51 protein-coding genes, 1 other RNA gene and 1 pseudogene (2 of these 53 cut by a window edge) are annotated in these 57,671 nt (G+C 39.9%); 5 read left to right on the forward strand and 48 right to left on the reverse strand.

The features are described 5' to 3' along the window. The 10 genes from E7303_RS02870 to E7303_RS02915 form a co-directional block, all read right to left on the reverse strand. Positions 1-66, reverse strand: partial view of a response regulator transcription factor gene (locus E7303_RS02870; protein WP_292143749.1) — the beginning only. It extends 630 nt beyond the left edge of the window; the window shows 66 of its 696 coding nt (coding positions 1-66); it begins with the start codon at positions 64-66; its stop codon lies off the left edge, out of view. Positions 67-146: 80 nt separating this feature from the next. Continuing rightward, positions 147-914: a ZIP family metal transporter gene (locus E7303_RS02875; RefSeq protein ID WP_292143750.1), complete on the reverse strand. Its 768-nt coding sequence runs from the start codon at positions 912-914 to the stop codon at positions 147-149. Positions 915-947: 33 nt separating this feature from the next. Further along, positions 948-1,514: an anthranilate synthase component II gene (locus tag E7303_RS02880; RefSeq protein ID WP_292143751.1), complete on the reverse strand. Its 567-nt coding sequence runs from the start codon at positions 1,512-1,514 to the stop codon at positions 948-950. Continuing rightward, entirely contained in the window at positions 1,511-2,977 is a 1,467-nt protein-coding gene (trpE, locus tag E7303_RS02885) for an anthranilate synthase component I (RefSeq protein WP_292143752.1), read from the reverse strand. The genes E7303_RS02880 and trpE overlap by 4 nt, the downstream gene beginning before the upstream one ends. A 44-nt stretch (positions 2,978-3,021) precedes the next feature. Then, positions 3,022-3,789, reverse strand: a complete 768-nt coding sequence (gene trpA / locus E7303_RS02890) for a tryptophan synthase subunit alpha (protein WP_292143753.1) — start codon at positions 3,787-3,789, stop codon at positions 3,022-3,024. Beyond that, positions 3,782-4,972 (reverse strand): tryptophan synthase subunit beta, encoded by a 1,191-nt coding sequence (trpB, locus tag E7303_RS02895; protein WP_292143754.1) that lies wholly within the window; start codon positions 4,970-4,972, stop codon positions 3,782-3,784. The genes trpA and trpB overlap by 8 nt, the downstream gene beginning before the upstream one ends. Positions 4,973-4,993: 21 nt before the next feature. Next, positions 4,994-5,602, reverse strand: coding sequence for a phosphoribosylanthranilate isomerase (locus tag E7303_RS02900; protein WP_292143755.1), 609 nt, complete (start codon positions 5,600-5,602; stop codon positions 4,994-4,996). Positions 5,603-5,615: 13 nt separating this feature from the next. Beyond that, positions 5,616-6,395, reverse strand: a complete 780-nt coding sequence (trpC, locus tag E7303_RS02905) for an indole-3-glycerol phosphate synthase TrpC (protein WP_292143756.1) — start codon at positions 6,393-6,395, stop codon at positions 5,616-5,618. Positions 6,396-6,425: 30 nt separating this feature from the next. Next, positions 6,426-7,442: an anthranilate phosphoribosyltransferase gene (gene trpD, locus E7303_RS02910; protein WP_292143757.1), complete on the reverse strand. Its 1,017-nt coding sequence runs from the start codon at positions 7,440-7,442 to the stop codon at positions 6,426-6,428. A 441-nt stretch (positions 7,443-7,883) separates the two neighbouring features. Then, a complete protein-coding gene (locus tag E7303_RS02915) occupies positions 7,884-9,068 on the reverse strand; it encodes a nucleotide sugar dehydrogenase (protein WP_292143758.1) in 1,185 nt (394 codons plus the stop codon). Positions 9,069-9,230: 162 nt separating this feature from the next. Here E7303_RS02915 and E7303_RS02920 point away from each other — a divergent pair, with 162 nt between their 5' ends. Beyond that, entirely contained in the window at positions 9,231-9,584 is a 354-nt protein-coding gene (locus E7303_RS02920) for a PilZ domain-containing protein (protein WP_292143759.1), read from the forward strand. A 64-nt stretch (positions 9,585-9,648) separates the two neighbouring features. Here the strand turns inward: E7303_RS02920 and E7303_RS02925 are convergent, their stop codons facing one another. The 13 genes and pseudogenes from E7303_RS02925 to E7303_RS02985 form a co-directional block, all read right to left on the reverse strand. Further along, positions 9,649-10,545, reverse strand: coding sequence for a LysR family transcriptional regulator (locus E7303_RS02925; RefSeq protein WP_022776223.1), 897 nt, complete (start codon positions 10,543-10,545; stop codon positions 9,649-9,651). Positions 10,546-10,618: 73 nt separating this feature from the next. Then, positions 10,619-12,343, reverse strand: coding sequence for a methyl-accepting chemotaxis protein (locus E7303_RS02930; RefSeq protein ID WP_292143760.1), 1,725 nt, complete (start codon positions 12,341-12,343; stop codon positions 10,619-10,621). A gap of 10 nt (positions 12,344-12,353) precedes the next feature. Further along, complete coding sequence (locus E7303_RS02935) at positions 12,354-13,820, reverse strand: extracellular solute-binding protein (RefSeq protein ID WP_292143761.1); 1,467 nt, start codon at positions 13,818-13,820, stop codon at positions 12,354-12,356. Between the two features lie 194 nt (positions 13,821-14,014). Then, positions 14,015-15,187: a trans-sulfuration enzyme family protein gene (locus tag E7303_RS02940; protein ID WP_330601609.1), complete on the reverse strand. Its 1,173-nt coding sequence runs from the start codon at positions 15,185-15,187 to the stop codon at positions 14,015-14,017. 38 nt (positions 15,188-15,225) lie between these two features. Continuing rightward, positions 15,226-16,413, reverse strand: a complete 1,188-nt coding sequence (locus tag E7303_RS02945) for a MalY/PatB family protein (protein WP_292143762.1) — start codon at positions 16,411-16,413, stop codon at positions 15,226-15,228. A gap of 94 nt (positions 16,414-16,507) precedes the next feature. Continuing rightward, positions 16,508-17,443: a cysteine synthase A gene (gene cysK, locus E7303_RS02950; RefSeq protein WP_292143763.1), complete on the reverse strand. Its 936-nt coding sequence runs from the start codon at positions 17,441-17,443 to the stop codon at positions 16,508-16,510. Positions 17,444-17,590: 147 nt separating this feature from the next. Beyond that, entirely contained in the window at positions 17,591-18,391 is an 801-nt protein-coding gene (locus E7303_RS02955; protein WP_292143764.1) for an ABC transporter permease, read from the reverse strand. 44 nt (positions 18,392-18,435) lie between these two features. Further along, positions 18,436-19,188 (reverse strand): ABC transporter permease, encoded by a 753-nt coding sequence (locus E7303_RS02960; RefSeq protein ID WP_292143765.1) that lies wholly within the window; start codon positions 19,186-19,188, stop codon positions 18,436-18,438. Between the two features lie 65 nt (positions 19,189-19,253). Beyond that, positions 19,254-20,072, reverse strand: a pseudogene (locus tag E7303_RS02965) (ABC transporter ATP-binding protein); the annotation flags it as partial. A gap of 305 nt (positions 20,073-20,377) precedes the next feature. Further along, entirely contained in the window at positions 20,378-21,004 is a 627-nt protein-coding gene (locus tag E7303_RS02970; RefSeq protein WP_292143767.1) for a GDSL-type esterase/lipase family protein, read from the reverse strand. A gap of 178 nt (positions 21,005-21,182) precedes the next feature. Then, positions 21,183-21,998: a nitroreductase family protein gene (locus E7303_RS02975; RefSeq protein ID WP_292143768.1), complete on the reverse strand. Its 816-nt coding sequence runs from the start codon at positions 21,996-21,998 to the stop codon at positions 21,183-21,185. 83 nt (positions 21,999-22,081) lie between these two features. Continuing rightward, the gene (locus tag E7303_RS02980) at positions 22,082-23,179 is read right to left on the reverse strand and encodes a radical SAM protein (protein WP_292143769.1); all 1,098 of its coding nucleotides are present in this window, start codon (positions 23,177-23,179) and stop codon (positions 22,082-22,084) included. 711 nt (positions 23,180-23,890) lie between these two features. Then, entirely contained in the window at positions 23,891-24,361 is a 471-nt protein-coding gene (locus E7303_RS02985) for a methylglyoxal synthase (RefSeq protein ID WP_292143770.1), read from the reverse strand. 121 nt (positions 24,362-24,482) lie between these two features. On the opposite strand from E7303_RS02985, the gene E7303_RS02990 reads away from it, so the two are divergent. Continuing rightward, positions 24,483-25,841: an MATE family efflux transporter gene (locus tag E7303_RS02990; protein ID WP_292143771.1), complete on the forward strand. Its 1,359-nt coding sequence runs from the start codon at positions 24,483-24,485 to the stop codon at positions 25,839-25,841. A 91-nt stretch (positions 25,842-25,932) separates the two neighbouring features. Here the strand turns inward: E7303_RS02990 and E7303_RS02995 are convergent, their stop codons facing one another. Further along, entirely contained in the window at positions 25,933-26,871 is a 939-nt protein-coding gene (locus E7303_RS02995) for a phosphatase PAP2 family protein (protein ID WP_292143772.1), read from the reverse strand. Between the two features lie 183 nt (positions 26,872-27,054). Here E7303_RS02995 and E7303_RS03000 point away from each other — a divergent pair, with 183 nt between their 5' ends. Next, positions 27,055-27,615: a M48 family metallopeptidase gene (locus E7303_RS03000; protein WP_292143773.1), complete on the forward strand. Its 561-nt coding sequence runs from the start codon at positions 27,055-27,057 to the stop codon at positions 27,613-27,615. On the opposite strand, the gene E7303_RS03005 is transcribed toward E7303_RS03000, so the two are convergent. The 9 genes from E7303_RS03005 to E7303_RS03045 form a co-directional block, all read right to left on the reverse strand. Beyond that, the gene (locus E7303_RS03005; RefSeq protein ID WP_292143774.1) at positions 27,601-28,452 is read right to left on the reverse strand and encodes a 2-oxo acid dehydrogenase subunit E2; all 852 of its coding nucleotides are present in this window, start codon (positions 28,450-28,452) and stop codon (positions 27,601-27,603) included. The genes E7303_RS03000 and E7303_RS03005 overlap by 15 nt on opposite strands. Position 28,453: 1 nt before the next feature. Next, positions 28,454-29,185: a hypothetical protein gene (locus tag E7303_RS03010; RefSeq protein WP_292143775.1), complete on the reverse strand. Its 732-nt coding sequence runs from the start codon at positions 29,183-29,185 to the stop codon at positions 28,454-28,456. Next, positions 29,182-29,916: a lysophospholipid acyltransferase family protein gene (locus tag E7303_RS03015; RefSeq protein WP_292143776.1), complete on the reverse strand. Its 735-nt coding sequence runs from the start codon at positions 29,914-29,916 to the stop codon at positions 29,182-29,184. Before E7303_RS03015 ends, E7303_RS03010 begins: the two co-directional genes overlap by 4 nt. Before the next feature lie 164 nt (positions 29,917-30,080). After that, entirely contained in the window at positions 30,081-30,743 is a 663-nt protein-coding gene (locus E7303_RS03020; RefSeq protein WP_330601610.1) for a methionine ABC transporter permease, read from the reverse strand. A 24-nt stretch (positions 30,744-30,767) separates the two neighbouring features. After that, positions 30,768-31,739 (reverse strand): methionine ABC transporter ATP-binding protein, encoded by a 972-nt coding sequence (locus tag E7303_RS03025; protein ID WP_292143777.1) that lies wholly within the window; start codon positions 31,737-31,739, stop codon positions 30,768-30,770. Positions 31,740-31,828: 89 nt separating this feature from the next. Beyond that, entirely contained in the window at positions 31,829-35,098 is a 3,270-nt protein-coding gene (locus tag E7303_RS03030; protein ID WP_292143778.1) for a glycoside hydrolase family 2 TIM barrel-domain containing protein, read from the reverse strand. Between the two features lie 93 nt (positions 35,099-35,191). Continuing rightward, positions 35,192-36,136: a MetQ/NlpA family ABC transporter substrate-binding protein gene (locus E7303_RS03035; protein WP_292143779.1), complete on the reverse strand. Its 945-nt coding sequence runs from the start codon at positions 36,134-36,136 to the stop codon at positions 35,192-35,194. 132 nt (positions 36,137-36,268) lie between these two features. Next, positions 36,269-37,198, reverse strand: coding sequence for an NAD(+) diphosphatase (locus E7303_RS03040; RefSeq protein ID WP_292143780.1), 930 nt, complete (start codon positions 37,196-37,198; stop codon positions 36,269-36,271). 24 nt (positions 37,199-37,222) lie between these two features. Then, the gene (locus tag E7303_RS03045; protein ID WP_292143781.1) at positions 37,223-38,038 is read right to left on the reverse strand and encodes a Uma2 family endonuclease; all 816 of its coding nucleotides are present in this window, start codon (positions 38,036-38,038) and stop codon (positions 37,223-37,225) included. A gap of 263 nt (positions 38,039-38,301) precedes the next feature. Here E7303_RS03045 and queA point away from each other — a divergent pair, with 263 nt between their 5' ends. Next, positions 38,302-39,351, forward strand: coding sequence for a tRNA preQ1(34) S-adenosylmethionine ribosyltransferase-isomerase QueA (queA, locus tag E7303_RS03050; protein WP_292143782.1), 1,050 nt, complete (start codon positions 38,302-38,304; stop codon positions 39,349-39,351). 128 nt (positions 39,352-39,479) lie between these two features. Here the strand turns inward: queA and E7303_RS03055 are convergent, their stop codons facing one another. The 4 genes from E7303_RS03055 to E7303_RS03070 form a co-directional block, all read right to left on the reverse strand. After that, positions 39,480-40,979 (reverse strand): aminopeptidase, encoded by a 1,500-nt coding sequence (locus E7303_RS03055; protein WP_074883996.1) that lies wholly within the window; start codon positions 40,977-40,979, stop codon positions 39,480-39,482. An 82-nt stretch (positions 40,980-41,061) separates the two neighbouring features. Then, a complete protein-coding gene (gene pheT, locus E7303_RS03060; RefSeq protein ID WP_292143783.1) occupies positions 41,062-43,482 on the reverse strand; it encodes a phenylalanine--tRNA ligase subunit beta in 2,421 nt (806 codons plus the stop codon). Positions 43,483-43,499: 17 nt separating this feature from the next. After that, on the reverse strand, positions 43,500-44,546 hold the full coding sequence (pheS, locus tag E7303_RS03065) for a phenylalanine--tRNA ligase subunit alpha (RefSeq protein ID WP_330601611.1): 1,047 nt from the start codon (positions 44,544-44,546) through the stop codon (positions 43,500-43,502). A gap of 412 nt (positions 44,547-44,958) precedes the next feature. Next, complete coding sequence (locus E7303_RS03070; protein WP_292143784.1) at positions 44,959-45,603, reverse strand: manganese efflux pump MntP; 645 nt, start codon at positions 45,601-45,603, stop codon at positions 44,959-44,961. A gap of 623 nt (positions 45,604-46,226) precedes the next feature. Between E7303_RS03070 and E7303_RS03075 the strand changes: the two genes are divergently transcribed. Further along, positions 46,227-47,114, forward strand: a complete 888-nt coding sequence (locus E7303_RS03075) for a DegV family protein (protein WP_292143785.1) — start codon at positions 46,227-46,229, stop codon at positions 47,112-47,114. Between the two features lie 76 nt (positions 47,115-47,190). On the opposite strand, the gene E7303_RS03080 is transcribed toward E7303_RS03075, so the two are convergent. The 11 genes from E7303_RS03080 to E7303_RS03130 all read right to left on the reverse strand — a co-directional run. Then, positions 47,191-47,439 carry an HPr kinase gene (locus E7303_RS03080; RefSeq protein WP_022775297.1) on the reverse strand — a complete coding sequence of 83 codons (249 nt, stop codon included), beginning with the start codon at positions 47,437-47,439 and terminating at the stop codon, positions 47,191-47,193. 126 nt (positions 47,440-47,565) lie between these two features. Beyond that, positions 47,566-49,224 carry a GGDEF domain-containing phosphodiesterase gene (locus E7303_RS03085; protein WP_292143786.1) on the reverse strand — a complete coding sequence of 553 codons (1,659 nt, stop codon included), beginning with the start codon at positions 49,222-49,224 and terminating at the stop codon, positions 47,566-47,568. Positions 49,225-49,392: 168 nt separating this feature from the next. Continuing rightward, complete coding sequence (locus E7303_RS03090) at positions 49,393-49,671, reverse strand: HU family DNA-binding protein (RefSeq protein ID WP_013280467.1); 279 nt, start codon at positions 49,669-49,671, stop codon at positions 49,393-49,395. Between the two features lie 117 nt (positions 49,672-49,788). Next, on the reverse strand, positions 49,789-51,165 hold the full coding sequence (locus tag E7303_RS03095; RefSeq protein WP_292143787.1) for a GGDEF domain-containing protein: 1,377 nt from the start codon (positions 51,163-51,165) through the stop codon (positions 49,789-49,791). A gap of 24 nt (positions 51,166-51,189) precedes the next feature. Continuing rightward, complete coding sequence (locus E7303_RS03100; RefSeq protein ID WP_292143788.1) at positions 51,190-52,449, reverse strand: 6-phosphofructokinase; 1,260 nt, start codon at positions 52,447-52,449, stop codon at positions 51,190-51,192. Positions 52,450-52,542: 93 nt separating this feature from the next. Beyond that, complete coding sequence (locus E7303_RS03105; protein WP_292143789.1) at positions 52,543-53,646, reverse strand: endonuclease/exonuclease/phosphatase family protein; 1,104 nt, start codon at positions 53,644-53,646, stop codon at positions 52,543-52,545. A 77-nt stretch (positions 53,647-53,723) separates the two neighbouring features. After that, positions 53,724-53,933, reverse strand: coding sequence for a hypothetical protein (locus E7303_RS03110; protein WP_103868965.1), 210 nt, complete (start codon positions 53,931-53,933; stop codon positions 53,724-53,726). 10 nt (positions 53,934-53,943) lie between these two features. Continuing rightward, the gene (locus tag E7303_RS03115) at positions 53,944-55,116 is read right to left on the reverse strand and encodes an AI-2E family transporter (protein WP_292143790.1); all 1,173 of its coding nucleotides are present in this window, start codon (positions 55,114-55,116) and stop codon (positions 53,944-53,946) included. A gap of 24 nt (positions 55,117-55,140) precedes the next feature. After that, positions 55,141-56,058, reverse strand: coding sequence for a YihY/virulence factor BrkB family protein (locus E7303_RS03120; protein WP_292143791.1), 918 nt, complete (start codon positions 56,056-56,058; stop codon positions 55,141-55,143). A 69-nt stretch (positions 56,059-56,127) separates the two neighbouring features. Further along, positions 56,128-56,336: non-coding RNA, 6S RNA (ssrS, locus tag E7303_RS03125), on the reverse strand. A gap of 95 nt (positions 56,337-56,431) precedes the next feature. Beyond that, positions 56,432-57,671, reverse strand: partial view of an aminopeptidase P family protein gene (locus E7303_RS03130; protein ID WP_292143792.1) — the 3' portion only. Its footprint extends 584 nt past the window's final position; 1,240 of the gene's 1,824 nt are visible here — the last part of the coding sequence; its start codon lies off the right edge, out of view — the gene reads right to left on this strand; the stop codon is at positions 56,432-56,434.

Consider the following 57,671-nt stretch of genomic DNA (forward strand, 5'->3'; position numbering starts at 1 on the left):
CTGCCTCAAAATAGCGCAAACAGCTTCAGACATTCTTTTTTCATCTTCAACAATTAAAAGCTTCATCCAGTATCTCCTTATATATCTGCTATAAGGATATTATACTAAATGAAGCTTTAAAAAAGATTGAATTTTGTTAAGTTTAATCAGCCAAGTCCCACATCGAGAGCCATCATAATGATGAATCCAAGGGCAAAAGAAATGGTTCCAATATTAGAGTGCTTTCCTTCTGCCATCTCCGGTATGAGTTCTTCTACTACAACGTAGATCATGGCTCCTGCCGCAAAGCTTAAGAAATATGGCATTAATGGCACAAACAGTCCAGCTGCCAAAACAACTAAAAGTGCTCCGATAGGCTCAACTATTCCCGATAATACACCATACAAAAATGTCTTGCCTTTGGATTCACCCTCGGCAAGCAGTGGCATCGACACAATTGCGCCCTCAGGGAAGTTCTGAATAGCGATACCTATGGCAAGGGATAAGGCTCCTAAAAAGCTTGTTGTCTGACTTCCATAGAGCCAACCTGCACATACTACACCGACAGCCATTCCCTCAGGAATATTGTGAAGGGTTACGGCAAGTACAAGCTTTGTGGTCCTCTTAAGCCCCGACTTTACACCCTCTTCACTGTTATCCATATGCATATGAGGTACAAGTACATCCAGACACAAGAGGAAAAGCATTCCAACAGCAAATCCTATAGATGCAGGTAAAAAGCCAAGCTTTCCAAGATTTTGTGACTGATCTATCGCAGGAATGAGCAGGCTGAAAAACGAAGCTGAAACCATGACTCCAGCAGCAAACCCGGTAAATGCCTTCTGAAGATTCTCACCAATGGAATTCTTGAAAAAGAAAACACAGGCTGCGCCTAAACTTGTTCCCAAAAATGGAATAATTATAATTGGCCACATATAAACAATCCTCCTGATCATAATTCCATTTTATCAGAGCATAAGGAAGTTTTTAAGCATTTTCTTCCCTTCAGGTGTAAGAATAGATTCAGGATGGAACTGAAGCCCATAAACAGCTTTTGACACGTGACTTACTGCCATGATTTCCCCTTCAACGGTTTTGGCAATGACCTTTAGTTCATCCGGAAGAGTCTTTTCGTTTGCGGCAAGGGAATGATATCTGGCCACATTAGTCTTTTCATCACATCCTGCAAATATAGGAGATGTGACATCAAGCTCTGTGAACGATTGCTTCCCATGCATGAGCCTGTTTGCATAAGTAATCTCAGCACCAAAGGCTGCGCAGATGGCCTGATGCCCAAGGCATACGCCAAGAATAGGGAATTCACCTGAAAGCTCTTTTACCACGTCAATTATCACACCGGCATTTTCAGGTCTCCCCGGCCCCGGTGAAAGAATGATGTGACTTGGCTTCATAGCCCTGATCTCTTCAATTGTCTTTTCATCATTTCGGATAACTTTAATATCCGGATTTATCTCTCCAACATACTGATACAGGTTGTAAGAAAAGCTGTCGTAATTATCAATAAGTAAGATCATAGTTCTTCCTCCTGTGCCAGATTAAGGGCTGAAAGACAGGCCTTTGCCTTGTTAAGGCACTCCTCATATTCATTCTCAGGAACTGAATCTGCTACTATCCCTGCTCCGCTCCTTACAAAAACTTTGCCATTTTTCTTATAAAGGATCCTGATAGCGATGCAGGTATCCATATTTCCGGTAAAATCAATATAACCAATGGCGCCGCCATATATGCCCCTTTTATTGTTCTCAAGTTCTCCTATAAGCTGACAGGCTCTTATTTTGGGCGCACCGGATAAAGTACCCGCAGGAAGCACTGATTCTATGGCATTTAAGGCATCCCTATCATCTCTTATTATTCCCTTAACTGTTGAGCCAATATGCATAACATGGGAAAACCTCACAACTTCTCTGAGCTTTTCAACTTCCACAGTTCCAAATTTGCTTATCTTTCCTATATCATTGCGGCCAAGGTCCACAAGCATGTTGTGCTCTGCGAGCTCTTTTTCATCTGCAATAAGCTCTTTTTCAAGCTCTATATCCTCATTTTCTGTGGCGCCTCTTTTCCTGGTTCCAGCCAGAGGGAATGTATGAAGGACGCCGTCCTCAAGCTTTACCAGGGTCTCAGGAGAAGCCCCTGCCACCTCTATATCCGTTCCGGAAAAATAGAACATGTAAGGCGATGGATTAACAGTCCTAAGCACTCTGTAGGTATCAAGAAGACTTCCTTCAAACGGGGCGGAAAGCCTGTTTGAAAGAACTATCTGGAAAATATCGCCCTCCCTGATGTAGCCCTTTGCCTTTTCAACCATGCTGCAGTACTCATCTTTGGTAAAAAGAGCTGTCACATCTCCCATAAGTTCACCGGCTTTTTCCTCTTTTGCCTTGCCGCATTTAATGAGCCTTACAAGATTTTCAATGGAAGCTACAGCGCTATTGTAGCCCTCTTCCTCATCCTTCAGGAACATGTTTACTATTACTATGATTTTTTGCTTAACATGATCAAAGGCAATTACCTTATCAAATAGCATAAGATCTGCATCAAAAAATCCTTCTGAATCCTCAACATTTACCTTGGTCTCCGGCTCGCTGTACTTTAAATAATCATAGGCAAAATACCCCACAAGGCCGCCGGTAAATGAAGGAAGTCTTTCAAGCCTTGGACTTTTGTAATCATCTAATATCTGCCTTATATAATCTGATGGATCATCGCTTTTTATAGCAAGGCTTCCTACCTTGATCTCGCCATCCATACAAGTGATGGAAAGCTTTGGTTCATAGCCAAGGAATGTATATCTTCCCCATTTCATGTCTGCACTTGCAGATTCAAGCATGTAGCAATGCTTTGATACATTTTTTAGTCTCTTTAGTGTTTCTATTGGTGTCGTGAAATCAGAAAGAATCTCAGTGCTGATCGGAACGACCTTATACTTCCCTTCCTTCGCGATTTTCTTAACTTCTTCGTAGCTTGGATATATCTTCATGTCGTCTTCTCCATATGTATGTGCCCTTGTTTGATAGTGCAGCCCTACACAGCTTCCTTCATTTTCCTTACGTACTCTCCAACCACCTTGGGCGCATCTTTTCCATGCTCTTTAATGAGCTTGATGATGGCAGAACCTACAATGGCACCATCCGAAACAGATGCCATTTTTGCAGCCTGCTCAGGAGTCGATATTCCAAAGCCTATGGCGCATGGAACGTCAGTGTTGTCCCTGATGACTTTAACTATTGACGCAAGGTCAGTTGTTATCTCTGTTCTTGTTCCTGTTACTCCAAGGCTTGATACAAGGTAAATATAGCCCTTTGCCTCTTTGGCGATCATTGATATCCTGTCTGCAGATGTAGGTGCAATAAGGGACACAAGGTCAACATCATATTTATCACACAAGTCTATAAACTCGCCCTTCTCCTCATAAGGAATATCCGGAAGAACAAGACCGTCAATCCCTACTTCCCTGCATTTTGATATGAATCTTTCAGCCCCATAGGAATAGACTACATTGGCATAGGTCATGAAAGTCATAGGCACGCTGACCTTTTCTCTTACCTCTTTTACCATGTCGAATATCTTGTCTGTAGTAGTTCCTGCTAAAAGAGCTCTCACATTAGCCTCCTGGATTACAGGCCCCTCTGCTGTTGGATCTGAAAAAGGAATTCCCAGCTCAATAAGGTCAGCGCCTGCCTTTACCATTTCATATATGCAGGCCTTTGTGGTCTCAAGATCAGGATCTCCACAGGTTATAAATGGAATAAATGCCTTTCCGTTTTCAAAAGCTTTTTTTATGTTACTCATTGATATCCTCCCCTCTGTAGCGGGCGATTGCTGCGCAGTCCTTATCGCCTCTTCCTGAAATTGTTATCACTATTATCTTGTCCTTTGAAAGTTCTTTTGCCAGCTTCATTCCGTAAGCTACAGCGTGTGAAGATTCGATGGCCGGAATGATGCCTTCCGTTTTTGACATGTATTCAAAAGCGTTAACTGCTTCATCGTCTGTAACTGGCACATACTCTGCTCTTCCTATATCATGAAGGAAAGCATGCTCAGGGCCAACTCCCGGATAATCAAGTCCAGCAGAGATAGAATAAACAGGAGCTATCTGTCCATACTCGTCCTGGCAGAAATATGACTTCATTCCGTGGAAAATGCCTTCTCTTCCTGTAGCTATGGTGGCTGCAGTTTCAAAAGTATCGATACCTCTTCCGGCAGCCTCACAGCCGATAAGCCTTACCTCTTTATCCTCTATGAAATTGTAGAAAGAGCCTATGGCATTTGATCCGCCTCCAACACAGGCTACAACAGCATCAGGGAGTCTTCCTTCCTTTTCAAGCATCTGCTCTTTTATCTCTTTTGAGATAACTGCCTGAAAATCTCTTACGATAGTTGGGAAAGGATGTGGTCCCATAACTGAGCCAAGGCAGTAATGGGTGTCATCAATTCTCCTTGTCCACTCCCTCATTGCCTCAGAAACCGCATCCTTTAAGGTTGCAGTTCCTGTTGTAACAGGCACGACTTCTGCTCCTAAAAGCTTCATTTTGTAGACGTTGAGTGCCTGTCTCTTTGTGTCCTCTTCTCCCATAAATACTACGCATTCCATCCCCATAAGAGCTGCGGCTGTGGCAGTTGCAACACCGTGCTGACCTGCTCCTGTTTCTGCGATAAGTCTTGTCTTACCCATCTTTTTGGCAAGAAGTGCCTGACCTAAAACATTGTTGATCTTATGGGCACCGGTATGATTTAAATCTTCTCTCTTTAGATAGATTTTTGCTCCGTCCAGGTCCTTTGTCATTTTCTCAGCATAGTAAAGCCTTGAAGGGCGGCCTGCGTACTCATTTAAGAGCTCTGTCAATTCCCTGTTAAACTCAGGATCGTCCTTAAATCTGTTATATGCATTTTCAAGTTCAATTACCGCATTCATCAAAGTCTCAGGAATATACTGACCTCCGTGAACTCCAAATCTTCCCTTTGTATTTTCCATTGTCTACTCCTCAATCTCTTTTCACAGCTGCGCTGCAAGTCTTACATTTGCTACAAAGCTCCCCATTTTGGAAGCATCCTTATGTCCGTCCGTCTCTATCCCGGAGCTTACATCAACTCCGAAAGGATTTATCCTATGTACCACTTCTTTGACGTTTTCAGGAAAAAGACCTCCCGCCAAAAAGAATGGTCTGTTAACATTTTTAAGAAGCTCCCAGTCAAAGTTCTTCCCTTCTCCAAGGCCTGCATCTAAGAGCACGTAATCCGCTATGCTTTCATTGGCAATATTGATATCCTCTTCATTTTTTATGATAAACGCCTTGATTATTGGCTTATCTGTATGGAGCCTCAAATGTCTTATATAACTCTCATTTTCGTGACCATGAAGCTGTATCACATCTATGATCTTTTCATTAATAAGCCTTATTACTTCATCAGGATCCTCATCTACAAAAACGCCAACTGCCTTTATATCTTTGTTTAGATCATCCTTAAGCTTTTTGGCTGTTTCAGGATCAACATAGCGCTTACTCTTTTTCCAGAATACAAACCCGATATAATCAGGCTTAAATATGTTTGCGGAAGCAATGTCTTCCTTCTTTTTTAATCCGCAAAGTTTAATCTTAGTCATTTTTCTTCTCTCTTCAGGCTCCTTTAAGTATCGCCAAAGCCTTGCTTTTATCCTCTGCCCTCATAAGCGTTTCACCTACAAGGACTGCATCAGTTCCTATTTCCTTAAGCGCTTTTATGTCTTCATTTGACTTAATGCCACTTTCTGAAACAAAGACCAGATCTTTGGGAACCATATCCCTTAGCCTTTTTCCAAGGCTTATATCAACACTGAAGTCCTTCAGATTTCTGTTATTCACACCAATGATCCGGGCGCCTGCCTTAAGGGCTGTCTCAATTTCTTTTTCGTCGTGGCACTCAACGATTGCTGAAATGCCAAGCTCATCACAGATATTTAAGTACTCTTTTATCCGGCTCTCAGAAAGTATCGAAACAATTAAAAGAACTGCTGATGCCCCTAAAATCCTGGCTTCATAGATCATGTACTCATCAACTGTAAAGTCCTTTCGAATGATGGGAATACTGACATTCTCTGATATCTCTTTCAGATACTCATTCTTCCCAAGAAACCACTTGGGCTCAGTCAGGACAGATATCGCATCTGCCCCGGCCCTCTCATAGTCCATGGCTATCTGAACGTAAGGAAACTCCTCTGCTATTATTCCCTTTGAGGGAGATGCCTTTTTACATTCGCAGATAAAAGAAATTCCTTCTTTTTTCAGTGCCTTCTCAAAAGAAAAATCTCCCTTTGGAAGTGACAGTGCCTTCTTTTTTACTTCTTCAAAGGGCTTTATCTTTTTTTCTTCTTCAATTCTTGTCTTTGTGTACTCTGCAATTTCTTCTAAGATATTCATCTTTGGCTCCCGGTTCATTGCTGTTTTTCTTTATCTGTTGCTGACTTCTATGATCTTATTAAGTGTTTCTTTTGCCTTACCTGAGTCAATTATGTCTGCTGCAAGCTTTACTCCATCTGCCATGGACTGTGCCTTTCCTCCGATATAAAGAGCTGCTCCTGCATTTAAAAGGACTGCATTTCTCTTATGCCCCTTAACTCCGCTTAAGATATCAAGAGTAATCTTGGCATTTTCCTGTGGTGTTCCGCCCTTGAGATCATTTTTATCGCAGGTTTCAAAACCGAAGTCTTCAGGCTTTATGGTAAATGTCTTATACCATCCATCCTTTATCTCGCATATCTTTGTTGGCGCTGAAAGAGAAATCTCATCGAGTTTATCCATTCCATAGACAACCATTCCGCGCTCGATACCAAGGTTTACAAGTACCTGCGCCAAAGGCTCAACAAGATAGTCGTCATATACTCCAAGGAGCTGCATCTTAGGTGATGCCGGATTAGTCAAAGGTCCAAGAATATTGAACACTGTTCTGAATCCAAGCTCCTTTCTGATAGCGCCTACATACTTCATTGATGTGTGGTACTTCTGTGCAAAGAAGAAGCACATTCCTGCTTCTTTGAGAAGTTCAACACATTTCTCAGGGCTCTGATCAATATTTACTCCAAGTGCTTCAAGGCAGTCTGCTGTTCCGCACAGTGATGATGCTGCTCTGTTTCCGTGCTTTGCAACCTTGATGCCTGCAGCTGCTGCAATAATTGCTGTTGTAGTAGAGATGTTAAAGCTTCCTGCGTTGTCTCCACCTGTTCCTACAATCTCGAGCACGTCCATACCTGTATCAACTCTTGTAGCATGATCTCTCATGGCTGCAGCACAACCTGCAATCTCATCAGTTGTCTCTGCCCTTGCGCTCTTAGTAGAAAGAGCTGCAAGAAAAGCCGCATTCTGAGTAGGTGTTGTCTCACCACTCATGATCTCATTCATTACTGAGTAGGCTTCGTCATAAGATAAGTCCTCTTTGTTTACGATTTTTACGATTGCTTCTTTGATCATTTTGCATTCTCCTCTCGTTGCCTCTGCCAAGGGCTCTGCTTTACACACAAAAAAGTCCTTGACAGAAAAACCTATTGTTTTCTGTCAAGGACGAATATTTATACACTATCCGCGGTGCCACCTTGATTCACGAAAATGACTTCGTGCTCTTGCAGGATACCTACATATCCCCGACTACTAACGTAAGCCTCACGTCACGGATACTAGAGAAATTTCTTTCTTTTTCCCCATGCCCTCAGCGGCCCATATAAGGACAAGTGCTCATCCACGCGCCTCGCGACCATCCGGCTTCCACCATCCCGGACTCTCTGGAAAGATAATTCTTTCGGTGCAAAATGCGCTTTTTCTTCCGCTTCACTGGTTTAAATTATTAAATTGATAAAATATTACTACGATTGTTACTACGCGTCAATGCATTTTTATAAAAAAATTCAAAAAATCTTACTCATTACCAAAAAGATCTCTTGTGTAGACCTTATCTACCACATCTGCAAGGTCTGGTGTGATCCTGTTCGCAATGATGTAATCGCACTCTTTCTTAAAGGTCGCAAGGTCTCTTTCAACCTTGGAATTAAAGAACAGATCATCCTTAAGAGTTGGCTCATAAACCACACACTCAATGCCTCTGGATTTGATTCTCTTCATGATTCCCTGAATAGCTGACTGTCTGAAGTTATCTGAGCCTGCCTTCATGGTAAGTCTGTAAACACCAACTTTTTTTGGCTGAAGAGCCCATATTCTGTCAGCTATGAAATCTTTTCTGGTTCTGTTGGCCTCAACTATCGCGCTGATAAGGTTATTGGGAACATCCTCATAGTTGGCAAGAAGCTGCTTGGTATCCTTTGGAAGACAGTATCCACCGTAACCAAAAGAAGGGTTGTTATAGAAATTGCCAATTCTGGGATCAAGGCAGACACCATCGATGATATTTCTGGTGTTGAGTCCTCTCACCTCTGCATATGTGTCAAGCTCATTAAAGTATGAAACACGAAGAGCAAGGAATGTATTGGCAAAAAGCTTAACACATTCTGCCTCAGTAGTATTCATGAACAGAGTCTGAACCTCTTCTTTAAGAGCGCCCTGTTTAAGCATTCCTGCAAAAAGATGAGCCTTCTGTTCTGCTTCCTCGCTGTCTGTGTTGTAACCAACAATGATCCTTGATGGATAGAGGTTGTCATACAGAGCATGCCCCTCTCTTAAGAACTCAGGTGAGAACATGATGTGGTCTGTGTTAAACTCCTCCATAAGTTCTTCTGTGTATCCTACAGGGATAGTTGATTTGATAACTATATAAGCATCCGGATTCTCTTTTCTTACCTGCTCAACAACTGACAAAACTGATGAAGTATCAAAGTAATTCATCTTTTCATCGTAATTTGTAGGCGTAGAAACAATTACAAAATCAGCTCCATCATAAGCTGATGATGCATCTGTTGTAGCAAAAAGATTAAGTGTCTTATTTGCAAGATACTCCTCTATCTCCTTGTCTACTATAGGTGATTTTCTGTTGTTGACCATATCAACTTTTTCCTGAATAACGTCAACGGCAACAACTTCATTGTATTGTGATAATAAAATGGAATTAGAGAGGCCGACATAGCCTGTTCCAACTACTGCAATTTTCATTTTGATCTCCTTAGAAATGTTATGCTCTCAAATATAAAAGCAGCTCTTATTATACACCAGCGGCCCATTCATTACAATTTCACTTATCACGATAAATAGTGTATAATGAATCATATAAAAAGATGCGTTATTTCATTCTCATACCAATATACGGGGGTAATTATGGAAGAAAAAAGACGTAGTAGAAGACTTGACCTTACCGGCGAAATTATCATCAAAGAAGTTGGCGGACCAGATAATGGAGAAACAGTTGATATCAAGATTACTGACGCATCAAGTGTCGGAGTAGGTTTTATTACAGACAAACAGCTTGCCATTGGCGACAACTATGAAGCTAATCTGGCCATTTGGACAAAAGAAGTTCTGCATGTATTTATAAAGATCGTCAGAGCCACTGTCAATGAAGACGGATACCATTATGGCGGCTTGTTCATCGGAATGCCAGAGGATCTTAAGCAGCGTATCGATGTCTATGAGATCGTAGAGGACGAAAAAGCAAAGCTTGGTGATAAATAAAAACAAATCCCTTATTTACCTGCATCAGCGTGATGACCACTGGTAAATAAGGGATTTTTTATTTTTACTTATAGGCTTCAAGCTTTTTGACAAAAGCCTTTCCCATTTCACTAAGTTCACTGCCTTTTCTGGTTATATATCCAAAAGTGAGCTTCTCTTCCTCTTTTAACTTAACTGCAGTAAGTTCAGAATCATTTAAGCTATCACCGAGCATCGCGGCACCAACAGCATAGCCGTTAAGTCCAAGCATTAGCTCTATTGAAGTGGCTCTTTCATTGGTGCTGATAACCTTTTTGTAATCATAGGTAGCAAGTGCCTCTTCCCTGTAGTAAAAAGAAGTATTGTCTCCCTGATCAAATACCATACATGGATAATCCTGCAGCTGTTCGAGGGATATCTCATTTTCAGAAGCAAGTGGATGGTCCTTACGAAGATATACATATGTATCTCTTGTAAAAAGATCATGGAACTCAATTGAAGCATCTGCAAATACTTTTTTGAAAGTATTCTTGTTAAAATCTGAAAGAGCTATAACGCCAACTTCACTCTTTAATGTCTTCACATCTTCAATTACTTCGCTGGTCTGTGTCTCTTTTATTGAATACTGATACTCCTCAAGATCAAACTCTTTTACTGTGTCAATAAAAGCGTTTACAGCTATTGTGTAATGCTGCATTGATACTGCAAAGGTCTGCCTGTGGCTGCCTGCATTCAGATATTTATTTTCAACCTTCTCAAACTGCTCAACAGCATTCCTTGCATAAGCAATAAAAGATGAACCTGCTGCCGTTGTAACCACTCCGTTATGTACTCTCTCAAAGATCTGAATACCAATTTCACTCTCTAAGTCCCTTACAGCACTTGAAAGTCCCGGCTGGGATACATAGAGCCTGTCTGCTGCCTTTCTCATGGAGCATTCTTCGTCAATGGCGATCACATATTTTAGCTGTAGTATGGTCATATACATTACTCCTTTAAAGTATAAAAGTACTGCTATATCATACCACAATCACTCTATGTCACAAAATATTTTTTTAGAATTTGAACTTATTTACTTCGCCATCAAGCTGCTGAGCGATATTGGCATTTTCATTTACAACTTCTCTGTTCTGGTTCATGTTATCTGACATCTCAGATACAGCACCTGCAACATCGCTGATGCCTCTTGCACTCTCATCTACTGCTGTTGATACATCATCCATCGCATCAGATACAATGTTCATTGAGCTCTCGATATTCTGTGAAGCCATCTCCATTGTCTTTAACATTTCAGATATCTTTTTGGCATCTTCCTGATACTGGATTCCGGTATCCATAAGCTGAAGATATCCATCAACCGTCTTCTCACGGACAAATTCGACCATCTTTGTTGCTTCTTCAGTAAGTTCTTTTACTGTGCTTATAACTTCATCAGATATTTTCTGGATCTTTTTCGCTGTATCTGCAGAATTAGTAGCAAGTGAGCTTATCTCTCCTGCAACTACAGCAAAGCCTTTTCCGTGCTCTCCTGCTCTTGCAGCTTCAATGCTGGCATTGAGGGACAAAAGATTTGTCTGTGAAGCGATCTCAAGAATTGTCTGAGTAAGACCGCTTATACCCTCAACAGCCTTTGACTTCTCAATCTTGGCATTTAGATTATTTGCCATGTTATCAGCTGCTTCCTTGGCAAGATTAGTCTCTTCCTCTGCGTGCTGTCTCATTTCCATAGCGCGCTGCTCCATTTGACCTGCGTAATCGGTTCCTTCACGGACACTTGAATACATTCCCTGAACGTCTTCTTTGATCTTGCTGGTTGATCCCTGAACCTGCTGGAGAGACGCTGATGTTTCTTCCATTGCAGCACTCATCTCTTCCATGGTTGCAGATACAGTGTCAAGCTGATCATTTGTCTTTATTGTTGTATCAAGGGCTGTATCAACAGAGCCTGAAAGCTTGCTTGAGCTTGTATAGATTGAACTTACAACATCTCTAATATACTCAAGAAGGCTGTTTATGCCATCTGCAATATCAGTTACTTCGTCGTTTCCTTTGATCTCGATCTTCTGTGTAAGATCGCCGTCATTGCTTACAAGGTCATTTATCTTTCTCTCTACCTTGTTAAGACCACTTACAATTCCTCCTGCCATGAGAATAGAAACGAGGGCAGAAACTGCAGAAAGAATAATTCCAATAATAACTATGGTCCTTACTATAGCATTAAGTGAGTTAACAAGTTCATCAACGATATAGTCAACTCCAAGAATACCAACTGTTTCTCCTGCTTTATTAAAAATAGGAGCATAAGCTGTAATGTAGTGAGCTCCTGATGCAGCTTTGTTTATGTCTGTTGATACATATCCGTCTGAAGTCAGAGCCTTATTCATTCCAGCCTGGAATGAGCTTTCAACTCCTGCTCCAATAGCAATGCCGTCTGAAACAGGTCTTGAAAGATAAACAAGACTTCCGTCTCTTGTTCCCGCTGTATAGATGGAACTTATATTTGCTGAACTAACCACCTGGGCCATATCCTCAAGCATTACTGTGTTGGCATAGCTGTCGTCAGCACCTGTATCCAAAAGGCTAAGCAGATTACCATTGAGCTGTTTTGCAGCTATCTGTGTTACAGCAAGAGTATCTTCAGATGCGCTCTTTACATAGCTGTTATGTACGAAACGATAAATTGTAATGCCCATTACTGTGCATGTAATGATGTTTATCATGATACTCATGATTATTATCTTTAATCTGATACTAAATCTCATTCCTCTATTGTTTTCCATTTTTATCTCCTCATTCTGCATTGAGCGAATCAACAATGGCCTGAGACATATATGCGCCATTTGCCGCCACAAACTCTGAATATGCAGACTCTATTTCAGCTCCGTCAACTACAACTTTTTTTATCAGCTCTTTCTTAAGTGCCATAAGATCTTCATTGTAAAGAGAATAGGCGTCAGTACTATATGGAAGATCTGCCATTCTGCTATTTTCATTAAATACTTTTAAAGCATTGGCCTGATCCGGTGTTATGCTCTCTTTTCCCGGATCCTCTAAAAGAGGTACAGTCGCAAGAAGATGATCTATATGGTTCTTAGCATAACTATCTGATATTGGGCTGTAGGTCCATAGCTCTTCCATTTCTCCGCCATCATTCATGGTTTCCAAAAAGTATTTATAAACTCCTGATGGATTGTCACATGCTGAAGTAATGCACCACACAGGCGCTACTCGCTCAAGATACTGCTTTGTTTCAGCAAGTGGCTCCATAGCAACAAGCTCTCCGTTTACTCCGGCTTCAACGAGCTTTCCTGACAAGGTCTTTGCCCAAGTTCCTGCCCAATAAGTAAATACACCATACTCATTTGCATAGTATTTGTCTCTGCAGTCACCTGTTCCGTTATCAGCTATATCCTTGTCAATATATCCCTTTGAATATGCATCCTGAAGGCGTAAAAGAGCTGCTTTCATAGGCTCTTCCATAAAACCATCGCTCCAGGTTCCATCCTCTTTTTCATAAAAAGAAGGATAAGCATCCTGATAAAACTCAGGAAGATAGTTTATGTAAGGTGCCTCATTATTTATGATGCCTGCTGCAGAAACGCCATAAGTGTTACCATTTATTCCGTCACCATCAGGGTCACCTTCAGAAAATGCCTTTAACATATCCATGTATTCACTAAAATTAGTTGGTACCGAAAGTCCTGTATTATCAAGCCATGACTTCTTGATATAGGTAACGCACCCATTTCCCCTTGTTGGAGAAAAGCCGTAGAGCTTGCCATTTATTCTGATACCATCAACAAGGCTTTCATTTCCTGCTTCTTTTACCCTCTGTTCAAGCTCTGATCCTGAATAGAATGGTGTGATATCCGCAAGCATTTCCTCTGCTGCATATTTGGTGTAGTAGTTTGAGCTAAGTAAAACAACGTCAGGAAGATCTCCACTTTCAAATGCCTTAGCAACTTCTTCGTAGTACACGTCATGCTCTGGCTGGATTATTTCAAGATCGATCCCTGTGAGGTCCTCCCACTTTTTCTCAAATTCATCACGTCCGTTTTCTGTGGTTACTAAAGTTCCATCAACCATTATCCTGATCGTTGAAGGCTTATAAGCATTATTTGTAACTTCGCTTATTACGTCACCTTCTCTTAAACCGGTCTTTGCTGTTACAGCTGCGCCATTTGCCTGTCCACAGGCACTGAGCAAAAGAGCTGACACACTAATAGCTCCAACGCCCATAGATAGCTTTCTGTTCATAATTCCTCCCGTTCATAAAATTAATTAAGAATAAATTTTCTATGATTTTTTGATAAAAACAGAAGTCATTATATCATTTATTGTATTTTATGCAATATGGCTTTGCACAATACTTAATTTCATTTATATCCCCATTTTTTGAAAAAAAAATACCGGAAGGATCATCGGTCCTCCCGGCATGATAAATGCTGTATTTAGATTGAAAAAACTCTTGTAAGTTCCGCTTTTAAGTCTCTTATTCCTTCAATACCTACTGAAAGTCTGAGCACTCTGTCGTTTATTCCATTTTTTTCCAAAAGCTCTTTTGGCACATCTGCATGAGTCTGGGTAATAGGATAAGTTATCAGAGTTTCCGTTCCCCCAAGACTCTCTGCAAAGTAAATTAGCTGAACATTGTTAAGTATCTTTTTGGCAAATTCTGCTGAGTCCACCTCAAAGGTAAGCATTGCTCCAAAGCCCCTTGCCTGCTTTTTCATGATCTCATATCCCGGATGTTCTGGAAGTCCCGGATAAATGACCTTTGTGACATGATCCTGTTCCTTTAAAAACTGTGCAAGTTCAAGGGCATTCTGCTGCGCTCTGTCAAGTCTGACAGCAAGTGTTCTTATTCCGCGAAGGATCAGCCAGCTGTCAAAGGGTGAAAGACCGGCACCTGTTGTTTTGTAAATAAAGCGGATCCTCTCATCAAACTCCTCATCCTTAACAACCACAAAGCCTCCAATAGTATCGTGATGACCTCCAAGGAACTTGGTTCCTGAATGAACCACAATATCCGCCCCGAGATTAAGGGGATTTTGGAAATAAGGAGACAAAAATGTATTGTCTACTATAAGAAGAAGGCCATGTTCCTTAGTAATCTTTGAAAGCTTCCTGATATCAGTAACATTCATCATAGGGTTGGTTGGCGTCTCAAGATATACTGCCTTTGTATTCTCAGTTATATAAGGTGTAATATCCTCGGTGCTTAAACTTATTGCAGTATACGTAAGCCCATTCTTTTTGCTGATCTCATTAAATAGTCTGATACTTCCTCCATAGAGATCCTCATCAATAATGAAGTGGTCTCCCGGCTTAAAAAGCTCCATAATAGTAGCGATTGCAGCCATTCCACTTGAAAAAGCCAGTGCATCTTTTCCATTTTCAAGATATGCAACAATTGACTCAAGCTGCTGCCTTGTAGGATTCTGCATTCTGGTATAATCATAGCCTGTGCTCTGCCCAAATCCGTCATGGGCAAAAGTTGCCGTCTGATAGATCGGATAGCTTATAGCTCCCCATTTGTCCATAAGATTTCTGTCAAGCTGCTGGCACTTAGTCTCTATGCTGCATCTGACTTCTGTACATTTGTTACAACCACTACAATCCATTTTTTTATATCCTCTCATTAAAATATCCGGCAATAGCATTATGCTTTTTTGTGCTTATCTGCAGCCTTACATAACTGCCAAAGAGCCTGTTCAAGCACTGCCCTTGGGCATGCTATATTTATTCTTTCAAAAAGAGCTGTCTCTTTTCCAAAGATTGCTCCGGGATCAAGCCAGAGTTTTGCTTCATCTACAATAAGCCTTTCAAGCTCTTTTGGATCATTTGTAATCTCCGAGAAATCGAGCCATACGAGATATGTTCCTTCAGGCTCTATAAGTTTAACCTCCGGAAGATTCTCTTTTAAAAAGTTTCTTAGATAATTGACATTTCCTTCAAGGTAACAGACAAGCTCCTCAAGCCACTTTTCACCCTTTGTATATGCAGAAGCTGTTGCTGTCATTGCAAGGACATTTCCCTGGCTATAGCCTGCTGCCTCGTTTTCTCTTTTAAAAACAGCTCTGGTCTCTTCATCCGGAATAATTATATTGGCAAGCTGAAGTCCTGCTATATTGAAAGTTTTGCTTGGGGCAGTTCCCAAAATAAGGCGCTTTGTATATTCCTTGCCAAGTGTGATATAGGAAACATGCTTATGACCACTATACACAAAGTCTGAATGTATTTCATCAGAAAAAACATATATATTTCTTTTAAGGCAAATATCTGCCATCTTTTGCAGTTCTTCTTTTGTCCAGACTCTTCCCACAGGATTGTGAGGACTGCAAAGAATAAACATCTTTACATTCTCTGAAACTATCTTTTTTTCAAAGTCATCAAAATCAATCTCATAGTGCCCGTCTTTATATACAAGCTGGTTGTTGACCACTTTTCGGCCATTTAAAGCTATTGATTCCATAAAAGGATAATAAACCGGCTGCTGGATAAGTACAGAATCCCCAGGCTTAGTGAAAGCCCTTATGGCAAGCGAAATGGAATGAACCATGCCAGGTTCTATGGTATTCCAGTCATCCTCTATTACAAAGCCATGTCTTTTTTCAAACCAGTGTCTTAGTGAAGCTTTATAATCATCCTTAGGATCTGTGTATCCGAATATCCCATGCGCTACTCTTTTCTGAATATCCGAAAGTATCTCTTCAGGAAGCTTAAAATCCATATCTGCAACCCACAGTGGAAGCAGATCATCCCTTCCTTTTCTCTCCGGTCCAAAATCAAACTTAAGGCTGCTTGTGCCTCTTCTTGCTATTATTTCATCAAAGTTATATTTTCCCATGCGCTCTTTTTACCATTTCTGATTATGAGTATTGCTCCGAAGCAAATGAGCCCCGGAGCAATATTTGAAAGAAGATTATTATGAAGCAAAACCATTAGTCGGCAAATAATGGTGTTGAAAGATATCTGTCACCAGAGTCAGGTAAAAGAACTACGATATTCTTTCCCTTGTTTTCTTCCCTGTTTGCTAAGATTGTAGCAGCCTTAAGTGCTGCACCTGATGAAATACCTACAAGAATACCTTCTGAAACCGCAAATCTCTTGCCTTCTTCAAAGGCATCATCATTCTCGATTGCAATAACTTCATCATAAATTTTTGTGTTAAGTGTATCAGGAACAAATCCTGCACCGATTCCCTGAATCTTGTGTGCACCGGCCTCACCCTTTGAAAGTACAGGGCTTGTAGCTGGCTCTACAGCAACAATTTTCACATCAGGATTCTGCTCTTTTAAATATTCGCCTACACCTGTAATTGTTCCGCCTGTGCCTACACCTGCTACGAAGATGTCTACTTTTCCGTCTGTCTGCTTCCAGATCTCAGGACCTGTTGTAGCTTTGTGAACTGCAGGGTTTGCCGGATTTACAAACTGTCCGAGAATTATTGAACCTTCAATCTGTCCATTGAGCTCATCAGCCTTTGCAATTGCGCCCTTCATTCCCTTTGCGCCTTCTGTAAGAACGATCTCTGCGCCATAAGCCTTAAGAAGATTTCTTCTCTCTACGCTCATTGTGTCAGGAAGAGTAAGGATTGCTCTGTATCCCTTTGCTGCTGCAACTGCTGCAAGACCGATTCCCGTATTTCCTGAAGTAGGCTCGATAATTGTAGCTCCTGGTTTAAGCTTTCCGCTCTTTTCAGCATCTTCGATCATGCTAAGAGCAACTCTGTCCTTTACTGATCCGGCTGGATTTAAGTATTCAAGCTTGGCAAGAAGTGTTGCGTTTGTAGCTCCTGCCTTTTTGCTGTAATTGTTAAGTTTAAGAAGTGGTGTTCCCCCAATAAGTTCTAATGCGCTTTCTTTGATGTCTGCCATGATGATTTCCTCCATATATTCTTAATGTATTTGTGTTCTTTGTTTGTTTTGATAAATTGATATTAGCACAGAAAAAAATAAAGTGAAATTAAACAAAGGTTATAGGCAGGGTTAAAGGTTACTTATCATACCGGATCAGATTCCTTATCAACTGCCTGTTGATCTGTAATGTCTCATGGCTAAATGGAAAAGCGCCGTCATCACCACAAAAACAACAGCTCCGGCAAGGGGCGTAACAAAAGCCGTCCAGACAGGCCAGCCATATAACGGTTTATCCAATATCCAGGACCCCGGAACATGCATTGTCAGCGCAAATGGCGCAATAACAGTAAAAAGAGCTCTAAGGGGCAAAGGATAAACATCGATCGGGTACTGACAGGCGCTTCGCCCGCCGTAGGTTATAGCATTTACCAGTTCCACGGATTTTACACTGAAAATAGAAAAGATTGCCTCGATCATAAAAAGTCCCAATATAAGAAGGCAGCTCATGGCTATGGACTCAACCAAAGCAAGCACCTTAAGGGGGCTCCAGGCAATTCCTGAAAGATTACTCCCCATGACAAGCGCCGCCACGCCCACTGCTATGCAGGTAATTCTTCTTGGGTCTGTTCCGCCGCACAAAACCTGGGTAAGCACTCCTCTTGGCCTTATGAGAAATGTATCAAGTCTCCCAGTCCTTACCATAGAGGGAAAATCTCCTGTAATTCCTCTTCCAAACAGCTCCGTAAGGTAAAAGGATACAGACATTATCCCGAAAAAGAAATACAGATTTCCTCCGCTCCATCCCTTCAGATTCTCAAATCTGTCAACTATAAGGATGACAACCATCATCTCGCCGCCCTCCATAACAAGCTGCGCGAGGGTCTGCATGATAAAAGAAGACGGATACTGCAATTGGCTCTTAAGTAGCATTCCTATTGATTTAAAATATAGTCGTAGTGTATTCATTTTTTCTCCAAACTAATAACTGCTAAAGCTGATATTAGCCTATCTCAACCTCCCTGAACTATCATGCGTTTCTTGTTTGCATTCCACATAGCCTCGCCCAATGCAATAAGAATTACCACCCAGAAGGCCTGAATGGCATAGATCCTTAAAGCCTCGTTTGGCATGAAGCTTCCCGTATACAGCCTGATGGGCGCATCAAGAAGCTGCGCATATGGTAAAAAAGTAATAACCTTTTGCCAGCTTTCCGGAAAAAGAGTCAGGGGAAGAAGGTTTCCTGAAAAGGTCATCATCAAAAGACTAAGAAGTCCCTGCATTCCTCTTGGATCAAGGGTCTTCATGGTAAAAGCAACAGTGATATTTTCAAGAGCACAGACGCACAAAAGTCCTAAAAAGAGAGCCGGTATAGCAGCTAAAAATCCAGGTAAAGATGCAGGAAGACTTATTCCCCATCCCTTGGGTAGTAAAGAAGCCATCACCAGCATAGGAACGGCACGCATGATACTTCCCATTAGTTTCTGGGCCATGATCCTGGCATAGTAAAATCCGTACATATCTACAGGCCTGCACATATCATAGGCTATATCCCCTGATTTTATCTTGTCCACCAGCTCTGAATCAGAAGCCAGCATCATTCTAAAGAAAGCCTGCTGCAGCCATACATAAGTTGCAACGCTTTCAATAGGCAAAGACTGGGGTTTTCCTGCATAAAGTGCCCTGTAGAGCGCAACCAGAATAAGACCGAAGAACATCTGACAAGCGATTCCTCCGATCATTGCCCCTCTATATTGAAGCTCCATACGAAGCCTCATTTTAAAAACTGTAAAATATGACATGGTCACCCTCTGATAGTTGATTTTACTTTTTACAGATCAAGTTCCTTATACATTGCAGCAATCAGATGATCTGTGTTCTCCGGCTGTAAAGTAAGTTCCCGGATATTCCCTGCATCCTGTAGTAATCCCAAAAGGTGTGATGTCGGAAAATCAGATGGATTGTAGCTTAGTTCAATTCCATCTTCAGTCTGTTTCCATTTAATTCCTTCAGGAAGTCTAAAATCTGCCAGCTCTCCATCATATTTAATATTCACATTGCGAACTGTATCGTAACGCTCAAGAAGATCCTGAAGCTTTCCGTCAAATAGTTTTTTACCATGCCCAAGAACCATAACCCTCGAGCACAGTGCCTCAATATCTTCCATATCATGGGTTGTGAGCATGATTGTTGTTCCATACTCTCTGTTTTCCCATTTAAGAAAATCCCTCAGTGAGAGCTTACTTACCGCATCAAGGCCGATTGTCGGCTCATCAAGAAATAAGAGCTCCGGCCTGTGAAGAAGTGATCCGCACAGCTCTGCCCTCATCCTTTGTCCAAGACTAAGGAGCCTTAGCGGTGTCCTTAAGAGTTGTTCAAGATCAAGGGCGCCTGTCAGCTCTTTTAACCTTGATTCATAATTCCCCTTGGGAATCCTGTATATATCCCTAAGAAGCATATAGCTGTCGATTATGGGAACATCCCACCAAAGCTGGCTTCGCTGTCCAAACACAACTCCTATATTCTTAACGTGACTTTTCCTCTCCTTCCAGGGAACTATACCTCCGACCTTTACATCGCCACCATCCGGCGTAAGGATTCCCGAAAGAATCTTTACCGTGGTTGATTTTCCTGCTCCGTTAGGTCCTATATATCCTACAAGTTCTCCCTTTTCAACAGAAAAAGAAACATCTTTTAGAGCATTCACAATTTCTTTTTCCCTAAAAAGTTTTCCTTTTTCACGTTTCTTTTTTACTGTAAAATTCTTCTTTAAGTTATTGACTTCTATATAGCTCATAACCGCTCCTTGATGGTGAGTGGCTGGTAAGTATCTCTAGCCTCTTGAGTTATTATATATATAGTAAAAGCAGCGTACAATCCAAAATCCGAATCATACGCTGCAAAATATATTATTCCTGTCAGGGAAATCCTTACTCACAACAAGACCATATACAATCACGCTATCATCTCTTCAACCTTCTTACAGATAACATCTGCAAATATCTTGTGTCCTTCCTCATCCATGTGCTCGTCATCAACAGGGCTTGGATGAACATAGTCAGATGCTGCAAGAAAGCCAGTTCCTCTTTTGCGTGCGATGGTCTCATAGACCTTTTTTAGCTCCTTACTGGTAGATACAGAATCTGTGTCAAACTCAGGGTCTTTTTCAGGATGCCAGACATCATCTCCAAGATGGATTGGCGATACCAAAAGAATTTTCTCAGGTTCAACGTACTTTTCCAGAATATCAAGACATCTCTCTATACCCTTACCAATCACATAAGCTGATGCATTATAAAAGCTCTTGCAATCGTTGGTTCCAAGCATAAGAATAACTCCGTCCACCGGATACTGACTCTCCAAAAGCGGATCAAGTATGCTCACTGCCTTACGTCCCGGTCGAAGCTCATCTTCAAATATGGTAGTTCTTCCACAAAGTCCTTCTTCAGCCACTCTCACATCACTTATCTTATTTTGAAGGATGCTTGTCCATCGTACTCCCCAGGGATATCTTTCTTTTGTTCTCGAACCGGGAACAAGTCCCCATGTATTGGAATCACCAAATGCCATTATCTGTTTCATATCACTATTCCCCTAAAATCACCATTAACGTTTTCTATAATAATTATCTACTATGTGATTTCTTTTGTATAAGACATGAAACTTATCGGCAGATATAAGCTTTTCTACTCAACAAAAAAGAGGAGCAGCTAAACTGTTCCTCTTTGAATTAAATATCCGTATTATTTCTATTTACTTATCAGAATTCATATGTCATTACATATTCAACCTGATCAGGAGTCTTTATACCAGGATCTTCAATCTTGCATACAGGCTTTCTCATTTCAGATATCATCTGAGTTTCAAAATGATACATTGCAATTCCCATATCAATTTTCTGAAGATCGTAATTGGCTGAAACAAAGCCTTTATCATGGTGCTCATAAAAATGAGCTTTCTTACCATCTATAACAATTCTCCATGGCTGCTTATTTACTGCTGATGGAGCATATTTTACAACTTCAAGATCATCAAAAAGACCATGTGTCTTAGCGTACTGCTCATCAATAGGGGTGTTAAAATCTCCGTCAAAGAAGAGCTCTTTGAAATCAAGTCTTGTATCTGCCTTGACTCCTTTTCTCATAAGTACTTCTTTTACGCCCATTTTCCTGGCTGTAACACCAAGCGGACTTACACATGGCATAACCTCATCCTCTCCAAGATTTGATGCCTCTTCAAATTTTTCTCTTGGCATTGTTCCGCCTATCATAACTGTTCCAAGTCCAAGCTCATGAGCCTTCATCAAAAGCTTTTCAAAACTATAGCCATAAGCTTCCTCTGCATGCTCCTGCTTTTTAACAACAGCACTTACATAGAGCTTTTCACTTGAAAGAACCGGGCTTGAGAGCTTATGCTCAGCAGCATCAAGGAAAATGAATCTTACATCTACTCCGTACGGATTGGAAATAGTCTGCGCAAAAGCCTTAAGTTCTTCAATAACTTTTGCATCAGGCATATTGCCATCGAATGTTCTGACGCTTCTTCTACTCTTTACAAGTTCCACAAAACTTTTCATTTTGAACACACTTCTCTACTTATCTTTTTTCTATCAACATAAAGAATTCTGCATTTACTCTTTTAATTCTTTCAAAACACATTTCACACAGCATTCCCAAGGAGCGCCTCTACTTCTTTTCTCTTTTCGTAAAGAACGCATCCTCCATCATGATCATCCAAAAGAACTCCTTCGCTCTGAAGAGCCTTGAAGAGTTTTGAATTTATCGCCTCTCTAAGAGAAGTATCCTTAACATTTATATCAGAATATGGCGAAAATGGGCATGGCTCTGCGCCGCCGTGTGAATTGATATGGAAAAATCCTCTTCCTGCAGCGATACAACCACCTGAGCTCTTCTCATCTCCCGGGAATGAAACAAATACCATCTCCGGATGCTCCACTCTTAGTCTTGCGATTTCTTTTTTCAGATACTCTCTGTCTTCATCTCCCGGTGCCAGATGCTTTGAGTCTTCTGTAACAGGAACAAATTCAACAAATATAACAGCCTTGCATCCCTTGTCAGAGAGCATGCTGATAAACTTCTCAGAAGAAACGTCCTTAAGGTTCTCAGTAGTAACCGTTACAGATGATCCATAGATAAGGCCTCTTTTATTAAGCTCATCCATGTTTGAGACAAGCTTATCATAAACGCCTTCACCTCTTCTGTTATCAGTGGCTTCTTTTTCACCCTCGATACTCATGATCGGAACAAGATTTCTATTCTTATCAAACATGTCAAAATACTTATCAGCCATGTAAGTTCCATTTGTAAATATAGGGAAAAGAATATTCTGCTTTTTGCCCGCAGCCTCAATCACGCCTTTTCTAAGAAGAGGCTCACCACCTGCAAGAAGGATAAAGCTTACTCCAAGGTCATCTGCTTCATCAAAAACCTTGAGCCAGTCTTCATCGGAAAGCTGCTGAACCGGCTCTGTATCCTCAGTTGCATTATTGCATCTGGAATAACAGCCTGCACAGTGGAGATTACAGCTGCTTGTTATGCTGGCAATAAGAAATGGCGGAATATGCTCACCTTCTTTTTCAAGACCAGCTCTTTTTTTGGAAGCAGCCTTGGATGCAAGTGCGAACTTTGCCATATACGCACTTTCCTTAGGATTTTTAAGGGTTGCCTTTATTGCGTCTGAAACAACCCTTTCTACACCTTTTGTCATATATTCCTGGATATTAAAATCATTAGCCATAAAACATTCTCCTACAAAATGCTGAGTTTATTTTGTACTTTTTTGCCTTGTACTACTACTTTTTATATTTTATGTTAGCATTATACCATGTTTTATATTTTTTGCAATTATATTGTTTTCAATGCTTCTGACACCTTTGGGCTCAGTATATGTCCATTTTTCCAAGAGCATTGCGGGTAAAAATAAACAAAACGCAGGTTTTTACCCAGGAGTTAGTGAATGATTTGGGCAAAGAAATAAAAGAGATGATTTTTACCCGAGAATTATTGAATAAGCTTGGGTAAATATGAAAATAATGATAGATTTACCCAATGATTGTTTTGATAACTCGGGTAAAAGGCAGAGAAAATTAAATATTGCCCATGGGTACTATGAAAATACGGGCAAAAGGTCAGAAAATTAAAAAATTACCCGTAGATAGAAAAGTAGCCCCTACTGTTCCCATCATCCTCACCGTCGGCAAGAAATAGACGGCGTTACAATCAGGTTCAGGGTGGCGGACGATTCCACGGCATATGTCTGTATCACTTAAAATGGTGATCATATTAAATTGTTAAAAGCAGAAGGCTTACGCATCCAGCGTAAGCCTTCGTAACTATAATCAATTCTGTTTTATTTCCTGTTGCTCATGGAAAACAATAGTATTTTTAACAAAAAGGGAGCATTCTATCGGAAGCTAAATGCTTACGTCAAAATACTCTCCCAAGTCTTTTACAGCAGTGTCTCGGCTCTGTGCTCAATATTCTGTTTGAAATTAATAACATCATGATCATACTCTTCATCCATGTATGAAGAATGAAGCAGGAAGTCTGCTGTTGCCTTGTTGTTGGCAAATGGTATGTCATATACCTGTGCAATTCTCATAAGTGCCTTAACGTCAGGATCATGAGGTGCTGCTGTTAAAGGATCCGAGAAGAATATTACAAAATCTACTTTTCCTTCTACAATCTTGGCACCGATCTGCTGGTCTCCACCAAGTGGTCCTGAGTTGTAGCCCCTTACAGGAAGTCCCGTCGCATCTGTTATCATACGGGCTGTTGTTCCTGTTCCGCATAAAAAGTGCTTGTTTAGTATTTCTGCGTTATCCTTGCACCATTTTATAAGCTCAGCTTTTTTGCCATCGTGTGCTATAAGCGCAATGTTCTTTTGTTTCTTGATAGTTAGCGTTATTGTTTCTGCCATGTTGGTCTCTCCTTATGAAATGTCGCTGTTACTAATTATATATCAACAATTCTTCACGTAAAATACACATTAATTCATAATTTCCATCTTTTTGTCATGTTATAATAGATTTATGAATACTATGAATAAAAAAATTAATAAAACAATGACTGATATGACTACAGGGACGCTTCTTGATAAGATCGTCCTTTTTGCGTTGCCCCTTGCTATTACAAGTATCCTTCAGCAGCTTTTTAACGCTGCGGATCTTGCTGTTGTAGGCCGTTTTGCCTCACCACAGGCCATGGCCGCAGTAGGCAGCAATTCTTCAGTCATAAACCTTATCATCAGTTTCTTTGTGGGATTATCTGTAGGTGCCAATGCCCTTATAGCTATGGAGATTGGCAGCGGACATAAAGAGAGGATCAATGAAACCGTACACACTGTAATTACAGTATCTCTGATCGCCGGATGCTCACTTATCGTGATCGGATTTTTCGTTTCCAAACCTCTTTTGATACTAATGGCTGCTCCAGCCGAAGTATTGAATCTGGCTATACTATATCTGAGAATATATTTCTTTGCCATGCCTGCACTTATGATCTACAACTATGGCTCAGCTATCCTCAGAAGTAAAGGTGATTCAAAAAGACCCCTTTACGCCATGGTACTTTCCGGAATCATAAATATCTTCCTTAATCTGATATTTGTAATAATCTTCCACCTTCATGTCATAGGTGTTGCCCTTGCCACCGTTTTTTCAAACATGTTTGGTGCCGGCCTTGTTCTTTACTTCCTTTTGACAGAGGAAGAGTCTTTCAGACTTAGCTTCAAAAAGCTTTGTGTCAACAAGGATTATCTTATAAAGATGCTTAAAATTGGTCTTCCTGCAGGACTACAGGGAGCAGTTTTCTCATTGTCCAACGTAGTTATTCAGTCAACAGTTAACAGCTTTGGTGCTGATGCAATCGCAGGAGCCACTGCTGCAGCTAATTTTGACTTCATCTCCTACTGCGCAATGAACGGCTTTGCTCAGGCCGCTGTAACCTTCACCAGTCAAAACTACGGTGCAAAACGCTATGACAGATGCAAAAAAGTATTCAGGATCAGCATGGGATGCGGTGTTGGTGCTTCAGTTATTGTGGTACTCATTCTTTCTGTATTTAGGTATCAGGTGATAAATCTCTTTACTACTGATCCTGCAGTTATCGAATATGCCATGATAAGAATAAGCAGTGCCTTCTACTTCCACTACCTTATTGGAACCTATGAAATAAGCGGTGGATGCCTAAGAGGCATGAACCGCTCACTATTCCCTGCACTTATTTCTATATTTGGAACCTGCGTATTCAGACTGATATACGTCTTTACCTACATACCAAAGCACCACAACTTCAGTTCACTCTTCCACGTATATCCGCTGTCATGGTTACTTACCGGTGCCATCACCATAAGCGTCTACTTCATTGTACGCGCCAAAGTATTCAAAGAGCATGATTGAGTGTAGTCAGTGGATAAGACAGAGGGACGGTTCTTTTGACTTGTATAAATATATAAGTCAAAAGAACCGTCCCTCTGTCTTATTTTTTCAATCAATTACTTTCTCTCTTTATCACAATTGGCCAGATACACATTACAAACGCAATCATTATGAAACGTGCTATGAAGTGCCCCCAGTGAGATCCGAAAGCTGCTACTACTGTCGCAGGAGCAAACCATTCTTTCCAGGCAAATGTAAGAGCAAATCCAATGCTGACAAGAAGTGGAAGATTTTTTGAACCAACCGGGATCTCGTAGTGAACATAGTGACGCTCAATAAAACTTCCAACAAGTAAACCAACAAAAGCTCCGCATGCTTTAAAGTAATCATTCATCATTTTCTGAGGATCAACTAAAAGATTTCCTGAAGCATCGTAGTCCATTGGATACGATTTAAAATGCACATAGACAAGGGATACAACTATGAAGATCAGTCCTACAAGTGTAAGAATATCAATTACCTTTTCATTTCCTTCTACTTTTTTGTAAACTGCAGCAACTGCGCAGATGATGATAATTGACTCTATCATTGCAACAAGAACATCCTGAGGTGTATGAACGCCAAGGAAATTCCTTGAGAAGCCAGTGAGCAGGATAAGCACTCCACAGAGAATACAGATCTTTTTCCTCTTATCCTTCTGCCATTCAATTATTGAGCCATAAATTGTTGTTGCCGTTTTTGTATGACCGCTTGGAAAAGAATAACCGGTGGCTGCAACTTTTGAATCACCTGCCGGTTCTATAAGATCTGACCTTATCCAAGGGCGATATGCGCACACTGTGAGTTTGATAAGTCCATTGATAACCTCGCTAAACCACTGGTTGATCATGAAAATATAACCCCATTTCTTGTCAACGCCCCAAAAGATCACAAAGGGTAAAAACGGTAAAATCTCTACAGCAAACTTTGAAAGAGCATTAAAGAACTCGTCAAATAAGCCTCCTGTCGCTCCTCTTAGTTCCTGCAACCATAATAGATACTGAATGTCCATAATTCTTTGTTTCTCCTCTCCTCATAATTGTTTACACAATTCAGTTTAACAATTTTTGGGTAACCAGATTATTAAAATTATATTAAATAAGAACCGTCCCTCTGTCTTACTTGACTCCACACTTTTCTCACCTCACAAAATCTGCTAAATTATATGTGACGAAAATGAAAGGCCAAGTAATACATGCCACCGATTAAACTTGTAAGAAGTAAAAGAAAAACTCTATGTATAGAAGTAACCACAAATTGCGAAGTCATTGTAAGAGCACCGCTAAGGGTATCTGAAAAAGAAATAAACAGATTCATAGGTGAAAAAGCTGACTGGATAGAAAAAAGCCTATCCAAAATGAAACTCAGACAAAACAAAAAAGCTGAAGAAAACAGCAATCTAAAACCGCTAAACGAACTTGACATAAAGCTTTTTACCACAAAAGCAAAAAGGATAATTCCCGTTAAGGTAAAAAAATATGCGGACATAATCGGAGTTGATTATGGCCGCATCACTATCAAAATGCAAAAGAGTCGCTGGGGAAGCTGCAGTTCTAAAGGAAACCTGAACTTCAACTGTCTTCTTATGAATGCCCCGGATGAAATAATAGATTACGTTGTAGTTCATGAGCTCTGTCACAGAAAAGAGATGAATCACTCTCCTCGTTTCTGGGCCCATGTGGAAAAAGTGCTTCCAGATTATAAAGAGCGCCGCAAATGGCTGAAAGATCACGGGAATGAATTATATTTCTTTTGATAAAGTTCCTTCCAAAAGCTCAGGATTTTCAATGAGCTTCTGAACAAGCCTAAGTGATCTTCCATAGTAGAATCCATCAGATATTCTCTCATCAAGAGTAACCGCAAGATCTATAACTCTCTTCATGGTAACATTTCCATCTTTGTCATAAAATGGCTTGAATTTTTTGGTTCCCACTATGACAAATATGGAATTTGTTCCCCAGTTCATAAGATGGTGATATCCAATATCCATTCCCAGAGATCCTAGATTTGTAAGTACCACTGAGCACTGATAAGGATCAGTTGCTATAACAGACTTTGGCATCCATCCATGCCTGTCAAGATATCTTGCCACTGCACCAATAACATGTTTAGCAGGGAGTCTCTTGATGAAATTCATAGCGTCTGTAGACTCATCATCCTCAACTTTACACTTCGCTATCTGTTCCCTTACTTTAAAGCTTATGCTCTCGAGATTATCAGTATCTTCTGCAACGATTCTTGCAAGAGTTTCATCTCCGTCATCCCTGAACTCTTTTTTTACTGTAAATGCCGCTGTTATGCAGTTTCTCTGATACATAGTCTGATTGGCGATAAAGCGGTTCATCTGAGGACGAAGTCTTAAGGTCTTAAGCATTGCTGCAATAATGATATCAAAAATAGCAATCCTGTTATCAGGATGCTCCTCGTTATACTTTTTTATATAATCTTCTGTTTTAGTTATATCAACAGAAACCTTCATATAAGCTTCGTTATCACATCTGTTCGGATACATCAGTGGCATCACATAATGCATTGCATCGATATCCCTTATCTGTGTTCCATCAGATCTGTCGCCTATTCTTCTTTTTCCCATGTTAATAGTCCTCCTTTATGTCTGATTTAGAACGGTCTGATGTGGATACCTTAACCGACCTGAATACGGTCGCAAGTGATATCTCACTCCCAAATAAAAGAAGTTCAAGAAACAAATACATTATTACTGCCGCCAATACATCAACAAATGAATGCTGTTTTACAAAGCAAACCGAAACGCATATCATCAGGCCCCATAGCACAATAAGAGCTTTTTTAACGGCTTTAATGTCCTTTCTAATGAGCCATGCAGAAAGAACTGCAAGGGTATATCCCACATGAAGGGACGGACATACGCCGGTTGGCGTATCTGCTTTATATATTATTCCAAGAAGCCATGTACAGAAATTTTCATGTTCAAAATGCTCAGGTCTAAGATGCTGAACAGATGGCCATGCTATATAGGTTATAACAGATATTATCTGCATTCCCACTATAATCTTTTCGGCTCTTACAAAGCTCTCTATATCGTACAGAGCAAAGTCAAGAAGCGAGATTACCATGAAGAAGTACCATGATACGTAAAACAGTACAAAATACTCATTAAAAGGAACTATGTCATCGACAACACTGTGAACTACATGACATCTGCTTTCAGGAATTAACCTTTCCGTAACAAAGTACATTATAAGGTAAGCCAGCCATCCTAAAAGAAGCAGCAAATGTCTGTACTCCTTATCTTTAATATTTGATAATCTAAGTTTTCTATAATCAACAACTGGTTTTTTCATCATTTTCTTTCATTATATGGATAATACTTTTTTGATACATTTGGATATGGGACAACCCTGTGCCTTGGAAGACCATACGCAATCTCAGAAATACTCTCCTGAAGACAGGTGCATATCCTATCAGCTTCAACATCTGACTTTGCCTTAGGATCATACATGATGGGCTTTCCAAAAATGAGCTTTTTAAGTTCCGGGCATACATACATAGGAACAAAAGGAACGCTCTTACCGGTTTGCCTGTAGTAATACTTGGCAACATAGACAAAGCCCCTCTGAAACTCATGAACGATGTTATTGTATTCTGTGTAATCCTCAGGAAAAATAACAACGGATGCATTCTCAGCAAGCTTTTCACCTGATATCTGAAAAGTCTTCATGACACGTTTATCTCTGTACACCGGGATTGTATCTGCATTGGTAAATATGAGTTCTGAAAGCGGAGGAATGATATGGGAAAAAAGTTTAAAGAACGGTCTTAAAATAACAGGCTTTTTTGACCAAAAATCCTTGTATGCATAATCAGCAACTTTATCTTTTTCCATCATCTCAGAAATACACCAGGTATAATGTTTTCTGGGAAAATACAGCTCTGCCGCAAGCGGGCCAAAGGCCTGAGAATGATTTCCCACAACTATCGACGGTCCATCGGGAAGGTTTTCTACACCTTCTGCTTTAAATACCGGAGCTACCATAGAAACTATTTTTCTGATCACACAAAAAACAGGACTTTTCACATTTCCTCCAACATAGATTTAAGTCAAACTAAGGTATTAGTATAACTCTTTTTTAATTTCTTCGCCATACATAAACAGTCATAATTCCAAATAAAAAAGCATGTCTTTCTCGGCATGCTTTCAATTATTTGGGAAGTTTTCCTACTGCCCTAAATTTAGGATGATCAGCTCATCTTCTTGTACATATGGTTTCCTATCATCTGAATAAGCTGAACAAATGCTATCAGTACGATTGAACATACAATAAGATAATCTGTTTTGTACTGCTGGTAGCCATAACGGATCGCAATATCACCTATTCCGCCACCGCCTACTGTACCTGCCATTGCAGAATATCCGATGAGAGAAATGATAAGAAGTACTACACCGTTTAACATTCTTGGAATAGATTCTTTTACATATACTCTCATAAGTATCTGGAAGTTAGACGCGCCAAATGATCTGGCAGCTTCTATAACTCCGGAATTAGTCTCTCTAAGGCTTGTCTCAAATACCCTTGCAATATAAGGAATTGCTGACACTGTAAGAGGTACGATCGAAGCAGTTGTTCCAATAGACTTTCCTACAACCATTCTTGTAAACGGAATGAGTATTACCAAAAGAATGATGAAAGGAAAGCTTCTGAAAACATTAACAATAAAACTGAGTATCTCATATACCAGCTTGTTAGGCTTAAGTCCGTCGGGAGCTGTAAGCGTAAGAATGATCGCCGGTATAAAGCCCAGTATCACTGAAAAAAGTGTAGACCAGAACACCATGTAAAGTGTCTGCTTAAAGGCAGTGAAAACAACTGCTCCCATGCCTGTTGTTGATAAAATTCCTGACATTTGTAATTCTCCTATATAAGCAATTTAGTTAATGCGCTCCCATGTAACTTTCTTGGAATCAAGGAAAGCACAGGCTCTATCAAGGTCTTTTTCCTCCATATTAAGGACAAGGCTTCCATAAACATCTTCTCTGAAGTCCTCAAGCTTTGCCCAACAGATGTTGAAATCTGTGTGAAGCTCCTGGGACATCTGTGTAACGATAGGCCTCTGATTGCCCTCTCCAAAGAAAAAGAGCTTAAGATTAACTCCTGTCGTTGGAAGCTTATCACTCTCTTCTCTAAGGAAGTCTCTGATCTCACGTTCTTTTGGCCATACAAAGAGCTGTTCAGGCTTACCAACTGCAAGCATTTTGCCGCTGCTAAGGAAAGCTACCTTCTGACAGATCTGCTTAACTACTTCCATCTGATGGGTTACGATGATGATTGTAATTCCCATCTCCCTGTTGATCTTCTGTAACAGTGCAAGAATGCCCTTTGTAATCTCAGGGTCAAGTGCACTTGTAGCCTCATCACACAATAAAAACTCAGGATCAAGCACCAGCGCCCTTGCTATGGCAACTCTCTGCTTCTGTCCGCCTGAAAGTTCCCTTGGCTTGGCATGTACCTTATCTTCAAGTCCTACAAGCTTTATGAGGTTTAAGATCTTTTCTTTTGCCTCAGGTGTATTGGTCTTCATGCCCCAGAACTTCATAGGAAGAGCCACATTTCCATACACATCAAGTCGCTCAAGAAGATTAAAGCCCTGGAAGATCATTCCCATTCTCTTTTGAAGAAGACGAAGGTTCTTTTTATCATTGATGTCAACCTTCTGATCATCTACAAGTATCTCTCCCTGATCGTATGACTCAAGACCGTTTATGCATCTGAGCAGTGTTGACTTTCCGGCTCCTGACTGTCCGATTATTCCGAAAATCTCTCCCTTTTCTATTTCAAGAGAAATGTCTTTTAATACTTCATTGTTCTTAAAAGACTTCTTAACATTTTGAATCTTTATCATTTTACCTAACTTCCTGTTGAATCATATTCATACAAAGCCCGCAAAAAGCGGCTTTTTTCGCAATCACATGTACTAATATATCATATTTTTTAGTTTTTCTCACTAAATCTAAAGCTCTTGAAGTCAAAATTACTTCCCGGAAGGAAAACAAAGGATATATCATATCTGCCTTTTTTATGCTCTATCGGGAAGCAGACCTTAGTATACTCGCTGCTTTTTGGAAACTCTAGTATTTCTTTGGTCTCTCCGCTTTCGTTCTTCATTCGAAGATGAATAGTGTTGCTGGCAGCCATTGCCCTTCCTGTGATAATTATTTCTTTTACCCCTTCATCTCCAAAATTCATGTTATTAAAACCAAGCGTAACATTATTGCCAATTCCTTCCACCGCTCCTTCAGATCTGGTAAAAGAATCTCCATATATGCTGTCTGCATCAAGAGCGCTGTTTTCGCATAGTGCTCGGAGCTGTCTTTCAAAATAAAAGCCTTTAATGTGCATCTTATCATAGGTCACAAAGCTAATGGTGTGGACACCGCAGAGGCGCTTTGAAAGCTTCCAGGTCTCCTCCTGATAGGTATTCCAGATCGACTTTTTCTGGTAGATGACTTCGTCTAACAAAAGAGCTCCCTCATCTCCTGCTATTCCGTCCCAGATCTGTATCTTATAGGCATCGCCTGAAAGAGCAAAAATAGGAATAGTGATAGTATCAGAGCCTTCGATTCCAAAATCTATGCCGTCATAAGCGATAAGCGTTTCGTTTCCTCTGTCTGTGGCAACGCCGTGCTCATTACCTGCAGCGGTCCTGCCCTTGCTATAGCTAAACACATTGCCTGGAATAAGGTTGAATGGATCAAGGAAGGATCTGCCCATTCCGCTTACAGTAAATTTCCGCGTTGAAATGGTCTTTACAACACCATCCTTATCTTTTGTCTCACATCTTAAAATGAATTCTCCGTCAAAAAGAGCTTCCACTTCCGCCTCATTGCCCTTTACTAAGAGCTTGGCAATATTTGACTCATTGCCCTTATTATCAAGTATTCTGTAAAATACTTCCTTATTCGTAGCATTTTCAGGAAGAACTTTTGCTGTAACTTTCGCCCTTGAATTCTGCATAGAAAGCTTAGTCTCAGAATCTGTGACAAGCTCAACCTTTCTTACAGGAACTATGTCACTTACCTTTAAGACGTCTACAACTGTGTCACCGGCGCTCCCATCTTTCTCCACTATTGCCAGCAGTTTTCCAGAGAAAAGAGCTCTCTCATCTGCCTTATAACTGTCGTAATCTGTGCTGTCACCGTTATCAAGGCCTATTAATCTTCCTCCTGTCACAGTCACCTTTACTCTGTCGCAGGCGTTTTCTACAGGATTACCCTTCTTGTCAAGAGCGCTTATCTTGGCAAAAACAAGATTATCAACGTTTTCGTATATCACTTCGAAACTGTCCGTATCTTCAAAAGATCTGCGCACCTGTTCCGCAATCTCTTTTCCTAAAGCATCATAAGCTATGGCCTTTATCTCGCCCTTTTCATAAATACACTTATAATCAGCAAAGATGTGGTCTCCGCTTCCTCTCTCATGGGTAAGCTCCTGTTTACCAAGGCTTTTTCCATTTACAAACAGTTCAACAAAAGGAGCATTGCTGACTACTCTCACATCAACTTCTTCTCCTTCATTGAAGTCCCAATATGGGAACACATGAACAAAAGGATCCTTTTTGGCGCTCACCCAGGCTGACTTCCAGGCATAGTAAGCATCCTTGTAAAAGCCTGCCGTATCAATAAGTCCAAAGTATGAATTCTTAGTATGGTATGGCGTGGGCTCTCCAATGTAGTCATAGCCTGTCCAGATAAACTGTCCCATGGAGAAAGGCATATCCCTGTCCATACAAATACAGCTCTCAATGCTCTCTGCTCCCCAGCTTGTCTGACTGTTTCCAAGGCTTGAACACTGAAGGTCATCGTCAGCCAGAATTCCCTCTGATAAAGGGAAATGATATATTCCTCTGCTCTGAACTATTGAATAGGTCTCACTTCCGTATATAACCCAGTCAGGGTGCTCCCTGTGGTGTTTCTCATAAAACTTCTCAGCGTAGTTATAACCTACAACCTTCAGGATATCAGCGCACTTTTGAGCATTTTCCCAAGGCATATAATTGGAGCCAAAGGTTGGATGGGCATTTCCCATATAATCAAACTTCTCAACCAGTTCTTTTAACATACGGGTGACCTGCGCACCTCTCTCATCCGCATGGGTATCATAGATTTCATTACCTATGCTCCACATGATGACTGAAGGGTGATTCCTGTCTCTTTTTACCCAGCTCTCAACATCCCTCTCATGCCACTCTGGAAAAAATCTTGCGTAGTCAAACTCAGTCTTTGATCTCTCCCACATATCAAAGCCTTCAGAGATAGCCATAAAGCCTATTCTGTCTAAAAGCTCGATTGTCTGAGGATCAAACATATTATGGGTAAGCCTTATGGCATTTACCCCCATACCTTTAAGCTGTATGAGTCTTCTCTTCATGGCGCTGTTATTGTAAGCGGCACCAAGAGCACCAAGGTCATGATGAATGCAGACACCGTTTAGTTTGGTGACCTTTCCATTTAGTAAAAAACCTTTATCAGGGTCAAAAGAAATACTCCTAAACCCTATTGTTACTTCTTCCCTTTGAAGCTCTTTATTTCCATCAAAAAGAGTAACCTCCAGCGTATAGAGGTTTGGCTCATCATTGGACCACTCTTTTACATTTCTTGCAAAAAAGCTCTTGCCTGTTGCATTTAGCGAAACTTCTCTCTTTTTATCATCAAAAAGTCTGTAGGAAACGCTTGTATTCTTACTTATTTCTCCTTTTATTTCTGTATCTATATCAAGGAAATATCCCATATCTCCCTTATGGGTGTGGACATAAATTCCATTCTCAGGGATGTATGTATCTTCATAGCTGCAAAGCCATACATTTCTGTAGATTCCGGCTCCTGAATACCATCTTGAATTGGGATTTTGGTAATTGACTCTTACAAGGACATCATTACTGCCTACTTTGCAGTAGTCTGTAATATCGAGAATAAACTGTGAATAGCCATATTTCCACTCTCCTGCCTTTTGACCATTTATATACACAGTACTGTCCATATAAATTCCGTCAAAAACAAGAAAATGCCTCGGCTTAAGTGTTGTCACAAAGCCCTTATAATACCAGCCTGTGGCATCTGTATAAAAGTTTCTTGCATCATCTATAAGAAAATCATGAGGTATCTCCACCTCTTTAAACTCAGAAAGCCTGTCCCTGACATTTTCAAGCTCTGTTCCAAAATCAGTTTTTAAAAACTTCCATCCCGTTACAAATTTTTCTTTCATGCAAAAAGCCTCCCCAATGTTTTAGCAAACCACTTACTAATCATACACCAGAGAGGCTTATATTTGTTTAAATTTTTTAGTTTCTATTTTTTATTACTGTGCGTCAATGAAAGATGCAATAACAGCTCCCTTATATGTCTCATCGATATAAGCCTTAACCTTGTCAGACTGAAGCGCCTTGATAAGAGCCTGTGTTTTTTCTGATGTCTCATTGCCCTGCTTAACTACAAGGAAGTTTGTTCTCTTAACAGTTGTCTCATCGTCAAATTCCTCGATATCAAGTGCAGGATATGATGAAGGAAGACCAGCTTCAAGAGCATAGTTACCATTTACTGCTGCTGCATCAAGATCAGGAAGTGAAAGTGGAAGGCTTGCTGCCTCAAGAGGTGTGATCACGTATCCGTGAGGGTTAGCCTCTTTATCTTTTGTCAAAGAATCTTCTGTGTAGTTAGCATCTGTTCCAAAACCACCCTTTGAAGTAAGAAGTCCCTTCTGAACAAGCAGGTCAACAGCTCTTTCTCCGTTATCAGGATCGTTAGGAATACCGATTGATGCACCATCAGGAATATCAGCAAGTGCTGTATATTTCTGAGAATAAATTCCCATTGGCTCAATGTGAACGCCTGCTACAGCTGCAAGGTGAAGTCCTGCGTCTGTATTCTGCTGGTTCATATAACCAAGTGTCTGGAAATAGTTTGCATCAAGCTCGTCAGCTTCAAGTGATGTATTAGGAAGTACGTAATCTGAGAATACAACTGTCTCAAGTGTCCAGCCATCCTCTGCAAGTACTTCTTTTACGATGTTATCAAGAATTTCTGCGTGTGGTACAGGTGTAGCACCAACTCTGATAGTCTTGTCTCCATCCTCTGTCTGTGCAGGTGCAGCGTCCTGTGTCTGTTCTGTAGTTTCTGCAGCCTGTGTGTCCTGTGTGTCCTGTGTTGTTTCTGCTGCATTTTCAGCGCTGCTTCCGCAACCTGTAAGAGCTCCAAAAGCTAGAACACCGGCAAGTACGATACTTGTCAAAAATCTCTTCTTCATAATAATTCCTCCTCAACAATTTTTTCTATTTATTATAAAACAAATTATAGCAATGGAAAGTCCAAATTGGAAATATCCAAGATTTGTATGTAGCTATAACTCCCGCTTATATCTCCATTAGCATTCACTGTCCTATTTTTGCAATGTCCCTTCATAACCTTTTTCTTTAAAAAGCTTCATCATCTCATTGGTGAGACTGTAATCCAATGGCTGAAGCTCTATGTCACAAGGAGCTACCCATTCTGCATACTTAAGCTCTGATGTATCCATCTGTATTTCTTTTTCTCCTGACACATCACAAAAAAATCCCGCCAGTATATCACTTGCAATTCCCCATGGCTGTGACTTGTAATATCTGACGTTACTTACTCTAAGTCCCACTTCTTCCATAACTTCACGTTTAACGGTTTCTTCAAGTGTCTCTCCGATTTCTGTAAATCCGGCAACAAGGGCATTATGCGCAAATCCGGTTCTGTATTTTGTTAAAATGAGCCTGTTGTTCTCTTTATCAGTAACGCCAATAATAACTGCAGGATTTATCCTTGGATAAATGATATTGCCGCATTTAGGACATATCCTTGCTCTTTCAGTCTTGTGATCTTCATTAAGAGTTCCACACCTGCCGCAGAATCTGGTTACCTGATACCACTCATGGAGCTGAAAAGCTGTATAGGCAGCATATACGTAGTGCTGAGGATTCAGATACTCTTTCCTAAAGGTCATCATTGAGCAGAACTCAAAACCATCAGGAAGATTGAGATATTTAATATTTCCATCCAAATCTGTTGCAAAATCCGCACCATATGTACTATCGGCAATTTCAGGCTTTAATAAAAAAAATCTTTCTTCACCTATACTAAAAAGATAAGTTAATGCTTCATTTGCTTCTTTTAAATCTACAACCTTTGGAAACGTTATTGTTTTTAATTCAGTATCAGATTTAAGAAGTAATCTTTTTCCCTGGCTGGTATTAATAAAGACAATTACAAAATCGTCATCTTTATGTTTAATCGTAGGATCATAGTGATTTTTAAGTTCTAACGGTGTAATATCCTGTAGCATTTGCTTATCCCTTCTCTTCCTAAATTATATTAAAAATGAAATATAACTACTGATCTCATTAAAATCAATTACACATTTTCCTCCATATATTATCACCGGAACTTCGTCCTTAAAACCATAAATATTTACATCTTCATGTTCAAAATCATTCACTATTATCTTTTTCTTTTCCGGATCAATCATCCAATACTCTTTTACTCCCGCGTTCGCATATTTTGTAAGCTTAATATGCATATCCTTACTCTTGGTGGAATCAGACAAGACTTCTACTATAAAGTCCGGTGCTCCATGCACAACTTTTGAATCAATTTTGTCCCTATCACATACAATCATAACATCCGGCAGCACCTGAGTTTTTTCATCGTCATCAAGTTGCACACCAGTCGGTGCGATAAAAGGAACACACATACCATTATTATTCGAGATGAACTGTAACAGCTTGTTAAATATTAATCCGGCAATCAACTGATGGTAAGTTTTTGGGGCAGACATATCATATATAACCCCATCAATCAATTCCACCATCTTATCGTCAGGTAATTTGTCTATATCTGCAATGGTGTACTCACCTTGCTTTTTCTCATTTTTTTTCATATTCGTTCTGCCATAGGCAGGTTCATCTTCCTTAAGTATGTTTTTAATGTCGTCTTTATCATAAAAGGAAAAATCATAAGTAATAAATACTTTTTCCAAAGCCTTCAGTGTCGAATACCTCGGATGCTTGGTTATTCCGCCTAAAACCTTCTGTACAGTTCCTATTGGAAGTCCTGACCTCTGGGCTATCATTTCATAGCTATATCCAAAATCTTTCTTTTTCTGTTTCATCTCTTCAATAGTCATAGCTATACCTCATTTCACAAATACAAATTTATTATCCATATAATACTATTTTTATATCCATCAGGCAACAGTATTCACTATTTTCTTTTCCATTTATTATCAATATTATATCCATTATATTTCCACAGTTGTATTTCATTTATTTTTTGCTATAATAACGTGGCACGGAAAAAGTATCAGTATCATAAAGGTAATATCATTAAGAATGATCATTAGTAATTAAACGCTAAATGAACAATCATATATAGAAAAGAGAATTTGAAATGGCAGAAAATAAAGAATTAGGATTATCAACTTCAGATTACTATTTTGACCTTCCTGAGGAACTGATCGCACAGGATCCAATGGAAAAAAGAGATGAATGCAGGCTCCTTATAGTAGACAAAAAGACAGGAGAAACAGAGCATCATAAGTTTAACGAGATCATAAATTACCTCGAGCCAGGTGACTGCCTTGTTCTCAATAACACAAAGGTCATTCCTGCAAGGCTTCTTGGTGAAAAAGAAGGAACAGGCGCTTCAGTAGAGATTCTCCTTCTTAAGAGAAAAGAAGCTGATGTATGGGAAACACTTGTTAAACCCGGCAAAAAATTAAGACCTGGTGCAAGAGTTTCATTTGGCGGTGGAATTTTAAAAGCCGAGATTCTTGATATTGTTGATGAAGGAAACAGACTTGTTAAGTTCTATTACGATGGGATCTGGGAGGAAGTTTTGGACAGACTTGGTGAAATGCCTCTTCCACCTTACATCACACATAAGCTTCAGGATAAAAACATGTACCAGACTGTATATGCCAAGTATGAAGGTTCAGCTGCCGCACCAACTGCGGGACTTCACTTTACCGAAAAGCTCCTTGAAGATATAAAAGCAAAAGGCGTTGATATGGCCTTTGTTACTCTTCACGTTGGTCTTGGGACCTTCAGACCTGTTAAAGTAGACAATGTTTTAGAGCATCATATGCACACAGAATGGTATCAGGTCACACAGGAAGCAGCTGATAAGATCAACAAGGCTAAAGAGAACGGCCACCACATTATCTGTGTTGGCACAACCAGCTGCAGAACAATAGAAAGTGCCGCAGATGAGAATGGACATCTCTCAGCTTGCAGCGGGGATACATCAATATTTATCTATCCCGGCTATAAATTCAAGGTTCTTGACCAGCTCATCACCAATTTCCATCTGCCTGAGTCAACACTTGTAATGCTTGTTTCAGCACTTGCAGGCAGAGAACATGTTCTTGCCGCATACGAAGAAGCAATCAAAGAACGCTACCGCTTCTTCTCCTTTGGAGATGCATGTTTCTTCAAATAAACATTACTTTGATATCTACAAAATCAATTTAGAGTGAGACAGAGGGAAGACAGAGGGACGGTTCTTTTGACTTATTGCTTACAATAAGTCAAAAGAACCGTCCCTCTGTCTTCCCTCTGTTTTCTTATTTATTCGTTTCTAAAATCGATATTCTGAAGGAATGATACATAGCCTCTCTTTGCTTCGTAAAGGTCAGCCTTATCGATTGCTTCCCATGGTGCATGCATGTTAAGTACTGCTACGCCTGAATCGATAACGTTCATTCCGTAAAGAGCAAGGATATAAGCGATAGTTCCGCCACCACCAACATCTACTTTACCAAGTTCTGCTGTCTGATAGATGATGCCATCCTTTTCAAATGCTCTTCTGATCTCGGCGATAAATTCTGCATTTGCATCGTTAGAGCCTGATTTTCCTCTTGAACCTGTAAACTTATTGAATACAAGTCCTTCTCCAAGGAATGCAGCGTTCTTCTTCTCAAAGCTTGATGCATATGTAGGATCAAAGCCGGCGCTTACGTCTGAAGAAAGCATGCATGAGTTTGCAAGACATCTTCTAAGTGAAAGGTCATTGTAGCCTTCCTTTGTAAGGTTCATGAGCTCTGCAACAGCATTCTCAAAGAAGTGGCTGCGCATACCTGTTGCTCCAACGCTTCCGATCTCTTCTTTATCAACGAGGATACAGCAAGCTGTTCTCTTTAAGTTCTTTGCTTCAAGAATAGCGCGCATTGAAGGATATGCGCATACTCTGTCGTCATGACCATAGCCAAGGATCATTGATCTGTCAAATCCGGCATCTCTAGCCTTACCTGCAGGTACGATCTCAAGTTCTGCTGAAATGAAGTCTTCTTCTTCGATTCCGTAAAGATCATTTAAAAGAGCTACTACTCCGCGGCGAACTGCTCCTGAAAGCTTTCCGCTCTCTGCCTTTTCTTCTTTCTCAGCAGCAATTGCGTACTTCTCGCCTGCGGAAAGCTTACTGTCAGCCTTTTCAGCCTTCTCTTTTTCCTTGCTCTCTACAACGAATGGTCTGTGACCAACAATAAGGTCAAGAGCTTCACCTTCAATTACATTTGAAGCCTTCTTGCTCATCTGATCTGCAGCAAGATGTATAAGAAGATCAGAAACGAAGAATACTGGATCGTCCTCATCCTCACCAACATTGAGCTGTACTGTTGTGCCATCCTTCTTAACAACTACGCCGTGAATAGCAAGTGGCATAGCAACATACTGATATTTCTTGATTCCGCCATAGTAATGTGTATCAAGGTAAGCAAATCCGTTGTCTTCATAAAGAGGATTCTGCTTAACATCAAGTCTTGGAGAATCGATGTGAGCACCAAGGATATTAAGACCGGCCTCGATAGGGTCTGAACCGATCTGGAAGATAGCGATTGACTTGTTCATCCATACGCTATATACCTTATCTCCCTTTTTAAGCTTTGTCTTTGTGCCGATCAAAGTATTGAGTTCTCTGTATCCTGCTTCCTCAATCTCGTTAACAATTGTATCAATTGCTTCACGCTCGGTTTTTGAATTATCAAGGAATTTCTTGTAATCCTCAGCAAACTTATCTACAGCTTTGAGCTGAGTAGCATTGTAGTTTGCCCAAACATTTTTTCTATTCATATTTAAGCTCCTTTCGAGAAAAAAATAGCCATTGCTAACTAAAGCAATGACTATTTTAACACCTACTGTGCCATCAGGCAAATCAAGAACGAATTTCAATTCCCATTGTAAATGAAAGTTTTCTGAGCATCTTATCTACATATCCGTTTATAGCTTCATCAGTAAGCTCCTCGTCCTTAGGAGTGAATGTAATTGTGAAAGCCATACTCTTCTTTGTAGGAGGAATAGGAAGTCCCTCGTATACATCAAAGAGATGTACATCAGTTACATACTTGCAGGATCCATAGATTGCATCCTCAACTTCTCCACAAGTAACGGTCTTATCCATAATAAGCGCAAGATCACGCTTAACAGCTGCGAACTTTGAAAGTGGTGTAAATGTAGGAGTCTTGCCATACCACTTATCAAGTGCTGAAAGATCTATCTCGCAGATATAAGCCGGTATTCTCATATCAGTCTCATCCTGGATCTCATAAGTGATCTGTCCAAGATATCCGACCTCTTCTCCCTCACATACGATCTTTGCAGTTCTGTAAGGATGTAAGAAAGTTTTGGTTGCAGGCTCATATTTAAAGTTTATATGAAGAGCATCTGCTACATTCTCAGCAAGTCCCTTTAATGTATATATGTCCTCGCCCTCGCCAAAAATACCGATGCAAAGAGTAGCTTTCTCATCAGGATATTCTGTAAGTGGAAGGGCCTTTGGAATAAATCTGTTACCAAGCTCAAATAATCTTCCCTCGAGAGTACCTTTCTTCTGGTTTCTTGCAATAGCACGGATCATCTGTGCTGCAAGTGTTGTTCTCATAAGTGAAAGATCTTCATTTATAGGATTAAGGATCCTGATAGCCTTTCTCTCCTGTGCATCCTCAGCAAATCCTAAAAGGTCAAGGTCACTTGGTGAGAAGAATGAGTAGTGCATGCACTCATATGCTCCTTGCGCGCAAAGAGCTCTCTTTATCCTGAGCTCAGTCTTCTGCTTAAGGTTTCTGCCACCAACAGTAACGCTGCAATCCTTAAGGAATGTAGGCTCAACATGCTCATATCCGTACATGCGGATAAGTTCTTCTGCAATGTCAGGATAATCTTCCATATCCTCACGATATGCAGGAATCTTGATTGTAAGTTCATCACCATTTATTTCAGGCTCAAAATTAAGATTTGTAAGAATTCTCTTGATCTCATCAGTAGGAACTTCGATACCAAGTACTCCGTTAACCTTCTTTATGGATGCCTTCATTTCCTTCTTATCGAGGCTGTTTCCTGTATTTATATCCACATGAGTCTTGGAAACCTTACCTGCTCCAAGCTGTTCAACAAGATGAAGAGCTCTCTTCATAGCTATAACAGTTGTATATTCGTAAACGCCCTTTGCGAAAGCAGCTGATGAATCAGATGACTGACCAAGAGCTCTTGAGCTCTTACGGATGTTGTCACGCATGAACTTAGCAGCTTCAAATGTAACAGTAGTTGTTGTATCACGGATCTCTGAATTGAGGCCGCCCATGATACCTGCAAGAGCTACAGGCTTTGCTCCATCACAGATAACAAGGTTGTCTGTTGTAAGCTCAAACTCATTTTCATCAAGAGTAACTATCTTTTCTCCTGCCTTGGCACGCCTTACAACAATCTTGTTACCTTCAAGGAAATTGCCGTCAAAAGCGTGCATTGGCTGTCCAAGCTCTCTCATAATATAGTTAGTGATATCAACGATATTATTGATCGAGTTATTACCAACCATGGCAAGTCTTCTCTTCATCCAAAGAGGGCTCTCACCAAGCTTTACATCATATACATAATGACCAATATATCTTGGGCAAAGATCAGGATCTTCTACAGTTACACTAAATCCTTCGTTCTCAACATCTGTTTCTGTGTAGCTAAGATCAATCTCTTTTAATGGCTTATCAAGTGCAGCTGCAACCTCTCTTGCAAGGCCGTAAATACTCTGGCAGTCAGGTCTGTTTGCAGTGATTGAAACATCAAAGATCCAGTCATCAAGACCAAGTATAGGCTTAACATCAGCACCTACCTCTGTATCCTCAGGGAATACCAAAAGTCCGTTGTAGCCTGCTCCTGGGTACATATCTTCTGTTACACCAAGCTCAACACCTGAGCAGAGCATACCCTCTGAATCTACACCACGAAGCTTACCCTTTTTGATAGTAGCAACACCGATAACTGTTACATGGTCTCTCTCTGTTTCAATTACTGTTGCGCCAACAAGAGCAAGTGGATATTTTCCTCCTGCCTGAACGTTGTCTGCACCGCAGCATACCTGGAATGTTCCGTGTTCTCCTGCATTTACCTGGCAAACATGAAGATGAGTATCCGGAATAGGTTCACATTTCTCTACCTGTCCAACTACGACATTTGATATGTCTTTTCCTACTTCCCAGCACTCTTCTACTTCGAAGCCGCAGTCAAAGAGCTTTTTCTCAAGTTCCTTTGGTTCTAAATCTATATCAACAAAATCTTTAAGCCAACTTAAAGGTACTAACATTTCATTCTCCTCCTGAATTATTCGTAGTGATCGATCTGCTTAAGGACATCAAGGTCTGACTCATATAAGAGCTTGATGTTGTTAATGCCGTATTTGAGCATTGTTGCACGCTCGATACCGATACCAAATGCAAATCCGCTGTACTCTTCTGAATCAATTCCACAGTTCTCTAAAACCTTCTTGTTAACAACACCGGCACCAAGAACCTCGATCCAGCCTGTACCCTTGCAGAGATTACATCCCTTGCCGCCACATGCAAAGCAGCTGCAGTCAACCTCTACAGAAGGCTCTGTGAATGGGAAGTATGAAGGACGAAGTCTTGTTGTTGTTCCCTCGCCGAAGATTTTCTGTGCAAAGGTCTCCAAAGCTCCCTTAAGGTCACAAAGTGTAACATTCTTATCAACTACGAGTCCTTCCATCTGTGAGAACATAGGTGAATGAGTTGCATCATCATCTGAACGGAAAACCTTACCAGGTGAAAGAATCTTGATCGGTGGTTTCTTGTTTTCCATTACATGGATCTGACCTGATGAAGTCTGAGTTCTTAAAAGGAACTCAGGGCTGAGATAGAATGTATCCTGCATATCTCTTGCAGGGTGATCTGCAGGAGTATTAAGTGCAGTGAAATTGTAGTAGTCATTCTCAATCTCAGTGCCTTCATATATTTCAAAACCCATTCCTTCAAAGATATCGATAAGAGTCTCTCTCATCTGTGTTACAGGATGAAGATTGCCCTGATAACGCATTTTGGCAGGCATTGTAACGTCCTGTTTTTCTCTTTCATATCTTGCCTTAAGCTCTTTTTCTTTCATCTTCTTGTCAAGTTCATCAAACTGTTCAAGAGCCCACTGCTTAAGTTCATTTACATTCTTACCATATTCAGCACGATCCTCTGCAGCAATGTTTTTCATCTCTTTCATCAGTGCTGAGATCTTGCCGTTTTTGTTATCCAAAAAGACCTTTCTCTGTTCATAAACATGCTTTGAGCTTTCAAGCAACTTTGAATTTTCTTTGATTTCTTCACGAATTGCTTCAATTTGCTGACGTAATACGCTGTTTTCCAAAATTTCTTCCTCCTGTTATTAAAGATGTGACTTTCTTAAGAGTTCAACAAAAAAAGTCCCTTGTATAGCTGCAAAGCTATACAAGGGACGATCAATCACCGCGGTACCACCCATGTTCCTGTCAAAACAGGCTCTCAACCATAATGGTTTTATCTGTAACGTAGACTTACGATCCTGACTACAAGCAAAAAGCCTTCACCAAAACTGCTCCGGTGCGAAACTTCCGTACATACCATAGCCTGCAGGGCTCTCAGCCAGCGACCCTAGCTCTCTCAAAGGATAATATGACATCTTCAGATAAAAATCTGACACCATCATTGCATTTAAATTATTAAATTAAAAATACTCTTAATTATTCTATGTTTCGATATTATAAAAGTCAAGCAAATGACATAAATTTCGTAATAAAAAATCAACCCAAAAAGCTCTTTATAAAAATCTCAAGACCAATAACTATCAAAATAACTCCGCCTAATATCTTGGCATTTGAAGCAAGCTTTGTTCCAAATGTCTTGCCAAGTCCTATTCCGATATAACATACAACATAAGTCACAACAGCAATTATTGTAGCACTTCCGATAGCCATCAAAGCATTATAATTCGCAATCGTAAATCCAACAGATAGAGCATCAATGGATGTTGCAACGCCCTGAACCAACAAAAGTTTTAAAGAAAGAGAAGTCTCTCCTGCAACATTTCCGAATTTAGGACATTCTTTATTGGTGCAGCCATCACACTTTCCGTCCCTGTCACACTTCTTTTCCTTAATACCCTCAAGAAGCATTTTTCCACCAATATAAGCTAAAAGAATAAGCGCTATCCACGGAATGAACATCTGAAATCCGCTGAAAAGATATGCCGCATTATGTACCAAAAACCATCCTATTACAGGCATAAGAAACTGAAATCCCGCATAGATTCCAGCCATATAACCCATTCTGCCTTTTTTCATTTTAGGTTCTATAAAACCATTTGCAAGGGAAACCGAAAAAGCATCCATCGCCAGTCCAAACCCCAGCAGAATACTATTAAATACAAACAAAATATACTTAGCCATAATATTCTCTCCTAACCGAATATTTGACCATTATAACACTATGTAACTTCTATTACTATATTAAATGCTCTGCTCTGGGAAATGAAATAGGCGGGCATCCATACTTTTATGAACGCCCGCCCTTACTGTGAAATTTCCAAGGGTCTATTCCTCTTCTTTCTGCAATTGTATATTTTGCGAATCTATGTTAATCACATCCTTTAGCGACTCCTTGACACTCCTTGGCTAATGTGAAGCTTAAGCCACCGTCGCTGTGAATGCCAGCCGCTCCGAAAACCTTCATTCATCTTCCGTGAAGCATAAGCCACTTGGACTACATAGGTTTTATCTACAATGTGATTGTATATATAATATACCATCTGATGATAAATTTGTCAACAACTTGATATTAATTGTATTTATTTTCTGACTATTCAGACAATTCCCTAGAATACTGATACATAATTCACTGCTCAAACTTTCTCTCAAAAATTTTTATATTTTTTCATTATTTTCATCTCCAGCCATCAGCGTTGAATAGCCTATTGAAACTGCTTTTTTGCTTTTTTGCCTAAAAATATTTGATACCTCAAGGCTAATAATGTATTATGTTTGTAGATTATTTTTATTTTGAAAGGACGCTTATGAGCAATTACATATTAAGCTGCTGTTCTACAGCAGATCTGACTAACGAGCATTTTAGCAAAAGAGACATCAGCTATATCTGCTTCCACTTCGAAATTGACGGAACAGAATTCCCGGATGATCTTGGAAAATCTATTCCATTCAAAGAGTTCTATACCATGATGGCAAATGGTTCAATGACAAAAACATCTCAGGTAAGTGTAGGTGAATATCTCGAGTACTTTGAAAAGTTTCTTAAAGAAGGAAAGGATGTCCTTCATTTAACACTCAGCTCAGGAATATCCGGTACTATTAATTCAGCTACTATTGCAAAGGAACAGTTAAAAGAAAAATATCCGGAAAGAAAGCTTTATGTAGTAGATTCACTTGCTGCTTCAGCAGGATATGGTCTTCTTATGGATAAGCTTGCAGATTTAAGAGATGAAGGCATGTCAATTGATTCACTTTATGAGTGGGTTATCGAGAACAAGCTCAACTGCCAGCACTGGTTCTTTGTATCAGACCTCAAATACCTTGTAAGAGGAGGACGTGTTTCAAAGGTTGCCGGAACAATCGGTAATGTATTAAATATCTGCCCTCTTATGAATGTAGATTATCAGGGACACCTGATCGTAAGATCCAAGATTCGTGGTAAAAATGCTGTCATGAAAGCTCAGGTTCAGAAGATGGTTGAGCTTGCAGAAAACGGTACAGACTATGATGGAGAATGCTATATCTCCAACTCAGATTGTTACGAAGATGCAAAGGCTGTTGCAGATATGGTTGAAGAAAAGTTCCCTAAGTTAAAAGGACGAGTAAAGATCTTCAGCATTGGAACAACTATTGGAAGCCACACAGGCCCAGGTACAGTTGCACTCTTCTTCTGGGGAAGCAAACGAATCGACTAATAAATGATCGCATAATAAAGGCCATGGTAGAAATACCATGGCCCTTTTTGTTAATTATCCGCACATCCCAAAAGTATTATTCAGCAAGAAGTAAATGATGTACATCATAATCGTTAATAAGGTTAGTGATCTTTTTGTCGTCGCCTATAAGTGTTACATCAAGTGGTCTGAATAAATTGAGTGATAATAAACCAACAATAGACTTCCCATCGATGTAGCTGTGCCCATCCTGCACATCGATTTCACATGCAGATTTTGAGTTCATATTGATAAACTGAACGATCTGTGACTTGCACCCTAGTGAAACCCTAACTTCTTTTTTCATTTTTCTTTTCCCCTTTTATCTCATAAGTACGCCGCAGCCTCAACAAAAGCAACAACAGAATATATGATAGCACTTTGTGTACAAATTGTGAACAGGAAAAGAATAAAAAAAGTATAAACTATTAAATTAAGAATAAAATCTCTTTTCAAGTCGTTTTTCAAAGTCTGATTTCGGCATTGGATTATCATACAAAAAGCCTTGAACCACGTGGCATCCAACATGTTTTAGTAGTTCAATCTGATCTTCTCTCTCAACGCCTTCAGCAATAACACTAACGCCAAGTTCTTTTGCCATAATAACAATATTTCTCAACACTATTTCGTCGCTTTTGTTAAGATTATCGTTATTTATAAATGATCTGTCGATTTTTATCTCTGATACCGGGAAATCACGAAGAGTTGAAAGAGATGAAAAACCTGTTCCAAAATCATCTATTGAAGTTGCGATTCCATACTCTTTAAGTCTTTCAAGGAAAGCTGTCATGAGTATTCTCTCATCCTCACTTGAAGTCTCTGTAACTTCTATCTGGATCAACTTGCGCTCAACTCCGCTTTCATCGATTATCCTTATTATTTCCTTTGCAAGGTGCTTATAACTTAAGTCTTTCCTTGAGAAATTAACTGAAACAGGCACAGGGAGTAGTCCCTTTTGTTTCCAGTCATTAATAAATTCACATGTCTTTTTAAGGACATACAAGTCAAGAGATGCAACCATTCCCTCCTGCTCAAGGATAGGAACGAACTCAGTAGGATAAAGAACAACTCCGTTGCAGAACCATCTTGCAAGAGATTCACCACCAATTATTTCTCCTGTGATAGTATCTACCTTGGGCTGAAGATATATTCTGAATTCTTCATTTGCAAGAGCTTCCTCGTATCTGTCTTCTATCTGTTTTTGTCTGTAAATTCTGGTACTCATAGCCTTATTAACAAAAACATAAGGCTTATTTGCTACATTCTTGGCATAGTTACAAGCCATTATAGCCCTTGAAATAAGCTGTCCAGGCTCTTTTAACGACTCATCCACGGAATATACACCTATAACAGCTGCAATGGTAAATTCATCCCTCTTGCCGTTTTTTTCGCCATATACAGGTACAGCAGACAAAAACTTAAGGAACTCTTTTGTCCTCTCTTTTTTTATGAGCGCAGTAAAATTATCGCCACCAAAATGAGCAACAATTTCATCAGGGCCACAAAATTCCCTGAGTCTTTTCGCGTAGCGCTTCATTATCTCATCGCCCTCAGCAAGTCCATATCTCCTGCTGATAAGGCCATAGCTCTTTAAATTGAAATAGAATGAATCATATTCATATATAGCTCTGGTGCCACAGAGTTTAGTGGCGTACTGAACAAATCCGCCTGAATTTGGAAGACCTGTAAGATACTGGGTAAGGGCGCTCTTTTCAACCACCTGTGATAAAAGAAAACGCTCCATATGGAAAGACAATATATCGATGATAACAGCAAAAGCCTTGTATTCTTCCTCTGACCAGCTCTTATCACCATAAAGGAAAACATTATATGTAACTTCTTTGCGTCCAGCCATTTTATGCTTAAAAAGATATGCCGGTGCTTCTTTTTCAGGCACAGGTCCAAATAGCGGAATTACCACGTCAGGCTCACCGGCCTTATCAGAATCCTTGGAATCAGACACTATTGCGACGATTGATCGCAAAGCGAATTCCTTGGCAACATCAGAAAGAGCCCCCGGAGAAATCTCGGGAGTAACATCCTCTTCAGATAGAATTTGTACATAATTTTCAAAACTTCTTTCAAATGTCATGAACACATCCTCGTTTTGTTTTTATAAAAGTGTGACACAATATAATTTTATTAAAAAAAAAACTTTTTTTCAATTACATACAAACCATAAAATAACAAATATTGAAATTTAATTGCATTGAAAAAGGCTATGCCATATTATGGCATAGCCTTTAGCTTCGTTAGAAAATTATTTCTTGTTTACAAGATCCTTAAGAGCCTTACCAGCTTTGAACTTAGGTGCTACAGATGCAGGAATCTTGATAGCTGCGCCAGTCTGAGGATTCTTACCTGTTCTAGCAGCTCTCTTTGTTGTCTCGAATGTACCGAAACCAACAAGCTGAACCTTACCCTTCTTCTTAAGCTCCTTTGTTACTGTGTCTGTGAATGCGTTAAGTGCTGCAGCAGCGTCCTTCTTTGAAAGTCCTGCTTCCTTAGCGATTGCATCGATAAGTTCTGTCTTGTTCATTTAATTTTCCCTCCAAAAAGAAATTATTTATTACAAAGCCCATTTTACCACTAATATGTACTCATAACAACAGTAAAATGCAGAAAAATACTATGTTTTTCTGATTTTTATCCTTTTTTACCTAGAATTTATGGCGATTTCGATCATTTTACCCAGATAAGTGAAGTCAGTTATGTCGGATTGAGGCATTTTTCGCGAATTATTTCGCGTATTATACAGTGCTATATAACCCATTTGATATTTCTCATTCATCTTATAAAAGAAAGCATGCTTTATTCCATTGTCCCTAAAGAACTCCAAAGCTCGTGTTAATCTCAACTGATTCTCCGGAGTATCTACAACAAACACTCCATTGTCATCGAATTTTTCATCAAATGCCCTGTCAGTTGCATATTCAAGGACGCTTACATGTTCTTCGATCATTCCAAGTTTTTGATCATCCTCATTGCCTGTATCAGTCCTACGCTTAAAGCCAATGTAACTTTCTTTCACATTTTTGAAAAAAATATAGCCTTCATCAATCTCATAGGTAGCGATAAGCTGCATGAATGAAGTTACTATAGTCTTATTGCTAAACCCGAAGAATCCATCCAAAAATCCCAATACCAGCTTAGTCTTATCCTGCGGCTTGGCATAGCCCACGATACCGCCGATCGTATCAAGCTCGCCTTCTATTATAGGACCATGAACTTCAGGATTATACATCACATATCTGTTTTTTCCTCTGTTCTTGGCTCTATAAAGCATTTTGTCTGCAAGATTAAAAAGCTTGTCATAGGAATCTACATCTTTAGGATAATTGCCCGTTCCTATTGATACTGTGACAAGGGGATAGCCATCCTTATCAAGTCTCATCTTCTCTACGCGTTCACGGATTAATTTCAGGTAACTTCTAAGTCCATTTGAATCAGTCTTGCCATTTATGACAAGCATGATCTCATCGCCGCCGATTCTTCCGGCTTTTCCGTCATTTTTTAAAACATCAAGGACTATTTTTCCAACCTCATGCAGGATCTTATCTCCAAAGGAATGACCCATGGTATCATTTATCTTCTTAAAGTTATCAATGTCCATGATACATAGTGAGAAGCCATCACTTCCTTCGAACATCCTGGATTTGGCATAATCAATTATAGCCTGTTTGTCTAAAAGACCTGTTCCATAGTCGATGGAACGACTGTCCCCACCATTAAGTGTCTCAACATCTTTTAATGAAATGGAAATATTCTTTGGATTGCTATCTGCTCTATGGCAATCAGCGATCACCCAGAACAGATTATTATTTTTCCCAAAAACACGAAAGCAGAGCGTCTCGCCAGTTGAACTAGCGAGATGCTCTACCATTTCATACAATAAGTGCTGGTCATCCGGATAAACGTTAGATAACAAACTCTTTTGATCCGGGTCTGAAACATAATCAGAAAAAGCAAAATCAGCGTCGATAATATTTAGTTCCTCATCAACTATCGCAATTCCTGCATTGTCTGAAACCATAGCTACTCCTAAAAGATGGCCGAATCATAAAATATCCTGGAATCCAGGTCTGTAAAGATGTCTTGGTATACCGTCAACCATGATCGGTCCAACATCACCCTGAATAAGAGGTCTTACGTAGGTGATGAACTCATTAGTTACATATGTGCCCTCTTTATTGATCCAATCTCTAGGAACTGTTCTTTCATCATTGGCAATCTTATGAACATCCTTAACTTCTGTTCCAGCCTGATAAGGATCATCAGAAAGTCTCTCGATAACAACCATCTTTCCGCTATCACCTTCGTCTGCAGCCTTCATTGCTGCACCACCGACTTCATAAGCTTCAAGAATATCAACTCTTGATGCACAGTGGCTTGCGGCTCTCTGAAGTGTAGAAAGCTCGATGGCACGAGTCTTGCAGCCACACTCGCTGGCAACTACGTTGCAAAGATATCTTGCAGTTCCTGTAAGCTGTTTATGTCCAAATGCATCAACATATTCAATGTTATTGTCCATATCACTTACATACTTACCATCTTTTGTTCTGATACCTTCTGATACAGCAACAACGATAGATGCTTTATTTTTTAACAGGGATTTGATTTTCTTAAGGAATGCATCCATATCAAATGGTATCTCAGGAAGATAGATCGCATCAGGTCCATCACAGTCCTCACCTCTTGCAAGTGCTGTTGCGCCTGTAAGCCATCCGGCATTTCTTCCCATTACTTCAACGATAATAACCTGTCCATGACTGGTTTCAAGGGACCAGCTGTCTCTGATGATCTCTTTGACAGAGGTTCCGATATACTTGGCTGCTGAGCCATAACCCGGTGTATGATCTGTAAGTGCAAGGTCATTATCAATTGTCTTAGGGCAACCAACAAACCTTATATCAGATCCGGAAATAATAGCATAATCTGAAAGCTTTTTAATCGTATCCATAGAGTCGTTTCCGCCAATATAGATAAAGCAATCAATTTCGAGTTTTGTCAGGATATCAAATATCTTCTCATAGATCTCTTTGTTCTCAAAGATTTCTGGGAGTTTAAATCTGCATGATCCCAAATATGCAGATGGGGTTCTCTTCAAAAGCTCAATATCAAGTCCGCTCTGAATGTGATCTGAAAGGTCAACATATCTGCCTTCCATAAGTCCCTGGACGCCGTGGATCATTCCATAAACCTTGTTGTATCCACGATCCTTAGCAGTTCTGTAAACTCCGGCTAGTGACGAGTTGATAGCTGCTGTAGGACCTCCCGACTGTCCAACAATAACGTTACGTTTCTTTTTCTGTACCATTTCCTCCAGTCCCCTTTCACGAAATATCATGTACTATTATTATATTCAAAAAAGCGTTAACTGTCACTATTTATATCAAATTATCGACTATTCTTAAGCATCCGGCAGAAGAATCACATCCATGCTAACCGGGTTGTGATCCGAGTACTGGAATACTGTGTTATGTGTTCTAAGGCTCTGAACTTCAACATTGCTTGAAACTATGAAGCCATCTATCACGTAATACTGAAAAGCGTTTGGTGACTTATCCTGGGCATCAGCATACACTCTGTCCAGAGATCTGCATGTAGGATTGGAAACATCTGTCAAAAACTGAAAATCGACGCCAAAATCCGAAACATCTATTACTCCTGCTTCCCAATTACCTTCAAGCACCGGATAGCTGCTTGTATCAATATTTGAAAAGATCTGATTAAAATCACCACCGGCTATTACATAATTGCCTTTATTAAACTCCTCTTTCATGATTTCTTTTAACATATTGGTCTGGGCAATCTTGCCTTCACCATCGTCATAGGCTTCCAAATGAAGATTTATAAGAACAAGTTCCTTCTCAGAATTCTCAATAGGCATCCTCATTACCTGAAGGCATCTCTTAAGATTGCCTGTTCTTAGAGGCCATGAAAAAGGACACGGAAGCTGGATTCTCTCAGATTCATCTATAATAAATGAGCTGTAAGTAGCAATCCCAGCCTCAACTTTTCCAATAGGCGGAATCGGATAAGGAACGAAAGAAACCTTGAAATTATAAGCAAAAGTGCTCTGATTCTTGGCAACATAGCTTCCGGATTTCTTTTTTATATACTCATACTCATCAACAAAATGAGACCTTGTAGAGTTGCGATCCATCTCCTGAATCATTAAGATATCAGGATTTATCTCATCTATTCTGTCGACAATACCATCAAGGTTATACACGACCCTTTCATGAGTCGCAGTATTTACCATCTGTCCGCCATCCATAAAGAAATCGGCATTGTCTCCAAGGGCTCCATATCCAATATTCCAGGTCATTATCCTTATAGACTTATTTGTCTTTAAATTCTTTCCGCCATAGTTCTCAACTTCGAGCTTTTCCACTGCATCAGGATTATACTCATCCAAAGTAAGGTATCCCAGTACCGTAGCTATTATCAGAAGCAAAAAGGCAAGCATTGAACAAATTGTAATGGTTAGTGGTTTAATGATCTTCTTCACATTTCCTCCTAAAAAAAGAACTTCCGTTACCAGGAATCTCTCGAATGCCTGGCAAACGGAAGTTTTAAAAGTTTCTCTTAAAAATCCTCTTCCATAAGGGCAAGTTTCTTACCTCTTGCTTTACCTAATCCATAGAATACTGAAGCCACGACTATAACACAGACGCCGGCAACAGCACATCCAATCAAGAGTTTCTTTTTGTCTTCATCAAAGCTGTCCCATATTTCCATTGCCTGATCAAGTTTGTCCTTAGCAAATTCAATTGCAGCATCTACAAATTCTGTCATAGTCCCCCTCCTATACATCTTTTTCTTTTATATTCTTATTGTAACTCTTTAGTTTTCTTTCCTCAAGCTTTTTAAGGCAGTAATCCTTCCAGACAAAGTCTATGATAGCCGCAAAAGGAATAGCTAAAAGGATACCTACAACACCAAATAATCTGCCTCCTAAAATGATGGAGATCAGGATCATCAGAGGTGATACACCAAGGCTCTCGCCAAAAAGCTTAGGCTTAAGGATATATCCGTCAACTGTCTGTAGCACAATTGTAAATATCAAAAACCATAAAGCATGCCATGGTTTAACAAGAACAAGGATAAAACCGCCAATAATTGCGCCGACAATAGGTCCAAATGTAGGAGCCAGATTGGTAACTCCAACGATCACAGAAATGAGCACAGAATAGTTCATTCCTGTAATAAGCATGAAGATAAAGTTAACAACTCCGACTATAACTCCATCAATAATGTCAAAGCTTATGTATCTGATAAGGATCTGATTACATCTTGCAAGGAAATCTCCTGCACTTACATAGGTCTTTTCCTTCAGTATCAGATTCATTACCCTTGATATTCCATTTATAAGTCTCTGCTTATCAAGCATAAGATAAATAGCCAGGATAAATGCGATAACTGAATCAAATACGCCTTTACCTGCACTGACAGATCCATTCAGAATACTTTGCATATTTTCCTGGTCTGTAAAGTACTTACTAATATTATCAAGAGCTCTTTCGCCCAGATCAGCAATTCCACTTACATCAATTCCAAAGATCTTATTGCCAGACTGGCTTTCAAAACCTTCCAGTAACTGCTGTGATGAAGCAATGTATGATCCCAAATTCGAAGCAAAAGTGCTTACGCTGTCTGCAACCTGAGGAATAAGCGCCACAAACAAAAGAACCACCGCAGCGATGATGACAACTATTGTTGTTGCAACAGAAAGTTTCCACCTTGTCTTCTCGTTTTTGATCTTCTTAAAGATCGAACCATTAAATGTACGGGCTAAAGGATCAAAGATATATGCTATTACTGCTCCTACGACTACCGGTTTGATAAATCCATATAAATTCCCAAACAGACCAAGAATTTCAGGAAGATGTGACAGCAGCATATAAAATAAAACTGCAGAACAGGTAGCAATCGAATAGGAAACCCACCTTTTCTTAAACCACTTACCATTGAATTTCATAACTACCTCCTTAAAGGAAAATGATTATCCAAATTCATCATATTTTCTAGGTTTTCTCAGTTGCTTTGTGCTCTTCTTTTTAACTTTTTTCCTGACTGTCTTCTGATGATGATCCTGATACAAAAGCTTAACAGCAGGATGGAAAAATCTGTTGATAAAAGCTCCGATAAAGAAAATATACATACAGGAATACAGCCAAAACATCATGATCACAGGCGTAGCAAGGCTTCCGTAAAGAGAATAGTTGTCAGTCATATCAACATACACAGAGAATATCCATGAAAAGACATACCAGACAACTGCTGAGAAAACTGCTCCCGGAAGCTGATATATAAATTTAAATTTCGCACTTGGAACATAAGTATATATAAGCGCAAACATAAAAAGCGCAATTCCTATAACAAGTATAAACCTAAAATTGACTAAAAACGTAAAAACATATGAAACCGGTAAATACAAGTTTATAAAGAAACCTTCTATCAGTTTTCCAAAAACCATAAGCACCAGCATCAGAAGCATGATAACGATCATTACCAGTGTATAAACCGAAGCGATGAGTCTTAAATAAAAATAATTTCTTCGCTCATCGATGTCATAGATACAGTTAAGACCTCTGATGAGTGCCAGCATTCCAAGTGATCCCGCCCAGATAGTTATGATAGCTGAAAAAGACAATATGGCCGGAGACTGCATATAGGCTTCATCCACAAGTCTTACAATGATATCATGGGCAAAATACGGTGTAGCCTGAATAATAGCACGCACCAGATCCTCTTTGGTAGCTGTGGTATATGGCAGTAAAGATGTAACCAAAAGAAGAAGGGGGATAAATGAAAGTATCAGAAAAAAAGCCGTGCTGCTTGCAAACGCTGCAATATTCTTTTTTTGCATCTTTGTAGCAAAGTCCACTCCCATTGCTATAAGTGCAGCTTTTACATTCATAACTGTTCTCCCTTTTTGTAGTACAAAAGGAAAAAGCAGCCAATATTTCATGGCTGCCTTTGATTCCTAATTTACCCCAAAATGCCGTTTCCTGTTATTTGACTCCTAGCTAACGCCAGGTGGGTTACCGCAACCATTATCGCTGTCTTCCTCTCCCAAAGCTTGTTCTGCGCATGCGCAGAGCCGAAGGCGTGACATAAAAAATGGTGATGTAGGAGTCCCGTTTAAAGTAATGTAGGTTCAAATTACACAGGAGATGTCGGACACCCCAGGAGAAGTACTTGTGTACTTCTAACTCTATTATATTCAAAACGCCTTATTTTTCAAGGGTCTACGCGTTTTTTAACAGTATTTTTATGAAAACTTAAACTTATTAAATTGCCCTTGTAGCCTCTTTTAACCAGCTCTTTACATCTTCATCATCAATGAAGGGAGAGACCTTTTCATAGACCATCTTGTGGTAATTATTGAGCTTTTCGATATCCTTAGGCTGCATGTATTTCTTGTCAATCGCCTCAAAATCAATAGGGGCATAAGTGAGATGGTCAAATCCAAGGAATCTTCCATACTCATTAGTTTCTCTTTCAACTACCTCAACAATATTCTCGATTCGAATACCGTGGCTTCCCTCAATGTAAACACCAGGCTCGTCAGAAACGATCATTCCAGGCTGAAGAACTGCCTCATGCATGCCCTCATTAAATCTCCATCTGATGTTGTGAGGTCCCTCATGGACATTAAGCATATATCCGATTCCATGACCTGTGCCGTGGTTGTAGTCAATGCCCATTTCCCAGAGTGCCATTCTTGCAAAAGTATCTACGTTTCTGCCTGTGCAGCCCTCCATAAACTTGGAAGATGCAAGATTTAGCATTCCCATTACAGTTGCTGTGTAGTGTTTCTTTATCTCCTCTGAGATCTTACCAACTACAATTGTTCTGGTAACATCAGTTGTTCCGCCCATGTATGTAGCACCTGAGTCAACAAGGAGCATTCCATCAGCTTTAACTTCTGCTGCGTTATCTTTAGTAGCTTCGTAATGAGCCATTGCTGCATTAGCCTTGTAAGCACTGATAGTAGGGAAAGAAAGCTCTATAAATCCCGGAAGTGCAGCTCTCATACCATCGAGCTTTTCAGCTGCAGTATACTCAGTCATAGGAATCTTTCCTACATTCTTTTTTACCCAGTAAATAAACTTAGTAAGAACAACGCTGTCCTTTAAGTACACTTCTCTGATGTTTTTAAGCTCAGTTTCATTTTTGACAGCCTTCATGATCTCAGTAGGGTCTTTCTCATTCTTCAAAAGAACTCCTGCCTCTTTTGTCCTGTCAAGAAGTGTCTTATATGTAAGGAAATTAGTGTTTCTCTTATCGCAAAGAACATTTCCATCAAGTTTAACTTCTGAGATAAAATTCATTACCTCATGATAATCTTTGAGCTCGATACCCACTTTGTCGCAGTATGCTCTTACTTCATCTGTCACCTCTTTTTCCTGAACAAAGAGAACAAATCTGTCAAAAGTAATATATGCATAAGCAAGCGCAACAGGATTGCATTCAACATCGTTTCCACGAAGGTTTGTAAGCCACATGATATCATCAAGCTTACTTAAC

Source organism: Butyrivibrio sp. (genome assembly GCF_015056685.1).
Lineage (GTDB): Bacteria > Bacillota > Clostridia > Lachnospirales > Lachnospiraceae > Butyrivibrio.

Excerpts from the sequence above, each read along its gene's own strand:
- E7303_RS02980 (WP_292143769.1), bottom strand. The coding sequence starts at position 23,179 with ATGGCTAATGATTTTAATATCCAGGAATATATGACAAAAGGTGTAGAA.
- E7303_RS03005 (WP_292143774.1), bottom strand. The coding sequence starts at position 28,452 with ATGGGAAAAAGAAGAATAGGCGACAGATCTGATGGAACACAGATAAGG.
- E7303_RS03115 (WP_292143790.1), bottom strand. The coding sequence starts at position 55,116 with ATGAAATTCAATGGTAAGTGGTTTAAGAAAAGGTGGGTTTCCTATTCG.
- E7303_RS02925 (WP_022776223.1), bottom strand. The coding sequence starts at position 10,545 with ATGACCATACTACAGCTAAAATATGTGATCGCCATTGACGAAGAATGC.
- trpA (WP_292143753.1), bottom strand. The coding sequence starts at position 3,789 with ATGAGTAACATAAAAAAAGCTTTTGAAAACGGAAAGGCATTTATTCCA.
- E7303_RS02915 (WP_292143758.1), bottom strand. The coding sequence starts at position 9,068 with ATGAAAATTGCAGTAGTTGGAACAGGCTATGTCGGCCTCTCTAATTCC.
- E7303_RS03095 (WP_292143787.1), bottom strand. The coding sequence starts at position 51,165 with ATGGTTTCAGACAATGCAGGAATTGCGATAGTTGATGAGGAACTAAAT.
- E7303_RS03035 (WP_292143779.1), bottom strand. The coding sequence starts at position 36,136 with ATGAAGAAGAGATTTTTGACAAGTATCGTACTTGCCGGTGTTCTAGCT.
- E7303_RS02945 (WP_292143762.1), bottom strand. The coding sequence starts at position 16,413 with ATGGGAAAATATAACTTTGATGAAATAATAGCAAGAAGAGGCACAAGC.
- E7303_RS02955 (WP_292143764.1), bottom strand. The coding sequence starts at position 18,391 with ATGAATACACTACGACTATATTTTAAATCAATAGGAATGCTACTTAAG.
- E7303_RS02960 (WP_292143765.1), bottom strand. The coding sequence starts at position 19,188 with ATGGAGCTTCAATATAGAGGGGCAATGATCGGAGGAATCGCTTGTCAG.
- trpE (WP_292143752.1), bottom strand. The coding sequence starts at position 2,977 with ATGAAGATATATCCAAGCTACGAAGAAGTTAAGAAAATCGCGAAGGAA.
- E7303_RS03085 (WP_292143786.1), bottom strand. The coding sequence starts at position 49,224 with ATGACATTTGAAAGAAGTTTTGAAAATTATGTACAAATTCTATCTGAA.
- cysK (WP_292143763.1), bottom strand. The coding sequence starts at position 17,443 with ATGGCAGACATCAAAGAAAGCGCATTAGAACTTATTGGGGGAACACCA.
- E7303_RS02990 (WP_292143771.1), top strand. The coding sequence starts at position 24,483 with ATGAATAAAAAAATTAATAAAACAATGACTGATATGACTACAGGGACG.
- pheT (WP_292143783.1), bottom strand. The coding sequence starts at position 43,482 with ATGTTAGTACCTTTAAGTTGGCTTAAAGATTTTGTTGATATAGATTTA.
- E7303_RS03000 (WP_292143773.1), top strand. The coding sequence starts at position 27,055 with ATGCCACCGATTAAACTTGTAAGAAGTAAAAGAAAAACTCTATGTATA.
- E7303_RS02920 (WP_292143759.1), top strand. The coding sequence starts at position 9,231 with ATGGAAGAAAAAAGACGTAGTAGAAGACTTGACCTTACCGGCGAAATT.
- E7303_RS03070 (WP_292143784.1), bottom strand. The coding sequence starts at position 45,603 with ATGGCTAAGTATATTTTGTTTGTATTTAATAGTATTCTGCTGGGGTTT.
- E7303_RS03100 (WP_292143788.1), bottom strand. The coding sequence starts at position 52,449 with ATGGTACAGAAAAAGAAACGTAACGTTATTGTTGGACAGTCGGGAGGT.
- E7303_RS03055 (WP_074883996.1), bottom strand. The coding sequence starts at position 40,979 with ATGAATAGAAAAAATGTTTGGGCAAACTACAATGCTACTCAGCTCAAA.
- E7303_RS03120 (WP_292143791.1), bottom strand. The coding sequence starts at position 56,058 with ATGAATGTAAAAGCTGCACTTATAGCAATGGGAGTGGACTTTGCTACA.
- E7303_RS03030 (WP_292143778.1), bottom strand. The coding sequence starts at position 35,098 with ATGAAAGAAAAATTTGTAACGGGATGGAAGTTTTTAAAAACTGATTTT.
- E7303_RS02900 (WP_292143755.1), bottom strand. The coding sequence starts at position 5,602 with ATGACTAAGATTAAACTTTGCGGATTAAAAAAGAAGGAAGACATTGCT.
- E7303_RS02940 (WP_330601609.1), bottom strand. The coding sequence starts at position 15,187 with ATGGATTGTAGTGGTTGTAACAAATGTACAGAAGTCAGATGCAGCATA.
- E7303_RS02975 (WP_292143768.1), bottom strand. The coding sequence starts at position 21,998 with ATGAAAAGTTTTGTGGAACTTGTAAAGAGTAGAAGAAGCGTCAGAACA.
- E7303_RS02995 (WP_292143772.1), bottom strand. The coding sequence starts at position 26,871 with ATGGACATTCAGTATCTATTATGGTTGCAGGAACTAAGAGGAGCGACA.
- trpC (WP_292143756.1), bottom strand. The coding sequence starts at position 6,395 with ATGAATATCTTAGAAGAAATTGCAGAGTACACAAAGACAAGAATTGAA.
- E7303_RS02935 (WP_292143761.1), bottom strand. The coding sequence starts at position 13,820 with ATGAACAGAAAGCTATCTATGGGCGTTGGAGCTATTAGTGTGTCAGCT.
- E7303_RS03075 (WP_292143785.1), top strand. The coding sequence starts at position 46,227 with ATGAGCAATTACATATTAAGCTGCTGTTCTACAGCAGATCTGACTAAC.
- E7303_RS02930 (WP_292143760.1), bottom strand. The coding sequence starts at position 12,343 with ATGGAAAACAATAGAGGAATGAGATTTAGTATCAGATTAAAGATAATA.
- trpD (WP_292143757.1), bottom strand. The coding sequence starts at position 7,442 with ATGATCAAAGAAGCAATCGTAAAAATCGTAAACAAAGAGGACTTATCT.
- E7303_RS02970 (WP_292143767.1), bottom strand. The coding sequence starts at position 21,004 with ATGAAACAGATAATGGCATTTGGTGATTCCAATACATGGGGACTTGTT.
- E7303_RS03010 (WP_292143775.1), bottom strand. The coding sequence starts at position 29,185 with ATGATGAAAAAACCAGTTGTTGATTATAGAAAACTTAGATTATCAAAT.
- E7303_RS02880 (WP_292143751.1), bottom strand. The coding sequence starts at position 1,514 with ATGATCTTACTTATTGATAATTACGACAGCTTTTCTTACAACCTGTAT.
- E7303_RS03025 (WP_292143777.1), bottom strand. The coding sequence starts at position 31,739 with ATGATAAAGATTCAAAATGTTAAGAAGTCTTTTAAGAACAATGAAGTA.
- E7303_RS03110 (WP_103868965.1), bottom strand. The coding sequence starts at position 53,933 with ATGACAGAATTTGTAGATGCTGCAATTGAATTTGCTAAGGACAAACTT.
- E7303_RS02875 (WP_292143750.1), bottom strand. The coding sequence starts at position 914 with ATGTGGCCAATTATAATTATTCCATTTTTGGGAACAAGTTTAGGCGCA.
- queA (WP_292143782.1), top strand. The coding sequence starts at position 38,302 with ATGGCAGAAAATAAAGAATTAGGATTATCAACTTCAGATTACTATTTT.
- E7303_RS03080 (WP_022775297.1), bottom strand. The coding sequence starts at position 47,439 with ATGAAAAAAGAAGTTAGGGTTTCACTAGGGTGCAAGTCACAGATCGTT.
- E7303_RS02985 (WP_292143770.1), bottom strand. The coding sequence starts at position 24,361 with ATGGCAGAAACAATAACGCTAACTATCAAGAAACAAAAGAACATTGCG.
- trpB (WP_292143754.1), bottom strand. The coding sequence starts at position 4,972 with ATGGAAAATACAAAGGGAAGATTTGGAGTTCACGGAGGTCAGTATATT.
- E7303_RS03090 (WP_013280467.1), bottom strand. The coding sequence starts at position 49,671 with ATGAACAAGACAGAACTTATCGATGCAATCGCTAAGGAAGCAGGACTT.
- E7303_RS03040 (WP_292143780.1), bottom strand. The coding sequence starts at position 37,198 with ATGCTACAGGATATTACACCGTTAGAACTTAAAAATCACTATGATCCT.
- E7303_RS03020 (WP_330601610.1), bottom strand. The coding sequence starts at position 30,743 with ATGTCAGGAATTTTATCAACAACAGGCATGGGAGCAGTTGTTTTCACT.
- E7303_RS03045 (WP_292143781.1), bottom strand. The coding sequence starts at position 38,038 with ATGACTATTGAAGAGATGAAACAGAAAAAGAAAGATTTTGGATATAGC.